Source organism: Helicobacter sp. MIT 05-5294 (genome assembly GCF_000765675.1).
In the GTDB taxonomy this organism is placed as follows: domain Bacteria; phylum Campylobacterota; class Campylobacteria; order Campylobacterales; family Helicobacteraceae; genus Helicobacter_D.
Genome location: NZ_JRPA02000013.1, coordinates 1 through 41478, shown reverse-complemented (window position 1 = coordinate 41478; position 41478 = coordinate 1). Strand labels below are relative to the sequence as shown.

Sequence of the window (41478 nt, the reverse complement as noted above, 5' to 3'; positions counted from 1 at the left end):
ATTGGGCAATCGCAATTTCATCTTTCTCTAAACCTTTTTGAATGTTTTGAATGTTTTGATTGATTTCTTTTGCCATGATGCCAAATTCGTCGTGAGATTCTATCTTGATTAAATTGGCTGTGGTTGTGTCGTGGTTGAGGTAGGAGAAGAAACGAGACAAGCCTTGTTGAATATGTCGGATTGGTTTTAGGAAGATTCTAATAATGTAATAAAGTATAACAGAACCGATGATGATTAGCACAGCATTGATGACGAGGTTTTTGAAAGCAGTAATGTTAGAAGCCCTTGTGTAATCCGCATAATCCGCACTTGCAACCATTGTCCAACCAAAAGGCATAGATTGATAGTGCGCGATTCTTTCCGTGTTGGTGTGGTCTTTTAGCTTGATAACTCCATGTGGATTTTGCTTCACCGCTTGCATAATTGCAACTTCTTGTGGAGTTTTTTTGTTGTCTAACACAAGCTCTGGAATCTCGTGGGATACGATTTCTCCATTTTGGTCCATAATGTAGATATTAAGGCTTGGAAAGTCCGGAGTATCAAAGTTTTTGAAGCGGTCTTGGAATAAATCCAAAGGAATATCTACTGCAATCACACCTGCGAATCTACCATTTTGGAAGAAGGGCAATGCCGCAGTTGCTAGGTGTTGTCCGGCGAGTTTTCCGCTTTTAGAAAGGTAAGCAGGAGTTACAATAAAGCCATTTTTTTGCTTTGCTTGGAGATACCATGAAGCCTCTCGCATATCTTTGTAAGTTGAGGGAATCGGAGTGTATTGATTGCTAAAATGAGTAGGGAATTGGTCTTCTAGCCATTCATCAATAAAATCTCCATTGTCTTCATAAACCATATAAATATCAGGATATTTCACGGTGTATTGCACGCTTGAGAGTGCTTTACGAATAGACGCAATATCATAGCGATTAATTCCGCTAATCTCTTCGGCTAAAAACTTCAAGTGCTGCTCTGCTTCAATGTTCATTGTGATGTTGATAGTCGTGTAAGAAGCCTTCAAAATGCTTTCTTGGAGCAAATGATAGACTTTGATGGAATCATCAATCGTGTTTTTGTAATTTGCGATTGCACTAATGCTTACCATAATCACAAAAGTAACAACAATCAAACCCGCAATTTTCGTTACCAGCGATACCCTTAACGCTTTCATAAGAATCTCCTTTTGCTTTCATTTTTCAATACAAAAATAGTGATAGTTTATAGAATTATTCTTTAATTTATGGTTAAGTTTTTGACTTTTGCAATTTAAAGCCAACATAAATAAGGCAAAGAGAGATTCAAAGCTTGTTTGGGTTGCCAAGTTTTGGTTTAATGTGCAGTTTTGGTTAGTGTGTTAGTTTGTGCGTGGAAACTCAATGAAGCGTAGCACGAAGATTTTAAGAATCTTCGTGTATGCAGTTTTAGGCAAGTTGTGCTTTTAACATCCAAATTGCTTTTTCTAAGCTTGCAACTTTTTCGTCCGCTAGGGCAACGGTGGCTTTGTCGTTTGCTTCACCTGCCAAATCAGAAAGTTCTCTAAAAGATTTCAAGAAATACTCATAATCAGGCAAGATAGATTTCAAGATGGTTTTAGAATCAAAGCTTGTGCCTTTGTCTTCTTTGATTTTACTAGCAGCCAACATATCTTTTAGCGTTACAAAAGGCTTTTCGCCGATTTGAATTGTGCGCTCTGCAACTTCGTCCATTTGCTCTGTAACTTCATCATACATACTTTCTAGTGCAGAATGCACAGGGTGAAAATCAGCACCTTTAACATTCCAATGGTAATTGTGAAGTTTGATATAAAATACTGCGGAATCCGCTTGAATTTGCTTCAACGCTTGAACAATTTTATTCATATTTGTCTCCTTAAAAATTTTGTATGTGAAATTATACAAATCGGATTCTTAAAGGAAAATAATTATCATTAAGAAAAGTTTGCTCTTTTTAATTTTTGGCTTTTTGGATTCTGTTTGTTTCTTGTTATTTCTTGGCTGTTTTGAATCTAGTGTAGCTTTGAAGGCGAAAATATCGCCTTCAAGTCTTTTGGCAGATTGGGGGGGGTAATCTACCAAAGGAGACACGCGCTAAAAAGCGCGAATAGAATCTTACTTAAAAATTATAAGATAAAAATAAAATGCACGAAGATTTTTCAAATTTGTGCAAGTATGGGCAAATTGCTATGCAATGTGCTCACGATGACGACTAGGCAATGCAATGCGTAATGGTAATCCTTGCGTCATTGTGAAATGGCGAAGCGAACGCGGCTATGATTTTAAACAAAAGCGGATTCCACAATGGCGAGATTTTAGATTATGGATTGCCACGATTCTACTATCGCAGAATCTCGCAATAACGCGTATTTTGACAGCGAACATTAGCCGCCGGTTTGGTAAAACGCTCTTGAAGAGATAGCGTTTTTGCCCCAATCATTCTTTTCGGGCTTGTTTTGAATGCAAAGCTTCAAGCGTGATAGAATCTCATCAGTATCGCCATAAAGCATAGCTTCTTTGATGTCAATTGCATTATCATGATAGAGGCAAGGAATCAGTTTGCCCTCACTACTTAGACGGATTCTGTTGCAAGTTTTGCAAAAATCATCGTTGTGCGGGGCAATCACGCCAAAGATATAATCCCGTGCCATTTGCAATCCTAGAGATTCTTGCACACTCTCCTTTGGAATCCTAAAAAGCGTCGCAGGTCCGACAATCTCCTTTTCAAAAACCTGTGCGGGGTATTTTTGGCGCACACGCGTAAGAATCTCGCTAAGCTTTAAGCCTGTGATTCCTCCTTTGGCGTGTGTGTTTTCCATATATTCAATAAAGCGCACCATAATGCTCTTTTGCATACCATATTCTAGCACCGCGACAATCTCATCGTCGTTGAGATTTTTTAGCGGGACCATATTGAGCTTGATTTTGAATCCGACTTTATGCGCTTCTTCAATGCCCTGCAAGATTTTTTCCAATCCATCACGCTTAGAAATGCACGAGATTCTGTCCTTTTGCAACGAATCTAACGAAATATTAATGCGCATTAGCCCTGCTTCCTTGAGAGGTTTGGCAAGAGGAGCGAGTAAAAAGGCATTCGTTGTGAGTGCAATATCAATTTGCGGGGCGAAAGCATAAATTTGGGCGATAAATTCAACGATTTTGGAGCGCAAAAGCGGTTCTCCGCCCGTGATTCTGATTTTTTTCACTCCTTGTTCTATGGCGACTTTTACGAAATTCAACACAGATTCCAATGGCACATCATCACGCTCATCGCCAAGATTCATCGGCGTATTTGGCATACAATAAGCACAGCGGAAATTACACCTTTGTGTTACGCTAATCCGCATATAATCAATGGTTCGTCCAAAACCATCTACTAGCACACGCACTCCTTGAAATTTAAAGTTTAGAATCCTACCAAAAGTGCTTGAAAAAAGCTATAATTTTGCCAAAATTTAGCGTAATTTTAGATTTTTGATTTCTTTTAGGAGATTCTTTTGTGTGAGCTTCCAAAGCCCTCTACGATTCCTTTTGATGCGCCGCCTTTTGCGATTCCTCTTGTGCTTTTGTGTGGTGGCAAAAGTGTAAGAATGGGCAAATTAAAGCAAACTTTGAGTTTTGGCGGGGAATCAGAAACTTTGGCGGATTTTCAAATTAGGCGTTTGAAAGGAGCGTTTGAGAGTGTGTATCTCTCGGCTAAATTTGCGATTCCAAATGCCTTTGGAATCCAAACGATTTTAGATTCCAATGCACCCGAAGATTTGGATACTTCAACGACTTTAGCGCATTTACCAAAATCGCAATTCGCGCCGATTTTTGGTTTGCAAAGTGTTTTGGAATCTCTCCAATGCCATGCGTTTGTCCTAAGCATTGACGCACCTTTTTTTGATATGGATTGCGTTGCGAAAATTTGGCAAGCCTATATAGCAAACCGCAAACCAACTTTTGCCAAAAATAGCAAGATTCACCCTCTACTTGGAATCTACACGCGAGATTCTCTTGCGCAGATTCAAGCCCAAATCGCCCAAAACGATTACAAATTGATGAATCTTTTAAGCGCGATAAATACGCAGTTTGTAGAGATAGAAGAGGCAAAAACACAGAATCTTAACACGCAAGAAGATTATCATCAAGCTTTAGCGCACATAAAATCCTAAATAAAGGCATAAAATGGACGATCAAGAAAAGACAGAAGCCCCCTCCCCGCGTAAGATTGAAAAGGCTAGAGAAGAGGGAAATGTCCTTAAAAGCCCTGATGTCAATGCGTTTTTAGGGCTTGTAATGGGGTTGGTGCTGATTTTTTTGTGTTTTAACTTTTGGGTGAGGGGCATTAGTAGCGTGTTTGAGCAAATCTATCAAAGTTTCTCCCAAGATTTAACGCGTGAAAACGCTATGTCTATCGCAATTTCTCTTGTTTTTCAGATTCTTTTACTTCTCGCACCTATTTTTGCTGCTTTGATGATTATGGGTGTAGTGGCAAATGTCTCCCAAAGTGGTTTTTTGCTCACGGTCAAAGCGATTCAGCCAAAGTTGCAGAAGTTAAATTTCATCAGTGGATTAAAGAATCTTATTTCGCTTAAAAAACTTCTTGACGGATTCTTGATTACTTTTAAAGTAATGACAGCTTTTGTGATTGGATTTTTTGTTTTTATTAGCTTTATGCACGAACTAACCACGGTTGCGCTTTTCCCTATCGGCGATCAAATGCTTTGGTTTCGCGATAAGGCTTTGATTTTGATTGGAATCTTGTTGGCATTTTTTTTAGTTATGGCGAGTGTGGATTATTTGATTAAAAGGTATCAGTATTTCAAGTCTTTGCGTATGAGCAAACAAGAGGTCAAAGATGAGTTTAAAAATATGGAGGGAGACCAACAAATTAAGGGCAAAATCCGCTCCTTGATGTTTCAAGCGGCTAGAAAGCGTATGATGCAGAATCTCCCGAGCGCCGATGTCGTCGTAACCAATCCAACCCACTATGCTGTCGCATTGCGCTACGACCAACAAAAAGAACGCGCACCGCGTGTGTTGGCAAAAGGCGTGGATTTTTTGGCTAAGCGTATTAAAGAAATTGCGAACGAACACGAGATTCCAATTATTGAGAATCCTCCTTTGGCTCGGGCGTTGTATAAAGATGTGGATTTGGATATGGAGATTCCAGAAACTTTGTATCAAGCAATGGTAGAAGTGCTTATCAAAGTCCAAAAAATCAATGATGAACGCAAGAAAAGGGCGAGTTAGGATTGTGTCTCTTTCGCCATTGCAAGGCGAAGCCGAAGCAATCCATAGCTTAGAATCTCACTTTTAAGATTCCATTAACAAACGCAAAGGAAACTAATCTTATAGATTGCCACGAATGCTACGCATTCTCGCAATGACGAATAAAACCCTAATGTCCTTGCGATTCCTTATTTTCTTTTCTCTTTAAACTCTTTCTTTAACCTACGCACTTCGGCAAAGAATCGTAAAAAGGAGAGTATTTGCCCCCCCCCCCCACATTATTAGCTGCTATTAGAGCCTCGCCAAGCTTATAAGTGAAGCATTGCTTTTCTTTCAAAGCCTCCTGATAATCCGCATAAGATTCCAATTTTGGTAATTTCAAACTAGGATTCTTTGCGATTTTTTGTTGATATTTTCTCTGTTCTTCTCTATGGGATTCTTTGATATAGCTTAATACATAAGGCATTCTAATGTATCCCCATAAACTTTTAGAGCTTAGAATCATTGCACTACCTAATTTATAAGCTAAATGGTTGTGGATTCTAATCTTAGCATTGTCTAGCTCATTGATACGCTTTTGTTTTGTGGCGTTTTCTTTGACTAACAACTTTAATTTAGAATCTAAAGTAGCAGGATTTAGCTTTAGATTTTGGATTTTGGATTCCAAAGTTTTAAGAATCTCTGGGGGTAATGATTTAGAATTTTGTGCTAATTGCTTATAAATGTCTAGTGCCTTTGCCTCATAAATGCTACCTAGAATGAGACGCAAAGAATCATAAGAGCTATTTTGGGGTAGATTCTGCAAACTTTGCGTGATGTTTGGCACGATTTGGCTAGAAAATTGACATTCAAAAAGCACCTTTAACGTGTATTGTAATGGTTTTTGTAAGATTGTTTGGGCTAAAAAGTCGCTATATTCTAAATTTCCAAGATTTAAAGAGGATTCTAAAAGCAACCAAGAATACATAAGGTTTTGCGGATTAAAACCAAGTGCGGATTCTAAGGTGTCAGAAAAATGCGCATAGTCTTTAGGGTAGATTCTGCGATAGAGTTGATAGTAATAATATTTACTGTGTGCCTTATGTAGCGGGTGGATAGAATCTAGCGCGTTAAAATATTTATGGATTATTTGAGCACACTCCCACTCACTTAGACCCTCATTCCACGCTTTTGGCTCACGCCCAAGCCCAATGAGTGCAGGAAGTCTAGCAAATCCACTGCCACTAGCCCCATAAATCTCTTTTGCTTGTGCGATAAATCCAATCTCAAAGAATGTCTGCATTGTTGGGTCTAGTTCAGGTGCTAGAGTATATGCTAGATGAATCTTAAGCTCCTTGAAATGCGCCTTTATCGCCTCTAGCACCTCTCTATCCTCTCCATATAGGACAATATCTTTGTCTTGATTGCACTCTATTATCCATAATGCCGCTTCTATGGGCATAGTTTTGTAAAGCCAATGACCGGAATTATAACAATAATCCTTAAAGACGATATCGCCACTTCTTAGATGAATCGCGATAAAGCCCTCTTTAGCCACATCTAGCGCACACTTTTTAGCGCATTCTAGCACTTCTTTAACCTCCTTACTAAAGCCTATTTTCTCCCATAGTTTTGGGTATTCTAGCGTAGCGTCTTTGGGGGCATTTTTTAGATAATATTTGATATTGGCATGATAGAGATAATAGCCAAAATCACACATAAAAGGCTTTTTGGCAAAATCTTCTATGGAATCCCTACCCTTTACGGCAATCCACCCGGAATTTTGGATTTTTCCATTATAAGAATGTTTTTGGATAAAATCTTTTTCAAACACCCTTTCTTGAGAATCCACCACGATATTGGTTACATTTTGTGTATTATTATTGATAGTCCGACTTAGCCAAGTGAATCCGAAGTTAAAGTTGCTAAGAGACGCTAAATACATACAATTCAAAAGCCCGATGAGCCTATCGCCATAGCCACTTGCTACGGCAACTACGAATAGTCCTGTATATCGCCTCACATACAAATGAATTTTTAGGTTTTTTAAGGCTTGTGGGTTTTGGCTCGTGATTTTTAGTTTCGCGATAGAATACTTCTCATTAAGCCTGATAATTATGGATTTTGTGCCATTAGATTCTGCTGATTCGTGCGGTTCTTCATCTAAGCTTCTCCATTGATTCTCTCCAAATGCCAACACATTAAAGTTTTTCGCGTCCTCACCTCCCCCAAGACTTATGATTTCAAGATTCCGCGCCTCTTGTAAGTGAATGATTGCGCAATCCCTAGATTTTTCTAGCGTGTATGCAACTTCTGCTAAATCCGATTCTTTACACCACATTGTTTGCCTTTAATTCTTGATTTATTTAAACATTATAGCAAAATGTGAAAAAGGGTTTGATTTATCCTTGAATCCAACAAAATTATAAATTTAATAATACATATTGTGTTTTTTAAAATTTTTATGTATAATTCCGCCTCATTTTTATTTTAGGAGTTATGATGAGTAATATTTTGGGATTTCCTCGCATTGGGAAAAATCGGGAGCTAAAGAAACAACTAGAGAGTTTTTGGAGTGGAAAATGTAGTGAGCAGGAGTTGGAATCTCTTGCAAAGGATTTGCGCAAAAAAGCTTGGGAGATACAAAAGCCTTTGGATTATGTTTGCACCAATGATTTTAGCTTTTATGATAATGTGCTAGATTTGGCTTTTATGCTCAATGCCAAGCCTCACAGATTCAAAGATTTAGAGGGGCTAGAGGGATATTTCGCAATGGCTAGAGGACATAAAAAGGGCGTAGCGTGTGAAATGACCAAATGGCTTAACACAAACTACCATTTCGTCGTGCCTGAATTAAGCATAGATGACAACTATTGCGCCAATGCAGAACGGATTCAAGCGCAGTATAATGAAGCTAAAAATTTAGGATACAAACCCAAAATCCAACTTATCGGGCTTTTTACATTTTTTGGATTAAGCAAAATCATCAAAGGCGACCCAAAAGAAGTATTTAAAAAGCTTAAAAGCGCGTATTTGGATTTGATTGACGCGATTGTTGCGCTAGACAAGGAAGTAGTCGTAGAGTTTAGTGAGCCGATTTTCGTGCGTGGATTTGATGAAAAAATACTTAATCTACAATGCGTATATGATAGAAATTTGATTGAATGTATCTATAATGAGATTAGCAAAAAAGGCATTAAAGCCATTGTTAGCACCTTTTTTGAACATAGCAACGAGCTTACAGAGATTCTACTTCAAACCAATATTTATGGCATAGGGCTTGATTTCCTTTATGGGGAGCAAAACAAGCAAAGCTTGGAGAAAATTGGCAAAAGCGACAAAGTGCTTTATGCGGGAGTCATTGATGGGCGCAATATTTGGGTGGCGGATTTGGAATCCAAGCTTGAGATTCTAAACGCCATTAGCGCGTTTGTGCCAAAGGATAGAATCGTAGTGAGTAGTTCTTGCTCACTTTTGCATGTGCCTTTTAGCAAAGAGGGCGAGGACAAAATGGATTCGCAAATCCTCTCGTGGCTTAGTTTCGCAGAAGAAAAAGTCAGAGAAATTTGTGTTTTGGAAAATGTCTTTAGAGGGCAGATAGATGATGTTACACAAGAGTTTTTGCAGACAAATAAGCAAATCATTAAGAATCGCAAAAATTCAGACAAAACCAATAATGCGCAAGTGCGTCAAAGAGCGGAGCAAACCACGCAAACACAAAGAAGTTTGCCCTTTAGTGAGCGTATTAAGATTCAAAGAGTGCGGTTTAACTTCCCAAATCTTCCCACAACCACGATTGGTTCATTCCCACAAACTCCGCAACTTCGGGCTTTGCGCTTAAGCTATAAAAAGGGCGAGATTGACAAATCCAAATATGAAGAGGGGATTAAAGAATACATTAGGGATTGTGTGAGATTCCAAGAGGAAATTGGGATTGATGTGCTAGTGCATGGAGAGCCGGAGCGTAATGATATGGTGGAATACTTCGGAGAGCAGTTGGAGGGATTCGTGTTTAGCCAAAATGCGTGGGTGCAAAGCTATGGCAGTCGTTGCGTTAAGCCACCCATTATTTTTGGGGATATTGCGCGAGAAAAGCCGATGACTTTAGAGTGGAGTAAATTCGCCCAAAGTCTCACTAAAAAGATAATGAAAGGTATGCTCACAGGACCTGTAACGATTCTAAATTGGAGTTTCGTCCGAGATGATTTACCAAGAAGCGCAGTATGCAAACAAATCGCGCTTTGCATTGCCGATGAGATTGATGATTTGCAAAAAGGCGGAATCCAAATCATTCAAGTAGATGAAGCGGCGTTTAAAGAGGGTTATCCTTTGCGCCAAGAAAACATTAGAGATTACGAATCGTGGGCTTTGGAGGCTTTTAAAATCTCTACGGCTATCGCAGAGCCACAAACGCAAATCCACACACATATGTGTTATAGCGAATTTAATGATATTATCCAGACAATTGAAGCCCTTGATGCTGATGTGATTAGCATTGAAACCGCACGCAGTGGCAATAGGTTGCTAAAAGTCTTTAAGGAAGTGGGCTATACGCACGAAGTGGGACCGGGAGTGTATGATATTCATAGCCCTAGAATCCCAAGCGTTGAAGAGATTGAAGCACAAATCCACGCACTTTTGGAGGTTTTGCCAAGTGAGCAGCTATGGATTAATCCCGATTGTGGGCTAAAAACGCGCAAATGGGAAGAAGTCAAACCAAGCCTAAAAAACATCGTAGAAGCGGTAAAAAAGGTCCGAGAAAAGGCGCGATAGACTAATGGGTGGCGGATTTGGATTATAGAATCCACCCCCTTATCCATTCCTTTTTTAATACGCAATATACCGCATTTTAAGATGATACGCCGAATCCAAGGCACAAACATAAAAGGATAATGCGCGTAAGCCCGAAATAGCGTTTTAAATACTAAGAATCTTGTTGCTTTGGCATAGGCATTGTGCGCATTAGGCTCATTGCGATTAAGAATCTCGCTCAAAATTTCAGAACTTCTCATCGCTCCGCTAATGCCTTCAAGTGTGCTAAAACTCACGAATCCAGCCGCCTCTCCTACTAAAAAGATATGGTTTTTTCCGCATACAAAATCTTTGAAGCGTTTGGGATAAAGCACCAAACAGCACTCACGCTTCAGTGCTTTATCAAAGGCAAAGCCAATGTTTTGTAAAGCCGCTTTTTGTTGTTGGAATCGTGCTGCGCATTGAGAATGCAAATACGCACCGCCAAAGATGAAATATCCCTCTTTGGAGACGCTCCAACTATAACTTGGTGTAATGTTTTCATTAAAATAGCAAGAAAACATTGGGGGATTGGATTCTTTAAACCATTCTTGAATGCAGATGAGCGTTTGCGTTTTGAGGTCGGGATATAAGAATCTTCTTAAATGGCTCGTTGCGCCATCTGCACCGATGATATAACGCGCTTTGAAAGTGTAAGATTTGCCTTGTTGGCGGAATCTCGCGCGATAATGGAGTTTTGAATTGTTGTTGGTATTGGGGAGGGATTCTAAACCCTTAAAAACGCATTATGCCATACTTCAATATGTGGAGGAATCAGGGATTTAAGCCACAAATCCAAACGATGTCGCTCCACGCTGACATAGTGCTTTGGGATATAAGAGCCGACTTTAGAAGGAAGATCAATGGTGTTGATTGCAAAGGGTTGTGGGGAGCTAAGAATCTCTTTAGGGAGGGTTAAGCTTTGGTTGGCAAAGCATTTTTGCGCACCTTTGGATAGCAATCCACCGCAAGGCTTATGGAATCCTGCATCAAAGCAATTCCCCTGCGAATCTTTTTTGTCTATCGCAATCACTTTGAGGTGCGGTAAAAGCAGTCGTGCAAGGTTGCTACCTGCTATGCCTAAGCCGATAATCCCAATATCATAATCATCTAAATCCACTTCTTTTGATGCCATCATTTCAGATTGCCTTGATAATGTCATCTTGAAATATCTTCAAACCGCAAAGATTCAAAGTCCTATCGTAGAATCTCTAATGCTTCTTTGAGGTTTGCCACCCTATGCGTCGCGCTTGGAGAATCTTCAGAGCCAATCAAAATCCGCGTTTGCACTCCTACTGCAAGTCCAGCTTGCATATCGGTTTCTTTATCGCCTAGAATATAAGAATCGCAGGATTTTAAATCAAGGTTAAATTCCGTGATAGCTTTCTCTAGCATTGCGGGTTTGGGTTTGCGACAAGCGCATTGCGCTTCTTTGGTATGCGGACAAAAATAAATGCCATCAAATCCGATATTTTTAGGCACAAAGCCACTTTGTCGTAGCGGAATCGTAAGGCAAGAGCGAATCGCGTTTTGCATAAACGCACTTAGAATTTCAAAGTCTTGTTGGTTAAAGATTCCGCGTCCGATTCCGGATTGATTAGTAACGACAAAACAAAGCGCGTTTTGCTTTTTAAGCTCACAAAATAGCTCCATAAAATAAGGAGCGAAATAAAACTCTTCAATCTTATAGCCATAAGGAGAATCTTCAAGATTCACCACGCCATCTCTATCAAAAAACACTACTTTAGGTTTTGTGCTATTATTCATCGTGCGAAAACTCCTAAAAACTTCTGCATTTTAATCCCAAAAAGATAAAATAAAGGCGTATTGGCAAAGGCAAAGAGAAACTTCATCAAATAATCCCCAGCAACCAACATTAAAACGCTTTGCCAAGGCATTACAAACAAAAAGGCAATGTGGAAGAAGATTATCGTATCTAAAGCTTGAGAAAATGCTGTGCTTCCCGCGCTCCTAAGCCACCAAACTTTGGGTAGTTTGGATTTAATCCAAAAAAACGCATAGACATCAAGCTGTTGTGAGACAAAAAACGCGCTTACACTTGCGATTGCGATTCTTAATTCGCTTAAAAACAACGAAGGGACAAAGGCGCAAACGATTCCAATGCGCACGACTTTAAGCACTTCTTGTTTGCTGTATTTTTCTGCCAAAACATCAGCAAGTAAAAAGGTAAAAGGATAAGTCAGCGCACCCAATGTAAGGAAGTCATTTATCGGGAATTGCACGAGATAATTTGACGCGACAATCAATGCGGTAAAAATCACCGCAGAGATAACCAAGACAGCATTAGACATCAAGAATCCTTAAAAAGAAAAAGTGTATTTTATGATTTTTGATTTTAAGATCCCTTTAGTTCTTTGAGCTTGGCTAGAACTTCTGCAATATGCCCTTTGACTTTGACATTTTTCCAAATATACGCAATTTTTCCTTGTGGGTCAATCAAAAAGGTAGAACGAATCACGCCCTCATATTCTTTACCATAAAGCTTTTTAAGCCCCCACGCTCCATAGCTTTTAAGCACAGATTTGCTAGGATCGCTAAGTAGAGTGAAGTTTAGGGATTCTTTGTTAATAAAGCTTTGGTGGGTTTTGGTGCTATCGGGGCTGATTCCAAGAACAACCGCATTGGAATCGCTAAAAGATTCTAAATTATCGCGAAAATCACAAGCTTCTGTCGTGCAGCCGGGTGTTTTGTCTTTGGGATAAAAATACACAATCACCCAACTTCCGATAAAATCGTGCAGAGAAATTTCCGCATTGTCTTGATTGGGCAAACTAAAATTCGGTGCTGTTGCATTAAGGGTTAATTCCATTCTATTCCTTTGTAAAATCATTGGGTTCAAGGCTGTAAAGATAAGGGGTTAGTTTCATCTTTTTGTAGGCTTCACAAGCACTTTGTTCCCCCAAATCACAAGCTTTTGCGAAATAAAGCAAGGCTTGTTTGTGGTTTTGTTCTACCCCATAGCCATCTGCATAGGCATATCCAAGATACAGACACGCAGGAGTATAATCTTGTATTTTTATTTTATTGGATTCCAATCTTTCTTTGGAGAAATCCTCATTGCAAGATTGTTGGAGTAGTTGCAAGGCTTGTTTATGGTTTTGTTTTTGAATCGCAATCAAGCTTAAGTTGTAACAAGCAATTTGCTTCTCCAACAAAGGCGCGTAGAATCTCCCTCCAACCCCTCCATAATGGCATACATTATAAAAATGCTGATAGGCGAGTTTGGAATCCTGCTTTGTGCCTTTGCCTTCAAGATACATTGACGCTAGGTAATTACAAGATTCCGCATTGCTTTTCTCACAACCAAGCTTGGCTAATCTAAAAGCCATTTTGTAATCTTGGTCAATGATATTTCCTTGATAAAATTGCCTTGCTATCGTGCTACACGCATAAGCGGAGACTTCACAGCCTTTAGTGAAATACTCCAAAGCCTTTTTGCGATTCTTTGGCACACTTTCACCGCGATAGTGCATTTTCCCTATATTCATACAAGGCATACTTTCCCACCCGCTAAACTCCTTGATAGTTTCTTGCTGTGAATCCTTAAGCTTAGAGAGGGCGATTTGGCAATCTTTTTGGTAGTATTGCAATGCCTCTTTGGCGTCTTTTTGCGCTCCTTGTCCTTGATGATACATATTTCCGGCGTATTGACAACCCAAAGAAATATCCAGCGCACAAGCTTTTTTGAAAGAATCTAGCGCGAGGGGGAAGCTTTGGTCTCCTCCTGCTAGATTCCAACCATACATAGAAAATTCGCCCAAGCTAAAACAAGCTTCGCCCAACTTCCTATCGCACAAGTCTTGTATGGTTTGCATACCAAATTTATGTTTTGCGTCATTTTCGCTAATCGCGAGTTTCACGCCTAATCCAAGCAATGTGCGACAAGATTCTTGATTGCTATTTTGACAATCCTCTATTTGCGCTATTTTCTGCACAATTTCTTGTATGTTTGTAGAATCTTTGTTGGATTTGTAGGGATTCTTTTGGCTAAGACAACCGCTAATTCCCAACGCTACACACCCAAACAAAATTAGCATAAGAATCTTTTGTTGTCCTTGATACCGCATTGCTTTCTCCTTGAAAGTCGCAATTATAGCCAAAACTTTTAAAATCTTCGCGAAAAACCGCTAAATTTCAAATGCGGAATCCCATTTAGCTTGACAAACACCTAGTGTCATACTTTATAATTTCACCTCCAATGCGTTATCAAACTTTAAAAGGCAGATGATGAAAACTATGCTTTATAGAATCCTAAGTCTCAAAGAGGGCGAGTTAAAGCTCCTTGCTTTATCTTGCGGATTTATCTTTCTGCTGTTTAGCTCGTATGCGATTTTGCGTCCTATGCGTGATGCACTTGGGCTAGAGGGTGGCAAAGATGAGCTTAAATGGCTCTTTTTAGCGACTTTTATTATCTGCATTCTTGCCTCTTTGTCGCTAATGTGGCTTAGCGGCAAGATTAAACGCCGATTCTATGCAGATTGTGTGTTTGTCTTTTTTGCATTGAATCTCATCATTTTTTATATTCTAATGAATCTTTTTGAGCCGCACACCCAGAGTTTTATTTGGCTTTCTCGCGTGTTTTATGTTTGGATTAGTGTGTTTAATCTCTTTGCTTTTTCGAGCGCGTGGAGTTTGCTTGCTGATGTTTTTAGCAAAGAAGCGAGTAATCGGCTTTTTGGAATTATCGCCGCAGGAGCGAGTTTAGGGAGCATTGCAGGAGCGAGCAGCACGAGTATCTTGGTGGCAAATTTGGGCGTGGCAAATCTTATTTTTCTTTCTATCACTCTTTTGCTCTTTGCGCTTTTGCTCAAAAACCTCATTTTACGCGAACTCAAAGCCTTTGAAAGTGCAGAATCCCTAAGTCGTTTTGATAGGGTAATTGGCTCAAAGAATCCTTTTGTAGGCTTCAAACTCATCATCGCTTCTAAATATCTTTTAGCCCTTTGTGCGTTTATTTTATTGCTCACTGCTGTTTCGACTTTTCTTTATATGGAACAAGCGCGAATCGTGCGCGAACTTTTTGCCTCGCGCGAAGAAAGAATCGCCGCATTTGCAAACATTGACTTAATCGTGCAACTAAGCTCACTTTTTATCCAAATCTTCTTGACAGCAAAAATCGCGCGCTTTTTTGGAATCACGAGCCTTTTAAGCGCACTTGGATTTATCATTGCATTAGGATTTATCACGCTTAGCTTCACCCACCCCACATTTTTGCCTTTGGTGGTGGTGATGAGCATTCGTCGCGTGGGTGAATATGCGCTTGTTAAACCCGGACGCGAAATGCTCTTTGTCCCGCTAGATTCAGATTCTAAATATAAGGTTAAAAACTTCCTTGATACGGTGGTTTATCGTGGTGGAGACGCACTCTCGGCACAGCTTGAAAGTATTTTGGCAAACATCGGGATTCTTTGTGTGCTACTTGTGGGTGCTGGATTTTCGTTTATTTGGGGATTGGTTGGAATATTTTTGGGGAAAAATTATCAAAAAAACACGAAAGAATCTTGATGGCACAATTTTTATGCTAAAATGGTATTTTTTGGCTTGGGTTGAAGTCAAAAGGGCATTTTCAAGGAAAAGTTATGTTTTCAAAGTTTTTTATCAATCGTCCTGCATTTTCGGCGGTTATTTCTATCATTGTCGTGATTGCTGGGGTTCTATGCCTTTTGAATCTGCCTATTGAGCAATACCCAAAGCTCGTGCCAACGCAAGTTGTCGTCAGCGCAAATTATCCGGGTGCAAGTGCGGAGACGATTTCAACCAATGTTGCAAGTATCTTAGAAAACAGCATTAATGGCGTGGAAGATATGATTTATATCCGCACTTCAACCACAAGTAGCGGCACGATGAATCTAAGCGTGTTTTTTAACAACGAAGCCGACCCTGATATGGCAGTTGTAAATGTCAATAATCGTGTGCAAGCGGTATTAAGTCGGCTTCCAAGTGAGGTGCAAAGACTTGGAATCACGGTGCGCAAAAACTCTACTGCTGTGGTTGGCTTGTATCATATTTATTCAGACAATCCCCACCATACGCAACTTTATCTTGCAAATTACGCGCTTTTAAATATTATTGACGAGCTTAAGCGCATTAGCGGAATCGGAGATGTGGATTTGTGGGGACGCTCGGATTATGCAATGCGCATTTGGTTGCTACCTGATAAACTCTCGACTTTGAATATCGCACCGCTTGAAGTGATTGAAAAAATTCAAGAACAAAACTCACAATTTGCACCCGGAAAGTTCGGAGTAGAGCCGATTGCGCGGAGTGAGTTTGCCTATACGATTGTTGCGCAAGGATTGTTTTCAACGCCACAAGAATTTGAACAAATCATTCTTCGCGCGAATCCCGATGGCTCGGTTTTGCGTCTTAAAGATGTCGCGAGAGTGGAGCTTGGAGCGCAAGAATATTTGACTTCGTATTTTTATAATTCTACGCCCTCCATACCGCTTAGAATCACTCTACAACCCGGCGCAAATCTCTTAGAAGTCGCAAACAATGTGCAAAAGACAATGGAAAAGTTATCGCAAAAATTCCCTGAAGGTATGAAATATTCTAATCCTTTCCGCCCCACAGAATTTATTGTGGAATCCATGAAAGAGGTTTTGAAAACTTTTGTTGAAGCGATTATTCTAGTTGTCTTGATTATTTATCTTTTTTTGGGAAATTGGCGTGCGACGATTATCCCTTGTATTGCGATTCCGGTTTCGCTTATTGGCACTTTTGTCGGGCTTTATCTCTTTGGTTTTAGCATTAATCTTTTAACGCTTTTTGGGCTGATTCTCGCGATTGGAATCGTGGTAGATGATGCGATTATTGTGATTGAAAATGTGGAGCGCATTATGCACCAAGAGCATTTAGATGCAAAAGAAGCAACGATTCGTTCAATGCAAGAAATCACTACGCCTGTAATTGCGATTGTTTTGGTGCTTAGTGCGGTGTTTATCCCTGTGGCGTTTATGGGAGGATTTAGCGGAGAGATTTATCGTCAATTTGCTATTACAATCGTAATTTCTGTGGTGATTTCGGGTTGTGTTGCGCTCACACTCACGCCGAGCCTTTGTGCAATGTATCTAAAAAAGAAAGATTCCAAGCCTTTTTATCTTGTCGCAAAGTTTGATGAATTTTTTGAAAAACTCACGCTAAAGTTTTCATTGCAAGTCGCAAAAGTCCTTAAAAGAGGCTTGTTATTTCTCTGTTTGCTTCTTGTTATGCTTTTTGCGACCTACGAGCTATTTTCTCGCACACCGCACTCACTTGTCCCTGCTGAAGATATGGGAATCGTAAATATCCATACGATTTTGCCCGAAGGTGCTTCACTCTCGCGCACGACACAAGTGCAAAAAGATTTGATTGGGATTCTAAAAAACAATCCACTCATAGCAGAAATGACGACAATCGCGGGTTTTAGCCAGCTATCTCAAGGCTTAAAAAGCAATGGAGGCGTGGGGTATTATCGCCTTATTGATTGGAGCGAACGCAAGGACAAAGACAAAAGCGACCGCGCGTTTATTCAGAGTGTTACAAAAGAGCTTCAAGGCTATCCCTATGCGCGTTTTATCGCCAATCAATCCCCAACGATTATTGGGCTAGATTCAAGCGGTGTAAATGTCTATATTCAAAGCAAGGAGGGTGCGCCCCTTGCAGAGCTAAAAAAATACACAGATTTAGTCGTGCAAGAATTGCTCAAGCGCAAAGAGATTCGCTATGCTTTTACAAGCATTGCCGTAGATACGCCTCAAATCGCTGTGCATTTAGATAGAGAAAAAGCCGCCGCACTAAATGTCAATATTTTTGATGTTTTTGCGACAATGCAAGTAACTTTTGGTAGTTATTATATCAATAATTTTGAATTGTTTAACCGCACCTTTCGCGTGATTGCCCAAAGCGAACAAGATTATCGTAAAGCCCCTGAAGATTTGAAATATGTTTTTGTGAAATCCCAAGATGGGAATTTTGTCCCTTTAAGTGCGCTTTTGAGCTTTGAACACACAATCGGCGCAGAAATTGTGAATCGTTTTAATCTCTTTCCTGCCGCGCAGATTATCGGTTATCCCAATGAGGGTTATTCAAGTGGCGATACAATCAATGCTATTGAAGAGATTGCCGCTAGGGTTTTGCCGCAGGGCTATGATATTGATTATTTTGGTTCTACTTATCAAGAAAAAGTAAGCCAAAACAGCGGCACAATGGCGTTTGTCTTCGGACTTGTTTTTGTGTTTTTGATTCTTGTTGCACAATATGAGCGGTGGTTGATGCCTTTATGTGTTTTGGGTGCTGTGCCTTTCGCGCTTTTTGGGGCTATTTTGGCGACCTTTTTACGCGGATTAGAAAATGATATTTATTTTCAAGTAGGATTGCTTGTCCTTATCGCACTTGCCGCAAAAAACGCGATTTTGATTGTGGAGTTTGCAATGCAACTTCGCGAGAATGAGGGAAAAAGCATTGTGGATTCTGCCATTGGCGCGGCAAAGCTACGATTCCGCCCGATTGTGATGACTTCATTAGCCTTTAGTGTGGGCGTTTTACCATTGGCAATTAGCAGCGGTGCTGGGGCATTAAGCCGTCATTCTATCGCTACAGGTGTGCTTGGCGGAATGCTTGGCGCAACTTTTTTAGCGATTTTCTTTATCCCGCTTTTCTTTGTGTATCTAGCAAATTTAAGCGAATGGATTGCTAAGAAGCGGAATGCCTCTTAGTGTTGATTTGGCAAGTTATCTTTGTGTTATGATTTAAGGGCGATTCTTAATTTCATTTGGTTTTTGGGCTTTTGGCGATGTGTTTAAGGATTTTTGTATAAGCTTTGGATTCTGCACGATAAGGCAAGGTGTGCAAATCTTTGAAATGAGAATCTCTAACTTTTCGCGCAATTTTGGCAAAAAGCTTTTCAAGAGATTTAAGTGTCTTTTTTGCTTGTTTTTTGTCTCCTAGATGATAGCATTCATAGAGTTTTTGCGTTTGCTTTTTGGTTAGGAATCGGGGTAAAAATTTATATTCTTTGCCAAGTGAGAAATCAAAAGCCTCACGCGAAATGGCAATGTGCCATGAGAGCATAATCAAAAGAGATTCGCGCATAAAATTAAGATGAGCGTTTGCGAGTAAAATCTCACCGCGCAAAAGATCTTTTTCCACACACACATAAAGCCAATAAAATTCATTACAACAATCCAAAAAACTTTGCCTACTTAAGGGCTTGATAAAAAACGCACAATCACTCGCAGGAAGCGCGTCCGCAAATCGCTTGTCTTTATCAAGCAAAACTTGCATTAAGCGTTCATTGTGTTGATAAAACTCTATATCTTCAAGCGGAATGAGCTTAAAGTCTATGCGCACACCATCATCAAAAAGACAAAGATAGCTAAACCAACCTTTCTTTAAATCCGGCGGATAAAGCTCCATAGATTCTGGCTTTTGAAGCATTAATGGATTGCCAAAATAGCCCAACCACGAATCGCTTTTGTCCTCTATAAAACCCTGTAAGGTTTGCCTATTCAAGAAAAATACAATATCATAATCGCAAAATCTATCGTTTGTGATGTTTGGATTTGCCCTTGAACCCTCTAAAGTAACTGCGCGGATTGCTTGATGGTTTTGGGCAAAATCAAAGATGAGGGTTAGAATCTCGCGTTCGTTGCGCATTTTTGAGCGAATGGTTGTGCGATGAGTCTGGTTAAGAGAATGCCTTTGCTTCGCGCCCATAATGTGCTCCTTTAAGAATCTAAAATTTGGCTTTTATTTCTATTTTTGATAATTTATTTTTATTGAAATTTTACAATCCTCAAAAATTTCTAATTTTGTAATTTGAATCCAAAAGGCTTTGATTTGCGGGAAACACAGGGGAATCTCGCGATAAAAGTAGCTTTGCGCTTCTTCTAAAAGCCCAAACTCTCGCGCGAAAGAATCCTTGATAAACTCTCGCAAATCGCGATAATCTAAGAAGTTTTGCGATTCTATGTTGTCGTGATTTTTTAGCGGAGGATTGCTAGAATCAGCAAAAGAGAAATGAGATTCTGCGTTTTCAAAGTGTGTTTTGGGATTCCATTGGCAGATAAACTCCGCATTAATTTTAATCTTTTGCGCCCTCTCGCGCTCTTTTGGCAAAATCCCGATAATTGTTTCTAGCACAAAATCTTCTAAACAAATGGTGTATTCCCCCATTAATGCGCGGCTGGATTCCTCTTGCATTTTCTAAATCCTATTTGCTATTTTTAAGAGAAGTGAGGGATTCTAAAAGCGCGGCATTAATGGCTTGATTCATCGCTAAGATAATCGCGTGGAATCCGCCGCTTTGCACCTTGATTTCTTGGTTAAGTAGAAAGCTTGTGTGGTTTTGTTTGACAAGCAGATTTAGCACTACAATTTCGCGCTTTTGGTCATAATAAAAATCCAAGAGATTCAAGCTAAGTGTTGGGATTCCATTTTTCTTCTCACTAGCAAGAGAGAATCCCATTTGCTTAGTGGCTTTTAGCATAAGAGAATCCACCATGAGTGGCAAAGGTTCAATCCATTCGTTTTTGACGAAATATTCAATCGTATTGGCGTTAGTTTTGTAAGCTATTTTTTTACTTGCAATCTTAAGACTTGCGTCTGTGCCAAGATAAAGAATCTCTTGTGGATTGCGCACATTTTTTGTCGCGCTGTTTGTCGCTTTGCCAAAGTTAGAATCCAAACTCAACTCATAGTGATGAATCGTCGGCAGTTCTTTACCCAAACAACCGCTAAAAATCAACCCAAATACCAAAAATAAAACACTTATTGCAGTTTTTTTCATCATTTATCTATTCCTTAATTTTTATTCTCTAGGACCTAAAGTCTGCGTTCTTTTGCCGAAAAGAAACTCGCTTGGCGCGTTGGAGAAATCCTCCATAGACATTTCCGCTCTTTGCAAAATCTGCTCTAGTATTTTGGAGTTTTGCTCCAAATCCACCAAAAGTGGCGTTAAAATCGCGCGTAAATTGTAATCCCCATTTGTAATGTCTTGATGAATCACGCGGCGACTTTCCCCGATTCCTGCAATCTCTTTTTGCGCTGTTGTAAGGACGCTTTCTAGTCTTGGAGGCAAGTTTGCTAAGCCGGAGAGTGTTTGTTCGATATTGTCTAAATTTTTATCGCTTAAAAGCCGATTGAGACGCGACACACTAATCTCTAGCCTATCAAACACGCTTTCTGCTTTGCCTCCGATTTTTTCAATCCAATTTTCTTGTAGGCTTAAGATAACCCTTTCCCCCTCTGTGTAAGGCGCACCATCGCCTTGCACTAAGGATAGGAAAGTCCCACCGGTAAGCCCTTGCGAATCTACAAAAATCTTTGAACCCTCTTTTAAAACAATTTCTTTTTTAATCCAAAGTGTAATTTCCACATTTTCCGCGCTTTCATTGAGCTTGTAGCTTTTGACAAACCCAACAGGAAGCCCAAGATAGCGCACAGGAGTTTCTGTGCGAATCCCTTTGGGCAAACTTTTGTTATAGAGATAATATTCGTGATAGTCTTTGAGATTCCTATCGTATTTGCCTATCCAAAACACGAATCCTGCTAATGCAACTAAAGAGACGACAAAAAACACACCAAGCAAAACATAATTTAATCGTGCTTCCATAAAACTCCTTAAATCTGATACAAAAACAAATCTAGCGATTCTGTTTGCTGTGCCAACGAGCGCACACTGCCTTCAAAGAACACTTTTTTGTCTTTGAGGATTATCATTCTATCCACCGCGCCTTTAACGGATTCCATATCGTGCGTTACCATAACAACGCTAATTCCAAGCAAATCTCGCAATTCCATAATCAACGCATCAAAATGCCTTGCACTTTTGGGGTCTAATCCACTCGTTGGCTCATCTAAAAACAAGATTTTTGGGTTTAAAGCAAGTGCGCGTGCTAACCCCACGCGTTTTACCATTCCTCCGCTTAATTCATTAGGATAGAGATTTGCCACTTCTGCGTTTAATCCTACGCGTGTAAGCCAAATATACGCGAGAGATTCTATATCCTCACTGCTAAAATGCGTCCATTCGCGTAAAGGAATCGTGAGGTTTTCTAGCACACTAAGAGAGCTAAAAAGCGCGCCAAATTGGAAGCAAACGCCCATATTTAATTTCATTTTCAAGGTTTCTTTGGCGTTGAGATTCCAAATATTTTGCCCCAAAATCCGCACTTCTCCGCTTTTGGGCTGTTTTAAGAAAATCATTGTATTAAGCAAGGTGCTTTTGCCGCTTCCACTTCCGCCAAGTAGGGCAAAGATTTCTTTTTTGCCGATATTAAAGGAAATTTTATCGTGGATTGTGCGTGTGCCATAGGTTGTTGTGAGATTGCGGATTTCTATGATATTTTGGCTAATTTTGCTTTGGGATTCCATTTACCAACCTATTTGTGTGAAAAGGACCGAGCATAACGCGTCAAAGGCAATCACGCAAAAGATAGATTCCACCACGCTTTTTGTTGTATGGATTCCAATACTGCGCGTGTCCTTTGCTACGATAAACCCATGATAGCAACCAATAAGCGCGATGATTAAGCCAAAAAAGGGAGCTTTGAGGAATCCTATCCAAAAATGCCGTATTTCAACCATTTGCAAAAATCGCTCCACAAACTGCTCACTACTGATTCCTAGCTGGATTTGCGAGACAAACATCGCGCCGACTAATCCAAAAATATCTGCAATGAAAACCACCAAAGGCAACGCGGCACAAAGCGCAATCACGCGGGGCAAAACCAAAAAACTAATTGGGTTGAATCCCATAACGCTCATCGCGTCAATTTCTTGTGTGGCGCGCATCATTCCAATCTCTGCACTAAATGCCGAAGCACTGCGCCCGGCGATGATGATAGCCGTGATAATCGGTGCCATTTCGCGTAAAGTCAGCATAGAACTCATTTCTACAATTAAAATACTCGCGCCAAATTGTTCTAACTGCAAACTTCCTTGATAGGCAATTACGATTCCGATTAAAAAACAAGCAAGAGAAACGATTGGAATCGCTTTGATTAAGGCTTCTTGAATCTGAAAAAACAAGGCTTTAAGGCGAATATTTGCGGGATTTACGAATCCTAGCAAAAGATTATAAATCATTTCACCCAAAAACCCAAAAGTCAAAAACGCGTGATTGCTCCATTTTTTTAGAATCTTAAAAGTATCTAAATGTAATTGGATTAATTCTTGCGTAATTGCTTGTTTTTCGGGGAGTTTTTTGTCTTGTAGAATCTTAAAGATAGGAATGTATTTTTGGGAATTAAGGGCGTTGCTTTGGATTTGGAGATTGGGTGTGCGCTGGAGCTTTTCTAGCCACCTAAGCAAAACTTCCCCACCGCAAAAATCCAAATCAAAATCGCTTTGGAGTGTAATATTGACTTGGAGTATTTGCTTTTGTGCAGAGTTTAGGATAGAATCCAAACTCTTTTCCAAAGCCCTTAAGGCGCGTTTGGAGAGGCTTTTATCCCAAAGACCGCTAAAGACTATATCCACGACATTTGCGTTGTGAAAACTTACTCTTAAGTCCGCTTGCATTCCATTACCATTTTACAAGATTATTGCTGTTCAAAGACGAAAGGAACGCCTTTAATGGCTTTACTTGCGAAGATTTTATCGGTGTTTGTGCGCACTTGGCTAAAGTCTGTTGCCATTTCTTGTTTGCTAAGCTTGATGTCAGAATAGAATTTACGCAGAATCTTGATTTTGCCTTTTGTGTCTTCTAGCTTAAGCTTTGCGGTTTGATTCATCGCTAATTGCGCCTTGATAAAGGCTTCTTTATCATGCACAGGCGCGAAGATGAGTTTTAGGTTGGCGACTTTAAGCTCGGATTCTATCATCTCTAAATGTTTGCGACAATAAGGGCAATCTGGGTCGGTTACGATGATTTGAGTGGGGAGATTCTCACCCTCTCCTTTGAGATAAATAAAATCATTGGCATTAAAACTCGCAAAAAGCTCGTTTAGGATTTTTGTATCGCGTTTTTCTTTTTCATCACCGGCTTTGTTAAGCTCCTCCATAATCATTTGGGAATCTTCTTGATTGAGATTCATCATAGAGCTTAACGCGACAAAATAGCCTCCATCTTGGCTTACAATCACAGGGAAAATCTCTCCATTTTGTGTGCGCCCAATCACGAAATATTGGTTTTTGAAGCTTTTAAGCGGCTTTTTGAGCTGCACTTCTGCGTCAATGTCGGCTCGTTTTTTCACACTTGCTTTGAAATTCTCTTCAAATCCTGCTGTTGCCAAACTTGCAAAACTTGCCACAAGGGCTACATTTAAAAATATTTTTTTCATAAAGAATCCTTTAAAAACAAGCGGTATTATATAATAATCTCTAGCAAAATGAAAACCAAATTACGCTTTTTGGATTTGGCAATGGAATCTTAAATGGGATTTTGCCATTCGTCATTGTGAGAAGTTGGCACAACTTCGTGGCACACGCTGCTTTGCAGTTTGTCTGCACTGCACAAATCTATAATCCAAAGTCTCGCCATCATAGAATCCATTTTGTGCGTGATTATGGATTGCTTCGTTGCGCTTCGTGCGCCTCGCAATAACGGCGTGGAATCCAAAGCACAATGTGAAATTCAAAATCGCGCAATGACATAGTGGTTGTGCTAGTTTTGGATTCTAGCGGTTATCTATTTTCTCTAAAGTCAAATCGTGGTGAGTGAGGCGGTATTCTGCCATTTGGGCGTATTTTGTATTAGGGATTCCATAGTTTGCATAAGGGTCAATGCTGATTCCCCCGCGAGGCATAAATTTCCCCCATACTTCCAAATAGCGCGGTTGCAATAATTCTACTAAGTCATTTAAAATCGTATTTACGCAATCCTCGTGGAATCCTCCGTGATTGCGAAAGCTAAAGAGATAAAGTTTAAGTGATTTGGATTCTACCATTTTTTTATCAGGAATGTAAGAAATATAAATCGTGGCGAAATCCGGCTGTCCCGTGATAGGACAAAGGCTTGTAAATTCTGGACAATTAAACTTGACAAAATAATCCCGCTGTGAATGCTGATTGTCAAAAGTTTCTAAAAGGCTTTTGTCATATTCAAAAGCATATTGTGTTTGATTTCCCAAATGTGTAAGGGATTCTTTAAGTGATAGATTCAAAGATATTCCTTTTGGATTCTTGGCTTTTGTGCCATAGAATCCTTGTTGGTGGCTTAAAAAAATGGTAATTTCAATGCGCCGCTAATGACAAGTGCGTTGATAATATCAATAAAAAATGCTCCTACAAGTGGCACGACAATAAAAGCCGCGTGGCTTGGTCCATAGTGTTGGGTAACGGTTTGCATATTTACCATTGCCGTAGGTGTCGCGCCTAAGCCAAATCCACAATGTCCCGCTGCAAGGACTGCCGCATCATAATCGCGTCCGCAGAATCTAAAAGTAACAAACACTGCATAAGTAACCATTATTGCGACTTGACAAACCAAAATCACTACCATAGGCAAGGCTAAAGCGACAAGCTGCCAAAGGTTAATACTCATCAGCGCAAAAGCCAAGAAAAGCGAAAGGCTCACATTGCCAATCACAGAGACTTCCCTATCAAAGACTTGATGAATTTTTGTTGCTTGTAGAATATTGCGCAATAGCACTCCGATGAAGAGACACCACACAAAAGTCGGGAGTGTGAACCCCCCCCCTTGAAAGAGTTTTGCAATTTCAGTCCCTCCAAAAAGCGCGATAGTGATTAATGCCAAAGATTCCACAAACGAACCTGAAGTGATGAGCCGTTCTTTTTCGGGTTTTTCAAATCCTACAGGTGAATCGTTTTGTATGCGCTTGTCGGGTTCTAGTTTGTATTTTCTCACCAAAAATCGCGCGACAGGTCCGCCCACGATTCCGCCCATTACAAGCCCAAAGGTTGCACTTGCCATTGCGACTTCCATACTTGCGCCAAAGTGATAAGGCGCGTTTTTGAACAAATCCGCCCACGCAGCACCTGTGCCATGTCCGCCACTCATTGTGATAGAGCCACCAAGCAAACCAATCACGGGATTTACGCCCAAAAGAGTTGCGACACTCATTCCGATGATGTTTTGCAAAAACAACAAACCCGTAACAATAAAAAGAAAGATAATGAGCAGTTTTCCACCCTTTTTGAGCGAAGCGAAATCCGCGCTTAAACCAATGCTTGTAAAAAACGCAAGCATTAAAGGGTCTTTGAGTGAGCCATCAAACTTTAATTCAACCTTGCCATATTGATAGAGCAAAAAAATCACAATTGCCGCGATGATTCCACCCACAACAGGTTCAGGAATATTAAAATCGCGCAAAACTTTAACCTTGCCAATAATAAAACGCCCCAAAAGTAGCACAAAAATCATACTAAGTAAGGTCGCATAGACATTAAAAGAAATAATCATTGAAAGATTCCTTTATATAAGATTTTTGCATTTTATTCAAAAGCGCATTGATAAAGACTTAAATTAGTGAGACCTTAAAGAGTGTGAAGCAAGATTAACAATGCGTGAGCTATTTTTGGATTCTATTTCTTTGGAATCTATCAAACTATGTTACAAATCGTTACTATTTTTGATTTTTTTGTGTCTTTACACCAAAATCTCTATACTTTAAAAGCTTTTTGGGCTATTATCCGAAGCTAACGCAAACTTAAATCGCAAGGCTTGGAGAATTTTGGAGAGTTTTCAAAACAAAGAAATAATATTTTATACCTTGATTTTAAACGAAAAAGAAATCCAAAAGATTCAAGAATCTCCGGAAATTTTGGAGGATTTTTTAGAAGACAAAGTTTGTTCTTTGTTAAACTTATCGCGCCAAAGTGAATATTTCTCGCGCTTTAGCACACAAGATTCCAAGACTTATCATTGTTTGTTGCTTGATAAAGGGGCTTTGAAAAACTATGTGCAAGATGCGCAAACTTACCTTAGCCACCCTTGTTTTTTGTGTGCGCAGTTTTTGCGCAATCTAAGTGAGGGGGAATCCCAAGCGTTTTTGGTTTTGGATTCTTATCAGGAATGGACGCTAATTTGCTTTGTAGAATCAGAAATTGTCTTCTTGCAAGGCGTAAAAGACCTCCAAAGCGCGGAAGAAAAGCTGGAATCTCTTTTGCTGACTTATAAGAATTTGCAGCTTACTTTTTGGCTCACGAGAGACTTTCCGCAAAAAGAATCTTTAGAGATTCTTCAAGCCCAATTTAACGCGCAAATCCTTTCGCACTCTCTTAAAGAAGTTGAGCGTTTGGATTCTTTTAATTTCAATCCTCTTGAAAAATCGCCTCCTTTTAGCCAACAAAGAATCGGCAAAGTGTTGAAGTTTTTGGTATTGGGAGTGTTTTTTGGAATCGGAATTTTTTTGGTGCTACTCGTGCTTATCGGGCTAGAAAACAGAGAAATACAATCCCTTCAATCACAAATTAGCCAACAACAAGCCAAGATTCACCATCAAAACCAAAACCACACACAATCCCAAAAACAAGCGAAGATTCTACAAGAAAAGCTAGAATCCCTGCAATCCCATTATGATAAAAATGCGCAATTTCTTCAAAACACCTTGCCAAATTCGTTGCAATTAATTCCCTTTTTAGATGCGTTTAATCCGCTTTTGGAGCAATGCAATGTGAAGATTGCTTATTTTGGTTTGGAAGAAAAAACCTTGTTGAATCTGCTTTTGCGCGGCGAGAATGCGTTGCAAGTTTTGGAGGATTTGGAGAGGGCTAAGCTAGGAAATGTCCTAAATCTCAAAAAATATCAAGACTTTTATTGGGTTCAAATCGCCCTTAGGATTCCACAATGAATAGAGTAAAAGAATCTCTAAAACTTGCCTTAAGCCTCGCGGAATCTTATTTGGAGAAAAAATCTAAACGCGAGTTAATTTTGTTGTTTATTTTTTGTTTTTTGGTGGGATTTTTGGCGGTTTTTAGCGCGACTTTTGAACGCGCCAAAGAATCCTTAGAGGCAAAAAATCAAACAAAAATGAATCTAAAGCATCAACTTTTGGAATTACAAAGGGTTTTTGAAGCAAACAAAACGCTAGATAACACAAAAGATTTGGAGGATTGGATACACGATTTGGAGCAAAAAATTTCAATGCAAGAGAGACAAAAGAATCTGCTACAAAACCAATCTAGCATTTACGCACTGCGACAAATCGCGGATTCTAAAGGTTTGCAAGACTTTATGCTAGAGCAAGAAAACCAAAGAATTTTGTTGTATGCAAAAGGAAAATACAAAAACTTCTCCGCACTTTTGGAACAATTAGAATCGCAACAACACTTAGAAATCTATCATCTCAATCTTTATCCTAATGCCTTAACGCAGGATTTGGAGTTTTATTTGGGGGTTGATAGGCGACAAAGCGGGGAGATTCCAAACTCGCAGGGAAGCCTTGAATGAGGATTTTGCTTTTGGGATTAGCATTAGTTAAGGTGTTTGCAGAATTTGATCCTTTTGATTATGGTGGGGATTCCTATAAAAGTGGAGAAATCAAACTCTATGGATTTATGGGAGAGCGCGTGAATCTCAATGGCAAATGGTATCCTGCAAATGCAACTTTTGAATCCCAAGAAGGGAATTTTAGGATTGTTGGGATTCGAAATCCTTGTGTGTTTTTGCAAGAAGTCCATACGCAAAAGCAAAGCAAGGTTTGTTTGCAAGAATCCAAGTTGTTAAGGAAATAAATGGTTTTGATTAGATTCTGTGTTGTTGGTTTGTTGCTATTTGTCCCACTTTTTGCTTGTCAAAATCGCCTTTTTAATCTCACTTTGCAAGGCTATCCCATCAAGGTTAGTGAGGTTTTAAATGAATTTGCCAATGAATGCCATTTCAGCGTGGTTTGGGACGAATCAGAAGTGGAATCAAGACTTGCTCAAAGCTTGTCTATGGTAAATTTCAAGGATAAGGATTTGGATTTTGTTTTTGAGTTGCTTTTTAATACGGCAAACTTGCATTATTCCTTTGATAAGGATATTTTAAAGCTTAAAACCAATGATATAAAAACTTTCAAAATCAATTATTTAAGCACGAATCGGCAGGGTGTTAGCAACACTTCGGTTTCTATTAATAACGAAGAGCGTCAAAACTACTACACAACGCAAAGCCAAGAAGAGAATCTAAGCAAATCAGGCATTAATATCAAGAGTGAGGACGGATTTAACTTCTGGGAAACGATTGAATCTGAAATCTTAACACTCATTAATGCCAAAGCAGAAGATGGGCGCGTGATTATCAATCGTGGCGCAGGATTGGTAAGTGTCAAGGGCGATAGAATGGCACTTCAAAGGGTAGAATCCTATATTCAGAATCTCCACGAACGCTTACAACAACAAGTTTTGATTGATGTGCATATTTTAAGCGTTTCGCATAAAAATACGCAAACAATGGGCATTAATTGGGAAAGCCTCTATGATTTGCAAAATCTCGTGATTCCACCATTTAGCGAAAGTGCAAGTTTGGGAGGCAAAGGCGAAATGGGCAATGTCAGCGGACTGAATCTCATCGGTGGAGATGGCGGACGCAGTTTGCATTATGGAGTGAATATTTTTTCACAAGGCGTGAGCTTGACGCGTATCGTGGAATTTCTTAAAACCTATGGTGTGGTGCAATCCATCTCAAACCCCAAAGTTTTAACACTCAACAATCAACCCGCAATGATTAGCGTGGGCGATATTTTGCGCTATAAAAAAAGTAATATTTATCAAAACACCAATGCGCAAACCACATTGACAAATACCGATAATGAGTATCCCAGCATTTTTGCGGGGGTGCTTTTGGATATTACCCCGCTTGTTTTTGGGGAGGAAATTATGCTCAAAATCAATCCCTCTATCACCAAAACCAAAGACAACAAAAGCGAGATTCCAAGCAATGCCTTTGATACACCGCCCAATCTCACAACCAACCAACTAAGCTCTATCGTCAAAGTCAAAAATAACCAAAAAATCGTTTTGGGTGGGCTGATTTCGCAAAATACGATTAACCAACAAAGTAAAGTCCCATTGCTTGGCGATATACCCTTGCTGAAGTTTTTGTTTTCTTACCAACAAGAAGTGCAAAACACAGAAGAGATTATTTTCATCATTGAACCCAAAATCATCGCAGAAAATGAATTGACTTTAGAATCCTTAGGCTATCGCTTGATTGATGAGGATATTAGGAAATAAACAATAGCAAAAATTGGAATCTCATGAATAAAGGTGATTTTTGATTTTTGGGAAAATAATGCTAAAATTTCGCGATAATATCTTAAAGAGAAGCAATGCAATGAAACTAACCCAAAACTTAGAAAAATCGTTTGCAATCAATGCGAATCGTCCCGCCCTTGAAGTAGATAATCACACAATCACTTACCAACAACTTTCAGGCTTAAGCCACAATCTCGCCTCTTTCCTTGCGGATTCTGCGGTTGAAGCTAAAAACTCCACAATTGTGCGGGGGGGGGGGGCAAATAGTCGTTTAATTGTCTTCGGCTATCGTGAAGCTGAAGCTTATCTTAGCATTCTTGCTTGTGTGTTTGCCAATCTTACCTTTATCCCGCTAAATCCAAAATTTCCCAAAGAACGCCTTATAAATATCATCTCTCGTGTAGAGGGTGCGCCAATCTTGCTGTGTCCGCATTGTGCGCAGTCTTTTAGAACAATTGCACCAGACTTACCCAATATGCGCATTTTTTGGCTAGATTTTTTGGACTCCTCCGCGCAAGAGTTTGAATCCCTTGTGCAAGATTTCCCGCATCTTGAATTTATCAAAATCCCAAAGGATTCTTTGCAAAAGCCTTATCAAGGATTGACAATCCAAAATCAAAGTTTGGAATCCCAAACTCCCGCGTATCTGCTCTTTACAAGCGGTAGCACAGGAATCCCAAAGGGTGTTTTGGTTAGCCGTGCGAACCTCCTAAGCTATTGTTTGCGCATTCAAGCCCTCTATGCTTTCAAGCCCACCGATAGAATCTCGCAATTCTTTGATTTGACCTTTGATTTGAGTCTACACGACATCTTCTGCACCCTGTTTGCCGGCGCGACCCTTGTCGTGATTCCGCCTCGTGCGCTGCTTAACCCCATGCCCTTTCTTGCTCAAGCAAACCTTAGTGTATTTTTCGCTGTCCCCTCGCTGATTGCGTATCTGCAAAAGCTCAAAAGCCTTAAGCCCAACGCGCTTTCGAACCTAAGAATCGCGCTTTTTTGCGGTGAGGCATTGCCGACTTCTCTTGCCATAAACTTTGCGCAATGTGCTCCAAATGCACTGCTTGATAATCTCTATGGTCCCACAGAAGCCACGATTAGCTTCACGCAATATCGCTTCATTGGTGAGGGCGGAATTGCAAAATGCGGAATCAAAGCGCAAGATTTTGATATTGTGCCGCTAGGTTTGCCTTTTTGTGATTTATTTGTGAGTTTGCGTGATGAAAATGGCGCAGAGGTAGAGAGGGGGCAGGTGGGAGAAATGTGGCTAGGAGGCGATCAAGTCGCGCTGGGTTACTATAATGATATGCAAAAAACAAATGAGAAATTCATCACAGAAAAGGGTGTGCGCTGGTATCAAAGCGGTGATTTGGGCAAGTTTGATGAGAATCTAGGTGCGTATTGCTTTTGTGGGCGTGTTGATGAACAAGTCAAGATTCAAGGTTTTCGCGTGGAGCTTTTAGAGATTGATAATGCCTTGTCAGCTATAAGTGGCACACAAGCACGGAGTGTTGTGATAGAAAAAAATGGCTTAAACACGATTTATGCGGTTTTTGAAGCCTCAAAAGATTCCATTGATTTTAAAAGCATTTTAGAATCTCTGCGCACGAAATTGCCCTTTTATATGCTTCCAAGTAGCGCGGTGTGTTTGGAGAAATTCCCCCTAAATAGCAATGGCAAAGTGGATAGAGGTGCTATAAAAAAGCAAATCTTACACAGCCAAAGAGATAAAATTGATTTTGGGCAATGTGGTAAGTCTATGTTGAATCTCATAGAAGGGCTTTTTAGGATTCCGCGCTCACTCACAGGAGAAGGTAATAGAAAAACGCTTAAAATCCTGCAAGAATCCTTGAAATGTGAGCTAAAAATTGTTGAAGTTCCAAGCGGAGAGAGGGCGTTTGATTGGGAGATTCCGCGCGAGTGGAATGTAAAAGACGCGTATATCCTCACGCCAAATGGCGAAAAGATTTGCGACTTTAAAGCAAACAGCTTGCATTTGGTAGGCTATTCTGTGCCGACAAATTGTGAGCTAAGCTTTGATGAGCTTCTGCCTCATCTCTATACTTTAGAATCCCAACCTAACGCGATTCCTTATATCACTTCTTATTATAAAGAACGATTTGGGTTTTGCCTAAGCTTCAAGCAGCTTTTGGAGCTAAAGAATCAATTTAGCGGCACAAACAAGAAATTTAAAGTCGTTGTGGATAGCACACTAGAAAATGGCGCACTAAGCTATGGCGAGATTTTTATCAAAGGCAAAAGTGAGCAAGAAATCGTCTTTAGCACTTATATTTGCCACCCACAAATGGTTAATAACGAACTTAGCGGAATCGCAGTAGCAAGGGAAATTGCAAACCTCTTAAGTGCGCGTGAAAATCTCTACTCTATCCGCATTGTATTGGTCCCAGAAACCATTGGAAGCATTTATTATCTAAGTCAAAATCTCCAACACCTAAAAGAATCTTGTATTGCGGGATTCGTGCTTACTTGTATTGGTGATAGTCGCGCTTATTCTGTGTTGCACTCGCCAAGTGCTAATAATCTTGCCGATAGAGCTGCGCGGCATATTTTAAAGTCTTATTATGGCGGGGGCGTGGAGTATAGCTATTTGGAGCGTGGAAGTGATGAGCGGCAGTATTGTGCGCCGGGCGTGGATTTGCCCTTTTGCACACTTATGCGAAGTAAGTTTGGCGCATATCCGGAGTATCACACTTCATTAGATGATTTAAGCTTGGTGAGTGCGCAGAGTTTGGGCGAGAGCTTGGAATATGTTTTTAGGATTTTGCGTGTTTTAGAGTTGAATGCAACTTACCAAAACACGATTCTTTGCGAACCCCAACTTGGCAAAAGAGGGCTTTATCCAACCCTTAGCACGAAGGATTCTATCAATCAAATCAAAGATATGCGCAATCTCCTAATGTATTGCAATGGCAAACGCGATTTGCTAGAGATTGCCGAGATTTGCGGGATTAATCTACTAGAATGTGAGGATTGGTTAGGCAAGTTTGTGGAGTTTGGATTGTTGAGAAAATGCGATTGAAAAAGATACAATAAGAGGCAATGAATGATAAAAGACGAAGTAAGAGAGTTTTTGAGTAAAAGAGGCGTTGTGTTGCAAGATTTTGAGGCGACAGAGACTTTTAGTGTGATTGATTCTATGGGATTTTTGGAGCTTTTAAATACTTTAGAGGAAAACCATAATAGGGAGTTGGATTTGGGTGCGTTTGACCCTGATGAGTTTAGAACTTTGGGGCGATTTTGCGCACTTGTGGAATCTTTGGAGAAAAATGAAAAACATTGATTGGGAAAAACTCTATCAAATGGAGTTTGTGCATTTTAGCGATTGTTGGAAGAGTTGCGATTCGTATTGTTGCAAAAACTTCTTAGGTAAATCGTTTAAAATCTTAAACTCCAAAAGGGTTATTTTGGCACTCTTAGAGGGCGAATATCAGCATTACAAAAGCAAAGGTGGAATCGCAAATATAACCGAACCACCCAAAAGGGAAGAGTTTGTCTTGAAAAATGGTAAGAAATTCGTGCTGTATTTCCTATCTTGTGAATGTTCTGGGCTTTGTAATCCACACTCTATGCGCCCACTTTTGTGTAGAATTTATCCCTATTTCCCGCGCTTAAGTGCCAAAGGAGAGATTTTGGGATTCTTTCCTGCGGCGTTAATGGATTTGTTTTATAGCTCACATTTGGCGCACCCTTGCACTTTGGCTAGAGCGCATAGCGTAGAGTTAGAGAGACAGCTTAGACAGAATCTCCAAATCCTCTTAGAGATTCCGCTTTTTATCTTTGTTTTTCGTGCTGCAGAGGTTTTGGCGAAGTCGCTGCAAGAGTATTTAGGCAATGTGCAGATTGACACACTAGAGCAAAAGGATAAGTTTTTGCACAAGCTTGAGTGGAGTTTGCTAAGCAATAAAGCGTGGAATAATGAGAAATTCAAAGAATCTATTGTGCAAATTTATATGCAAACTGCGGAGATTTATGGGGACTTTTTATGAAAAGCTATCGCGTAGCGCAGATTCAAGAAATCTTTGATGTTTTTAGAGATGAAGAGACGCTTCTAATCCATAGTGCATTGCAGAATCTAGGGAGATTAGAGGGAGAGGAGTTTGCTAGGATTCCGCACATTTGGAGGGATTTTTGTTTGGACTTAAGCGCACACCACACGCTAATTGTCCCCTCGTTTAATTATGATTTCCCTAAAACGCGCCATTGTGATTCAAGAACGCAAACAAGCGTGATTGGAATCCTAAACGAGCTTTTGCGACAAATGGCTAAATTTCGGAGCAATCACCCAATGTTTAACTTCGTGGGTTTTGGCAAAAATGCCAAAACAATCCTTGCCCAAGAATCGCTAGAGACAAATCCCTTTGGCAGGGAAAGCGTGTTTCATCGCACATTTTTGCGCGATGCGTTAATGTTGTTTTTGGGCATTGATTTGCGCGTTTGCACTTTTATTGTTTATGTTGAGGCGATGTGCGGTGCGAAATATCGGTTTTTAAAGCCTTTTTTGGGCGAACTTATCACGATGGAGGGGGCGAGATTTGAGCAAGAGTTTTATCATTTTTGCCGTCCCTTAGATGATGGTGCGAAAGTTAGCTTTATGCGTTTGCAGCGAGAGTTACTAGATGCTGGGATTTTGCGCTTTTTTCCTCTTGGTGCAAGTGGAATCTATGCGCTAAAGGCGCAAGAGGCTTTTAAGTTTATCCAAAATCGACTCAAGGCTGAACCATTTTTCTTGCTTACAAATCCTCCTAAAGCTTATTATCACTTCATAAATGGCGAAGAAGTTCAGGTAGAATCCCTCGGGGGGGGGGGGGCTTTTAGTAGCAATTTATGCGGTTTGGATTCTAATAAGCTTTCAGTTCCGCCTTTTAATTCTAGCTAAAAAATCTAAAGGCGCAACATGGTAGAGTTTGCGCATATTCTCATTGTAGGCAATGGTAGCCTAGCTCTCCAAATCGCACAATCCCTTGCTGGAGAGATTGCCAAACTCTCGTGTGCGTCTTTTTGCGAATCTCCCTTTTCACTTTTTAGCACTTGGTGTAAGAAAAATGCGATTCCTTATCAAAATTTCTATGATAAAAATGCGCTAAAGGCGTTTTTACAAACATTGCATAAAGAAACGCTGATAATCAGTGCGAATAATTATTATGTATTTCCGCAAGAAATCATCAAACAACCACAAATCAAAATTATCAATTATCACAACTCCTTGCTTCCTGCTCATCGTGGGTTAAATGCGCAAATGTGGAGTATTTTTGAGCAAGATTCTTTGAGCGGAATCACTTGGCATTGCGTGAATGCAAAAATTGATTGCGGCGAGATTATTATCCAAAAATCCATTGTGCTTGATTCTGATGAGACTTATCTTTCTTTGACGCAAAAGCAACTTGCTCTTGCTTTTGAGGCTTTTAGCGAGATTTGCCCCGCGCTTTTGCATTGGAATCTCACAACTTCGCTACAAAAAAGCAGCGATTCTGTTTTGCACAAAAAAGCAGATTTGCCCAATGGTGGTTATCTCAATCTAAATTGGAGCTTTGAAAAGAAGTTTGCATTTTTGCGTAGCATGGATTGCGGTAAAAGCGCGGTGTTGCCCAAACCCAAAGTCGTGATTAATGGTAAAGAATATGAGATTCTAAACTATCACAAAAACTTGCAAAGCGAGTTTGGATTTGATTTAACCTTAGGAGAAACCCAATGAATGAATTAGAAAAACTTCTTAAAGAATCTGTTGCAGGGATTGACACCCAAAGCCAAGATTTTATTGGCGATGGCTTTTTAGATAGCTTTGCGCTAATGAGCTTGATTGCCGCGCTTGAAGAACGCTATCAAATCTCTATTTTTGATAGCGAGATTGATATTGATGATTATACCAATCTCGATTCTATCTGCGACTTTTTGCGCAAAAAGGGAGTGAAGATTTAATGGACATTGTAAAATTTAAAGACACAACCTACAGCACAGAAGATTTGAAAAATGTTTTAAGCGCACTTGGAATCGCAGCGGGTGATAGTCTTTGTGTGCATAGCGAATTGTTTCGCTTTGGGATTCCGCTGTTGCCCAAAGAGGCTTTTAATCAAACCATTTGCCAAACCTTGCTCGAACTCATCGGCGAAAATGGAAGCCTCCTGATTCCAACTTTTACTTATAGTTTTTGCAAAAATGAAGTCTTTGATGTGCTACATTCACCCTCGCTTGTTGGAATGCTTGGGCAAAGTTTTTTGTCTATGCCAAATGTGCGTCGCACTCATTGCCCGATTTTTTCGTTTGCAATACAAGGTAGCGATGATTTTTTAAAAATTGGAGATGAGGTTTTGGGTAAGGGTTGCACTTTTGAAAAACTCTTGCACCATAATGGCAAGATTCTTACTTTTGGGAATGTCTATCTTGGCTATACCTTTGTGCATTATCTTGAGACGATTGCAAATGTTTCGTATCGGTTTGATAAAACTTTTAGTGGAATCTTGCGCGATGAAAATGGCAATGAAAGCTTTAAAAGTGTGATTTATCGCGTGCGCTATCTTAACCAAAAAAGCGAACTAGATTATCGCAAAATTGCCTATTTTTTAATTGATTTGGGGGTTTTAAAAACCGCTCCATTTGGTGGTGGTGCATTGGGTGTTATGGAATGCTCTAAAGTTGCGGAAGTATTTTTGGATTTGTTGGCAAAAGGTGAAAATATTTTTTTAGTGTAATTTTTGCTCCCTAATTGAGCATTGAGATTCTACATTGCTTAGGCGTTTTGTTTTTGCTAGGATTCTTTGCAAAAACACGCAATGACGACATTAAGATTCTGCTTAGAAACGCATTTGCTCTTACTCTGCGTTAAAGATACTTCCCTGTATGCTTCGTTGCAATTCCTGCGCTTTTTTAATCAGCTCTTGTTGTTCCTTTTGGGCGTCGCTTTGGCTGTTTGTAGAATCTTTTGCGTTTTGGTTTTGGGGTTGGCTAGTTTTTTGTGCTTTTGAGCCCGGTTTGGAGTGGATAGAATCTTGCACACCCATTTTTACGAAAGTATCTTCATAGTTTTTGCCGCCCTTTTTTATCCGAATATACACTTGTCCACTTGCTTGGTCATACAAATAAGTATCGTCCATATCGTTAAACATAACCCAAGGTTGCGCGTTTAGGACTCCACAAGATAGCATTGCCAAAGCGCATAATTTTAAAATTTTTTTCAACATAACAGCCCTTTTAACTTTTTTGACTATAATTTCGCAATTTTATCAGATTCCAACAAAAGGCGCAAAGTCTGCAAAGAATCAGTAGCGGAATCTCACAAATATTTTTAGATAATTAAGGAGTGAAATGGATTTAATCAAGGTGCAAAACCTTTGTAAAAACTATGGCGATTTAGAGGTGTTAAAAAATATTAACCTTAATATTAAAAAAGGGTCAATCTTCGGGCTTGTAGGACACAGCGGCGCGGGTAAAAGCACACTTTTGCGCACTTTTAATGGGCTAGAACCTATCGCAAGTGGAAGTGTGCAGATTAATGGTTTGGAGATTTCTAGTCTTAAAGGCAAGGAATTGCGCCATTTTCGCCAAAAAGTCGGAATGATTTTTCAGCATTTTTCTTTGCTTGGTCGCAAAAATGTTTATGAAAATATCATCTTGCCTTTGCAATGTGCAAAAATGCCAATCAATCCTAAAGAGATTCAGAATCTTTTAGAATTAGTCGGCTTACAAGATAAAGCAAAGGCTTATCCCAATGAGCTTAGTGGGGGACAAAAGCAGCGCGTTGCGATTGCAAGGGCTTTGAGTGTGAATCCAATGTTGCTTTTAAGCGATGAAGCAACAAGTGCGCTAGACCCAAGCATTACGGGCGCGATTTTGGATTTGTTGGGAGATATTAATAGAGAATTGGGTGTGAGTATTGTGCTTGTAACGCATGAAATGGAAGTGGTAAAGCGACTTTGCGCGGAGGCTGCGTTTATGGAAAATGGACAAGTGTTAAAGAGTGGGAGGATTGAAGATTTATTTCTCACTCCTGACCCGAAAATGCGGGAGTTTTTGGGAGAAAATGAGATTCTACCTCGTGAGGGCTTGAATATCCGCATTTATTTTCCTAAAAATTTGGCACAGAATCCCATTATCACGCAAATGGCAAGGACTTTGCAAATGGATTTTAATATCGTGTGGGGGAATTTGGAGTCGTTTAATGGAATCGCACTTGGCGTGTTGGTGATTAATATTGATAAAAACGCCAAAGAAAAAGTTTGTGCCTATCTTGATGAACAAGGCGCGAAATGGGAAATTATACAAGGAGAACGCAATGGATAGCAAAATGATTGCTTTGCTTTTAGAAGCTACACTGGACACGCTTTATATGAGTGTTGTTGCGACGAGTATCGCGACGATTTTAGCGATTCTTCCTAGCATTTTATTGACGCTTTGTGCGCCCAATGGTTTAAGCCCAAATACTTTGATTTTTCGCACATTAGATAGCATTACAAATACTTTGCGTTCTTTTCCGTTTTTGATTTTAATGGTGGTTTTGTTTCCTTTTACGCAGTGGATTATTGGCAAAAGTATCGGCGCGAGTGCGGCAATCGTCCCGCTTAGTATTGGTGCTGCTCCCTTTATCGTGCGTATCATTGAAAACGCGCTAAAAGAAGTGGATAAAGGCGTGATTGAAGCCGCTCTTAGTTTTGGTGCGAGTAATTTGCAGATTATTTTTCGCATTATGTTTGTAGAGGCAATGCCAAGCATTGTTTCGGGTATTACTTTGGCATTGATTTTGGTTGTCGGATTTAGTGCGATGGCAGGTGCTGTTGGTGGCGGAGGATTAGGAGATATTGCAATCAAATATGGATATTATAGATTCCAAAGCGATATTATGTTATATACTGTTTTGATTTTAATTTTTTTAGTGCAAATAATCCAAAGCATTGGAGATTTTTTATACAAGAAATTAAAACATTAAACTTCAAACAAAGGACATCAATGTTTAAAAAACATCGTTTTAGTCAGTTTATCTTAGGCGCAGCAGCGGCTGTATTGTTAATGAGTGGTTGTGATTCTAAAGTAGAATCCCAAAATAACGCACAAAACGCAGAAAACAAAAAGGCAGAAAAACTCATTGTGGGCGCGACACCTGAACCACACGCGGTAATGTTGGAGCAAGTTAAAAGTGTTTTGGCAAACGAGGGAATCGCATTGGAAATCAAAGAATTTACCGATTATGTAACTCCCAATAAATCTTTAGATGATGGCTCATTGGACGCAAACTTTTTTCAGCATAAGCCTTATTTGGATTCTTTTAACAAGGAACACGGCACGAAACTCATTAGCGTTGCTGGAATCCATTTAGAGCCAATGGGCGTGTATTCTAAAACGCTTAAAAGTCTAGATGAGCTAAAAGAGGGTGATTTAATTTCCTTGCCAAATGACCCGAGTAATGGAGCGCGTGCGCTTAGGATTTTGGAAGCAAATGCGTTGATTAAACTTAAAGAGGGTGTGGAACTTGCAAGTGTGCAAGACATCGTAGAAAACCCAAAAAATCTGAAGTTTAAAGAAATGGACGCTCCGCAACTTGCCCGTGCGTTGGGTGATGTGAGTGCGTCTGTGATTAATACAAACTTCGCACTTCTTGCAGGATTGAATCCTCTTAATGATGCGATTGCGCTAGAAAGCAAGGATTCTCCTTATGTGAATATCGTAGCGGTTAAAAGTGGCAAAGAGCAAGACGCACGAATCCAAAAACTGATTCAGGTTTTGCAAAGTGAGAGTATGAGACAATTTATTTTAGACCATTACAAAGGCGCGATTCTCCCAAGTTTCTAGGCTTGTAAGGATTGCCAATCTCACGCAAGAGGCAATCTGCCTCTGCGCACACTCCAAACGCCCAAAATAAGAAAAACACGCAATGAATGTTTTGCTGTGTGATTTATGGCATAAATAGCCCTATCGTCATCGCGAAGCGAACCCAAAACTAAGAATCTCTCCGTTGTCATTGCGAGGCACACGAAGTGCTAGAGGTAATTCATAATGTCGGCTTTAAAGGAATAATGCAATGGAAAATTCAAAGATGAGATTCCAAATTCAAGGATTTTTAGGTTCTTCGGATTCTGTGGAATCTTGCGATTGGATTAGTTTTTCTAGCTCTTGGCAGTTTTCTTTGAAATTTGAAATCATACTCTCGGCTTTTAAGCCAATCATTAGAAGCTCATAGACTTTTGGGCGGTCCTTTTTCCATTTTCTTAGAGTCTTAACATTAATATCAAGCCTACCTGCAAGGTCGCGTTGTGTCATTTCTAAACCTCTTAAATTTTGCAAAAATTTATCTTTTCTAGCTTTAAAACTCAACTTGGTAAATTTAGGACTTTTTAAAGCTAAATTAGGTAAAAATTGGATTTTATTTCATTAGTGCAGGATTTTTATGCAAAAACTCATCAGAGAAAATGGCAATGTGATTTATCTTGAAACAAGTAGCAAAATTAATTCTGTGGTAACTTTCAAAGGCAAAAATAATATTCTCTTTCTCTGCGGTGGAGCGAATCTGTGCGCGAATATTACCTTTGCTGGAGATAATTCGCTGATTTTTGTTGGGAACACTCTTCTTAAAGGGAATGCCACGCTTTATACAAACTCTCTTTTGTTTATCGGAAATGCTCTCACGCAAAGCTCCAATGATACAAAATGGCTTTTGACAAGCGGAAGTTACTGCATTATAGGAAATGATTGTATGTTTTCGTGGGGAGTTGTGTTTGAAAATACAGACCATCACCCTATTTTTGATTCTACAAACAACAAAATCCTTAATATTTCCGATAGAAATATGTTTGTTGGCGACCATATTTGGCTTGGGCAATATGTGTGGATTCGGAAAAACGCCTTTTTGGCTTCTGGTAGCATTATGGGCGCGAAATCCATAGCAACACGATTCTATGATTCTAATACTGCAAATGTTGGAAGCCCCGCAAAGGAAACAAGAAAAGGGATTTTTTGGACGAAAGATTCTACGCATTTATTAACGAATGATAATGTTTCGCAAATGGAAGAAAATTGTGGCGATTCTTTTAAATTTCACTATTGCGCCGATGAGTTTTTAAGTCCAAAGTCTATTTTTCAAAAGCTAGATTCTATCAAAAGTGCGTATGAGAGGTTGGAGTTTGTCTATGATTTTATCTATTGCAACCACGCGAAGAATCGCTTTGCGTATGCTTCAAACTGCAAATATCAGATTCCTTTGCCACAAGCTAAAAAGCAGTTTTGCGCTTTAATGCGCAGGGATTCTAATGCACAAATTCGCGTCAATACCCAAAATCCTAAGCAAGATTCCGCAAAAGCGCGAATCCATAATCATTTAGCTTATAAATTAGGCAATGCAATGATTTTAAACGCACGAAGTTTT

42 protein-coding genes are annotated in these 41478 nt (G+C 39.8%); 21 read left to right on the top strand and 21 right to left on the bottom strand.

The window, feature by feature from the left end; translation table 11 throughout:
• A partial coding sequence (locus LS69_RS07395; RefSeq protein ID WP_194145461.1) for a cache domain-containing protein occupies nucleotides 1–1162 on the bottom strand: 1162 nt, incomplete at its 3' end.
• 250 nt (nucleotides 1163–1412) lie between these two features.
• Entirely contained in the window at nucleotides 1413–1850 is a 438-nt protein-coding gene (locus LS69_RS07390) for a DNA starvation/stationary phase protection protein (RefSeq protein ID WP_138123649.1), read from the bottom strand.
• Between the two features lie 358 nt (nucleotides 1851–2208).
• Here LS69_RS07390 and LS69_RS07385 point away from each other — a divergent pair, with 358 nt between their 5' ends.
• Nucleotides 2209–2406, top strand: a complete 198-nt coding sequence (locus LS69_RS07385) for a hypothetical protein (protein ID WP_138123647.1) — start codon at nucleotides 2209–2211, stop codon at nucleotides 2404–2406.
• On the opposite strand, the gene moaA is transcribed toward LS69_RS07385, so the two are convergent.
• Complete coding sequence (gene moaA / locus LS69_RS07380; RefSeq protein ID WP_138123645.1) at nucleotides 2369–3367, bottom strand: GTP 3',8-cyclase MoaA; 999 nt, start codon at nucleotides 3365–3367, stop codon at nucleotides 2369–2371. The genes LS69_RS07385 and moaA overlap by 38 nt on opposite strands.
• 114 nt (nucleotides 3368–3481) lie before the next feature.
• Between moaA and LS69_RS07375 the strand changes: the two genes are divergently transcribed.
• Together LS69_RS07375 and flhB are read left to right on the top strand one after the other, a co-directional pair.
• Nucleotides 3482–4141, top strand: a complete 660-nt coding sequence (locus LS69_RS07375) for a molybdenum cofactor guanylyltransferase (RefSeq protein ID WP_238699251.1) — start codon at nucleotides 3482–3484, stop codon at nucleotides 4139–4141.
• 13 nt (nucleotides 4142–4154) lie between these two features.
• A complete protein-coding gene (gene flhB / locus LS69_RS07370) occupies nucleotides 4155–5222 on the top strand; it encodes a flagellar biosynthesis protein FlhB (protein WP_138123643.1) in 1068 nt (355 codons plus the stop codon).
• Nucleotides 5223–5418: 196 nt separating this feature from the next.
• On the opposite strand, the gene LS69_RS10480 is transcribed toward flhB, so the two are convergent.
• On the bottom strand, nucleotides 5419–7521 hold the full coding sequence (locus LS69_RS10480) for a hypothetical protein (protein WP_194145460.1): 2103 nt from the start codon (nucleotides 7519–7521) through the stop codon (nucleotides 5419–5421).
• Nucleotides 7522–7682: 161 nt separating this feature from the next.
• Here LS69_RS10480 and metE point away from each other — a divergent pair, with 161 nt between their 5' ends.
• Nucleotides 7683–9953: a 5-methyltetrahydropteroyltriglutamate--homocysteine S-methyltransferase gene (gene metE, locus LS69_RS07360; protein ID WP_138123641.1), complete on the top strand. Its 2271-nt coding sequence runs from the start codon at nucleotides 7683–7685 to the stop codon at nucleotides 9951–9953.
• A 745-nt stretch (nucleotides 9954–10698) separates the two neighbouring features.
• Here metE and LS69_RS10895 read toward each other — a convergent pair.
• The 5 genes from LS69_RS10895 to LS69_RS07335 are packed head-to-tail and all read right to left on the bottom strand — an operon-like array spanning nucleotide 10699 to nucleotide 14059.
• Nucleotides 10699–11109 carry a hypothetical protein gene (locus tag LS69_RS10895; protein WP_238699249.1) on the bottom strand — a complete coding sequence of 137 codons (411 nt, stop codon included), beginning with the start codon at nucleotides 11107–11109 and terminating at the stop codon, nucleotides 10699–10701.
• A 59-nt stretch (nucleotides 11110–11168) separates the two neighbouring features.
• Nucleotides 11169–11738: an HAD family hydrolase gene (locus tag LS69_RS07350; protein ID WP_138123639.1), complete on the bottom strand. Its 570-nt coding sequence runs from the start codon at nucleotides 11736–11738 to the stop codon at nucleotides 11169–11171.
• The gene (locus LS69_RS07345; protein WP_138123637.1) at nucleotides 11735–12283 is read right to left on the bottom strand and encodes a queuosine precursor transporter; all 549 of its coding nucleotides are present in this window, start codon (nucleotides 12281–12283) and stop codon (nucleotides 11735–11737) included. The genes LS69_RS07350 and LS69_RS07345 overlap by 4 nt, the downstream gene beginning before the upstream one ends.
• 44 nt (nucleotides 12284–12327) lie before the next feature.
• Nucleotides 12328–12801: a thioredoxin-dependent thiol peroxidase gene (gene bcp / locus LS69_RS07340; protein WP_138123635.1), complete on the bottom strand. Its 474-nt coding sequence runs from the start codon at nucleotides 12799–12801 to the stop codon at nucleotides 12328–12330.
• Between the two features lies 1 nt (nucleotide 12802).
• Entirely contained in the window at nucleotides 12803–14059 is a 1257-nt protein-coding gene (locus tag LS69_RS07335; protein ID WP_138123633.1) for a tetratricopeptide repeat protein, read from the bottom strand.
• Nucleotides 14060–14219: 160 nt separating this feature from the next.
• Between LS69_RS07335 and LS69_RS07330 the strand changes: the two genes are divergently transcribed.
• Nucleotides 14220–15497 (top strand): MFS transporter, encoded by a 1278-nt coding sequence (locus LS69_RS07330; RefSeq protein WP_238699247.1) that lies wholly within the window; start codon nucleotides 14220–14222, stop codon nucleotides 15495–15497.
• Between the two features lie 74 nt (nucleotides 15498–15571).
• Nucleotides 15572–18688 (top strand): multidrug efflux RND transporter permease subunit, encoded by a 3117-nt coding sequence (locus LS69_RS07325; RefSeq protein WP_138123631.1) that lies wholly within the window; start codon nucleotides 15572–15574, stop codon nucleotides 18686–18688.
• A gap of 52 nt (nucleotides 18689–18740) precedes the next feature.
• Here the strand turns inward: LS69_RS07325 and LS69_RS07320 are convergent, their stop codons facing one another.
• The 10 genes from LS69_RS07320 to gltS all read right to left on the bottom strand — a co-directional run bounded on the left by LS69_RS07320 (nucleotide 18741) and on the right by gltS (nucleotide 26337).
• A complete protein-coding gene (locus LS69_RS07320; protein WP_138123629.1) occupies nucleotides 18741–19688 on the bottom strand; it encodes an aminoglycoside 6-adenylyltransferase in 948 nt (315 codons plus the stop codon).
• 39 nt (nucleotides 19689–19727) lie between these two features.
• Complete coding sequence (locus tag LS69_RS07315) at nucleotides 19728–20174, bottom strand: dihydroneopterin aldolase (protein ID WP_238699245.1); 447 nt, start codon at nucleotides 20172–20174, stop codon at nucleotides 19728–19730.
• A 10-nt stretch (nucleotides 20175–20184) separates the two neighbouring features.
• Entirely contained in the window at nucleotides 20185–20763 is a 579-nt protein-coding gene (locus LS69_RS07310; protein WP_138123627.1) for a hypothetical protein, read from the bottom strand.
• Nucleotides 20764–20781: 18 nt separating this feature from the next.
• A complete protein-coding gene (locus tag LS69_RS07305; protein ID WP_138123625.1) occupies nucleotides 20782–21585 on the bottom strand; it encodes an MlaD family protein in 804 nt (267 codons plus the stop codon).
• Nucleotides 21586–21593: 8 nt separating this feature from the next.
• Nucleotides 21594–22346 carry an ATP-binding cassette domain-containing protein gene (locus tag LS69_RS07300; RefSeq protein WP_138123623.1) on the bottom strand — a complete coding sequence of 251 codons (753 nt, stop codon included), beginning with the start codon at nucleotides 22344–22346 and terminating at the stop codon, nucleotides 21594–21596.
• A complete protein-coding gene (locus tag LS69_RS07295) occupies nucleotides 22347–23495 on the bottom strand; it encodes an ABC transporter permease (RefSeq protein ID WP_138123621.1) in 1149 nt (382 codons plus the stop codon).
• Nucleotides 23496–23515: 20 nt separating this feature from the next.
• Nucleotides 23516–24256: a DsbA family protein gene (locus LS69_RS07290; RefSeq protein ID WP_138123619.1), complete on the bottom strand. Its 741-nt coding sequence runs from the start codon at nucleotides 24254–24256 to the stop codon at nucleotides 23516–23518.
• A 111-nt stretch (nucleotides 24257–24367) separates the two neighbouring features.
• Nucleotides 24368–24553 (bottom strand): hypothetical protein, encoded by a 186-nt coding sequence (locus LS69_RS07285; protein WP_138123617.1) that lies wholly within the window; start codon nucleotides 24551–24553, stop codon nucleotides 24368–24370.
• A gap of 39 nt (nucleotides 24554–24592) precedes the next feature.
• A complete protein-coding gene (gene queF, locus LS69_RS07280; protein WP_202978667.1) occupies nucleotides 24593–25078 on the bottom strand; it encodes a preQ(1) synthase in 486 nt (161 codons plus the stop codon).
• A 53-nt stretch (nucleotides 25079–25131) separates the two neighbouring features.
• Complete coding sequence (gene gltS, locus LS69_RS07275; RefSeq protein ID WP_138123613.1) at nucleotides 25132–26337, bottom strand: sodium/glutamate symporter; 1206 nt, start codon at nucleotides 26335–26337, stop codon at nucleotides 25132–25134.
• 271 nt (nucleotides 26338–26608) lie between these two features.
• Here gltS and LS69_RS07270 point away from each other — a divergent pair, with 271 nt between their 5' ends.
• The 11 genes from LS69_RS07270 to LS69_RS07220 are packed head-to-tail and all read left to right on the top strand — an operon-like array spanning nucleotide 26609 to nucleotide 36817.
• The gene (locus tag LS69_RS07270; protein ID WP_138123611.1) at nucleotides 26609–27727 is read left to right on the top strand and encodes a hypothetical protein; all 1119 of its coding nucleotides are present in this window, start codon (nucleotides 26609–26611) and stop codon (nucleotides 27725–27727) included.
• Nucleotides 27724–28326, top strand: coding sequence for a hypothetical protein (locus LS69_RS07265; protein ID WP_138123609.1), 603 nt, complete (start codon nucleotides 27724–27726; stop codon nucleotides 28324–28326). Before LS69_RS07270 ends, LS69_RS07265 begins: the two co-directional genes overlap by 4 nt.
• Nucleotides 28323–28610: a hypothetical protein gene (locus LS69_RS07260; RefSeq protein WP_138123607.1), complete on the top strand. Its 288-nt coding sequence runs from the start codon at nucleotides 28323–28325 to the stop codon at nucleotides 28608–28610. The genes LS69_RS07265 and LS69_RS07260 overlap by 4 nt, the downstream gene beginning before the upstream one ends.
• A complete protein-coding gene (gene mshL / locus LS69_RS07255; RefSeq protein WP_138123605.1) occupies nucleotides 28611–30092 on the top strand; it encodes a pilus (MSHA type) biogenesis protein MshL in 1482 nt (493 codons plus the stop codon). It abuts the gene before it with no gap.
• A gap of 58 nt (nucleotides 30093–30150) precedes the next feature.
• Entirely contained in the window at nucleotides 30151–33150 is a 3000-nt protein-coding gene (locus LS69_RS07250) for a DUF4910 domain-containing protein (RefSeq protein ID WP_138123603.1), read from the top strand.
• A gap of 24 nt (nucleotides 33151–33174) precedes the next feature.
• Complete coding sequence (locus tag LS69_RS07245; protein ID WP_138123601.1) at nucleotides 33175–33411, top strand: acyl carrier protein; 237 nt, start codon at nucleotides 33175–33177, stop codon at nucleotides 33409–33411.
• A complete protein-coding gene (locus LS69_RS07240) occupies nucleotides 33398–34117 on the top strand; it encodes a hypothetical protein (RefSeq protein ID WP_138123599.1) in 720 nt (239 codons plus the stop codon). Before LS69_RS07245 ends, LS69_RS07240 begins: the two co-directional genes overlap by 14 nt.
• Nucleotides 34114–35007 carry an AAC(3) family N-acetyltransferase gene (locus tag LS69_RS07235; protein WP_138123597.1) on the top strand — a complete coding sequence of 298 codons (894 nt, stop codon included), beginning with the start codon at nucleotides 34114–34116 and terminating at the stop codon, nucleotides 35005–35007. Before LS69_RS07240 ends, LS69_RS07235 begins: the two co-directional genes overlap by 4 nt.
• A gap of 18 nt (nucleotides 35008–35025) precedes the next feature.
• Nucleotides 35026–35823 carry a formyltransferase family protein gene (locus tag LS69_RS07230; protein ID WP_138123595.1) on the top strand — a complete coding sequence of 266 codons (798 nt, stop codon included), beginning with the start codon at nucleotides 35026–35028 and terminating at the stop codon, nucleotides 35821–35823.
• Nucleotides 35820–36047 (top strand): acyl carrier protein, encoded by a 228-nt coding sequence (locus LS69_RS07225; RefSeq protein ID WP_138123593.1) that lies wholly within the window; start codon nucleotides 35820–35822, stop codon nucleotides 36045–36047. The genes LS69_RS07230 and LS69_RS07225 overlap by 4 nt, the downstream gene beginning before the upstream one ends.
• A complete protein-coding gene (locus LS69_RS07220; RefSeq protein ID WP_138123591.1) occupies nucleotides 36047–36817 on the top strand; it encodes an AAC(3) family N-acetyltransferase in 771 nt (256 codons plus the stop codon). Before LS69_RS07225 ends, LS69_RS07220 begins: the two co-directional genes overlap by 1 nt.
• Nucleotides 36818–36937: 120 nt before the next feature.
• Here the strand turns inward: LS69_RS07220 and LS69_RS07215 are convergent, their stop codons facing one another.
• Entirely contained in the window at nucleotides 36938–37306 is a 369-nt protein-coding gene (locus tag LS69_RS07215; RefSeq protein WP_238699243.1) for a hypothetical protein, read from the bottom strand.
• A gap of 124 nt (nucleotides 37307–37430) precedes the next feature.
• On the opposite strand from LS69_RS07215, the gene LS69_RS07210 reads away from it, so the two are divergent.
• Genes LS69_RS07210 through LS69_RS07200 form a run of 3 tightly spaced genes read left to right on the top strand, consistent with a single transcriptional unit; the run spans nucleotide 37431 to nucleotide 39908 of the window.
• Nucleotides 37431–38405 carry a methionine ABC transporter ATP-binding protein gene (locus LS69_RS07210; RefSeq protein ID WP_138123589.1) on the top strand — a complete coding sequence of 325 codons (975 nt, stop codon included), beginning with the start codon at nucleotides 37431–37433 and terminating at the stop codon, nucleotides 38403–38405.
• Nucleotides 38398–39048: a methionine ABC transporter permease gene (locus tag LS69_RS07205; protein WP_138123587.1), complete on the top strand. Its 651-nt coding sequence runs from the start codon at nucleotides 38398–38400 to the stop codon at nucleotides 39046–39048. Before LS69_RS07210 ends, LS69_RS07205 begins: the two co-directional genes overlap by 8 nt.
• Nucleotides 39049–39068: 20 nt before the next feature.
• Entirely contained in the window at nucleotides 39069–39908 is an 840-nt protein-coding gene (locus LS69_RS07200; protein ID WP_194145459.1) for a MetQ/NlpA family ABC transporter substrate-binding protein, read from the top strand.
• Between the two features lie 258 nt (nucleotides 39909–40166).
• Here LS69_RS07200 and LS69_RS07195 read toward each other — a convergent pair whose 3' ends face one another.
• Nucleotides 40167–40400 carry a hypothetical protein gene (locus tag LS69_RS07195; RefSeq protein WP_138123585.1) on the bottom strand — a complete coding sequence of 78 codons (234 nt, stop codon included), beginning with the start codon at nucleotides 40398–40400 and terminating at the stop codon, nucleotides 40167–40169.
• Between the two features lie 103 nt (nucleotides 40401–40503).
• Here LS69_RS07195 and LS69_RS07190 point away from each other — a divergent pair.
• The coding region (locus LS69_RS07190; protein ID WP_202978666.1) for a hypothetical protein at nucleotides 40504–41478 on the top strand (975 nt) is incomplete at its 3' end.

Bases quoted from the DNA above. Each gene is read 5' to 3' on its own strand.
- gltS (WP_138123613.1), bottom strand. From the start codon at position 26,337: ATGATTATTTCTTTTAATGTCTATGCGACCTTACTTAGTATGATTTTT.
- metE (WP_138123641.1), top strand. From the start codon at position 7,683: ATGAGTAATATTTTGGGATTTCCTCGCATTGGGAAAAATCGGGAGCTA.
- LS69_RS10895 (WP_238699249.1), bottom strand. From the start codon at position 11,109: ATGATGGCATCAAAAGAAGTGGATTTAGATGATTATGATATTGGGATT.
- LS69_RS07385 (WP_138123647.1), top strand. From the start codon at position 2,209: ATGCGTAATGGTAATCCTTGCGTCATTGTGAAATGGCGAAGCGAACGC.
- LS69_RS07250 (WP_138123603.1), top strand. From the start codon at position 30,151: ATGCTAAAATTTCGCGATAATATCTTAAAGAGAAGCAATGCAATGAAA.
- LS69_RS10480 (WP_194145460.1), bottom strand. From the start codon at position 7,521: ATGTGGTGTAAAGAATCGGATTTAGCAGAAGTTGCATACACGCTAGAA.
- LS69_RS07230 (WP_138123595.1), top strand. From the start codon at position 35,026: ATGGTAGAGTTTGCGCATATTCTCATTGTAGGCAATGGTAGCCTAGCT.
- LS69_RS07220 (WP_138123591.1), top strand. From the start codon at position 36,047: ATGGACATTGTAAAATTTAAAGACACAACCTACAGCACAGAAGATTTG.
- LS69_RS07200 (WP_194145459.1), top strand. From the start codon at position 39,069: ATGTTTAAAAAACATCGTTTTAGTCAGTTTATCTTAGGCGCAGCAGCG.
- LS69_RS07225 (WP_138123593.1), top strand. From the start codon at position 35,820: ATGAATGAATTAGAAAAACTTCTTAAAGAATCTGTTGCAGGGATTGAC.
- LS69_RS07320 (WP_138123629.1), bottom strand. From the start codon at position 19,688: ATGGGCGCGAAGCAAAGGCATTCTCTTAACCAGACTCATCGCACAACC.
- bcp (WP_138123635.1), bottom strand. From the start codon at position 12,801: ATGGAATTAACCCTTAATGCAACAGCACCGAATTTTAGTTTGCCCAAT.
- LS69_RS07295 (WP_138123621.1), bottom strand. From the start codon at position 23,495: ATGCAAGCGGACTTAAGAGTAAGTTTTCACAACGCAAATGTCGTGGAT.
- LS69_RS07265 (WP_138123609.1), top strand. From the start codon at position 27,724: ATGAATAGAGTAAAAGAATCTCTAAAACTTGCCTTAAGCCTCGCGGAA.
- LS69_RS07210 (WP_138123589.1), top strand. From the start codon at position 37,431: ATGGATTTAATCAAGGTGCAAAACCTTTGTAAAAACTATGGCGATTTA.
- LS69_RS07235 (WP_138123597.1), top strand. From the start codon at position 34,114: ATGAAAAGCTATCGCGTAGCGCAGATTCAAGAAATCTTTGATGTTTTT.
- LS69_RS07350 (WP_138123639.1), bottom strand. From the start codon at position 11,738: ATGAATAATAGCACAAAACCTAAAGTAGTGTTTTTTGATAGAGATGGC.
- LS69_RS07300 (WP_138123623.1), bottom strand. From the start codon at position 22,346: ATGGAATCCCAAAGCAAAATTAGCCAAAATATCATAGAAATCCGCAAT.
- LS69_RS07310 (WP_138123627.1), bottom strand. From the start codon at position 20,763: ATGATGAAAAAAACTGCAATAAGTGTTTTATTTTTGGTATTTGGGTTG.
- LS69_RS07325 (WP_138123631.1), top strand. From the start codon at position 15,572: ATGTTTTCAAAGTTTTTTATCAATCGTCCTGCATTTTCGGCGGTTATT.
- LS69_RS07315 (WP_238699245.1), bottom strand. From the start codon at position 20,174: ATGCAAGAGGAATCCAGCCGCGCATTAATGGGGGAATACACCATTTGT.
- LS69_RS07205 (WP_138123587.1), top strand. From the start codon at position 38,398: ATGGATAGCAAAATGATTGCTTTGCTTTTAGAAGCTACACTGGACACG.
- LS69_RS07390 (WP_138123649.1), bottom strand. From the start codon at position 1,850: ATGAATAAAATTGTTCAAGCGTTGAAGCAAATTCAAGCGGATTCCGCA.
- flhB (WP_138123643.1), top strand. From the start codon at position 4,155: ATGGACGATCAAGAAAAGACAGAAGCCCCCTCCCCGCGTAAGATTGAA.
- LS69_RS07240 (WP_138123599.1), top strand. From the start codon at position 33,398: ATGAAAAACATTGATTGGGAAAAACTCTATCAAATGGAGTTTGTGCAT.
- LS69_RS07330 (WP_238699247.1), top strand. From the start codon at position 14,220: ATGAAAACTATGCTTTATAGAATCCTAAGTCTCAAAGAGGGCGAGTTA.
- LS69_RS07335 (WP_138123633.1), bottom strand. From the start codon at position 14,059: ATGCGGTATCAAGGACAACAAAAGATTCTTATGCTAATTTTGTTTGGG.
- LS69_RS07245 (WP_138123601.1), top strand. From the start codon at position 33,175: ATGATAAAAGACGAAGTAAGAGAGTTTTTGAGTAAAAGAGGCGTTGTG.
- LS69_RS07260 (WP_138123607.1), top strand. From the start codon at position 28,323: ATGAGGATTTTGCTTTTGGGATTAGCATTAGTTAAGGTGTTTGCAGAA.
- LS69_RS07215 (WP_238699243.1), bottom strand. From the start codon at position 37,306: ATGTTGAAAAAAATTTTAAAATTATGCGCTTTGGCAATGCTATCTTGT.
- mshL (WP_138123605.1), top strand. From the start codon at position 28,611: ATGGTTTTGATTAGATTCTGTGTTGTTGGTTTGTTGCTATTTGTCCCA.
- LS69_RS07305 (WP_138123625.1), bottom strand. From the start codon at position 21,585: ATGGAAGCACGATTAAATTATGTTTTGCTTGGTGTGTTTTTTGTCGTC.
- LS69_RS07345 (WP_138123637.1), bottom strand. From the start codon at position 12,283: ATGTCTAATGCTGTCTTGGTTATCTCTGCGGTGATTTTTACCGCATTG.
- LS69_RS07290 (WP_138123619.1), bottom strand. From the start codon at position 24,256: ATGAAAAAAATATTTTTAAATGTAGCCCTTGTGGCAAGTTTTGCAAGT.